The following is a 57,671-nucleotide window of genomic DNA, read 5'->3' as shown; positions in this document are numbered from 1 at the left end:
GACCGGGTGCTCCGTGCCGCACGGGCCCGGACCGGGCGGGTGCTGTGGGGTGTCGGGTGGCGCTTCGGCAGCCTGCGCCAGGAACTCGCGCTCTGGACCGGGCTCGGGGCCGGGGTGCTCGGGCTGGTGGTCGCCGCGACCGGATCGTCCGACGGCGCACCAGCGGGACTCGTCACCGCATCGGCGTGGCCGATCGCCCTCGTCACGGCGACGGCGTTCGTCGAGGCCGTGCGCGCTGGACGGTTCGCGCCGCAGCGGTACCTGCGGAGTCTCGGCATCCGCTACCGGCTGCTGGCGCTCGCCGGGCTGACCATCGGGCTCGTCGCGATCGGCGCCGTGGGGCTGCAACCGCCGGGTGCGCGCGGGACGTCGGACCGCGAGCCCGCTCCGGTCAGCACGTTCACGGTCCCAGGAGCGCCAGCGCCGGGCTCCCCGGTGTCGGGAGCACCCGTGCCGGTGCCGTCGTTCTCGGTACCGAGTTTCGACTTCCCCACCATCCCACCGCTGACCGGAGGCACCTGACCATGGACGTGACCCCCCGCCCGGACGTTCCTGGACGGCGTCCGCATCCAGCACGAGCGTGGCTGGTCATCGCTCCGTGACCGCCCCGAGCAGTACGCCATCGGCACGTGGCGCTGTTGGCTCGTCGCCTCCGGGCATGGTTCCGCGGGGCGCCCACTGCGCGTCGGGCTGTACCTCGGTGCGGAGGACTGGACCATGCCGTTCCCGAACGACCCCGACCACGCGCTGACCCCGGAGCAGGTCGCCGACGGCCTCGCTTCGACGCTCGACGATCGGGCGCGCCAACTGGATCCGGACTACCCGGCGTGGTTCGCGGCGCTGCTCGAGCGCTGCGGACCCGGGACGGTGCCCGTATTCCAGGGCGAGGGACTCCTTCGAGGCGCGGAACCGGCGTGCGTCGGACCCGATGGTGCGGTGGAAGCGCTCGAACTCGGTCCGGAACCACCGGAGCCGACGCGCGATCGAGGTCAGTTCGACCTCGGGCCGTAGCCCGGCGCCCGCGTCAGCGAACGCGCGACGGCGTCGACCCCCGCAGACACCGGCGTCATCCTCCGGCGTGGCCGGGCTGGGGGCTCTGCAACGCAGGTACGCGGTCGCGGTCGCGGTCGCGGTCGGTCAGCGTGCCCACTCCGGGACGAACCGCGCGCCGCGCCCCTGCGCGGCGAACTCCGCGCGCCAGGCATCGAGTCCCGGCACCGGATCTGCGTCGATCCGGGGAACGCGGGGATCGGCAGCACCGAAGTCGAGCCGGTCGTCGTACACGAACGAGTACGAGAACGATCCGGCCGAGGTCAGGTGGAGCTCGGCGCCGATCCAGGTTCCCTTCTCCGGTTCGGCCGCGGAACGCCGGAGCACGCGGAACTCGTCGACCATCGGGTCCGGCACCTGCACCGGGGTGGTCTGTCCTGCGGAGACGACTGCGCCGCGCGCTGTGTGTTCGCTCCCGCAGAACCCCACGAAGAAGTCCGCCGAGTCGAAGGTGCCACCCTGTGCCAGCCACCGGTACGCGTTGCCGGCGAGCGTCGACTGAGCCTGCTGCGTGGCGACGATCGACCCTGCCGGTGCGGACTGCTCGGACTGTTCCGTGGGGGTCTTCCCTGGTGCCAGCAGTTCGGCCGGGATCTGCGGGTGCACGTGCGCCACGAGGGCGGCCGGCAGGTGCAGTTCCCGCGGACCCGGGTTGACCAGGATGCCGCTGTCGGGGACGGCGATCCCGATGACCCGTGCGCCCGTCAGGACCACCACGTCGTTGGCGGTCGGCAGGTCGATCTGCAGGCTGTGCTGCTCCCCGGTGAACACGGCCAGGGCAGGGCCGTCGTCCCGGTGCGTCACGATCGGGAAGGCCGTCTCGCCGTCGATGTGCATCGGCACCAGGAGCGGACTCGGGACGAAGCTGTCCACGAACTCACCGAGTGCTGACGGGTCGACCAGGGCACGACCGAGTCGGGCGTCGAGGTCCGGGTTCTCCATGCCGGTCACTGGTCGAACCGCCGTGCGATCTGCCAGTCCACGATGTCGGTGATCGCGTCGGTCACGTCGTCCTCGGCGCGGTCCGGGCCGTTCGGGGTGTCCAGCTCGGCTGCGAGGGCGGCACACGAAGCGGTGTCGTGGACGAACCGTCGGAGCAGCGGCCCGGTGGCAGCGGCTGCGACCTGCTCGAGTGCGCGGTCGTCGACCTCGCTGTGGAGGAGCTCCGTCGCGGGCGTGTCCGCACGGAGCGCCCGCACGATCTCCTCTGACACGGCGTCGAACACCTCGGACCAGCGTGCCGACGACGCCAGCGATGCGCGCGCCGGCGGCCAGGTGGGCGCCGCAGCGATCGCCCGCTCGACGGCAGCGCCGTCCCCGGGCTGACGCTCGGTGACCTCGCCTGCCACGAGCGCCCGCAGCCACGCAGGGACGTGCTCAGGCGACCGCGGGTGCCGGGCGAGTTCTTCCCCCCACGCCTCATCGAGTGGCAGCGCCAGGTCGACGTCCGAAGGGTCGAGGTCCGGGATCAGCCGGTCGAACCAGACGCGGCCATCCCAGTTGTACGAGAACGAAGAACTGCCGGACGCCCGGTCGACATCGAGGGAGGCGGAGAACCAAGCTCCCCGTTCAGGATCAGCCATCACCTCGCGGAGTTGTTCCCAGAGGTCCTGGAACTGCCCTCGGACGCGCATGGATCCGAGAGAACCGTCTGCCCGGGTGAATCGACTGACCATCGTGCCCATCGAGCCCACCTCGGCCACGATGAACCGAGCCGTCACCCAGTCGTCGTGGGGGCCGAGCAGCCGACCTGCTTCCGCCACGATCCGCGCTTCGAGGGTTTGTTGTTCCGCTGTCACATCTCTCCAGAGTGCAGAGCCGCAACACGGCGGCTCATGGGGTCGGGGCGTTCGAGAACCGGGCCGATCGAATCGGGCCGTCACCGATCTGGTATTCCACATCGTACCTCGACGGCCGGAATCGGTCCGGGTACGTCAGGTTCACTTCGACACGGACCGATCTGCCGGAGTCGATCGCCGCCGCCCACTGGTTCTCGAGGGCCTTGTAGGCTCCGAGGTTGACCTTGCTCCACTGTGCCGTGAGGTTGATGCCCTCACCCGGGCCACCGAAGAGCGTCGCGAAGATGTGGCCGCCGTGGTCGACGCGCAAACGGTCCGCCCCTCCCGCTGCGGTCTGCTGCCCACCGTGCCGAGACCGGTTCTCGAGCTCCTTGACCACTTGGTCGAGGTGACCCTCGGCGTGCACGACCCGTGCGTGCTCGTCGGTCTCGTAGACCCACTTGCCGCCGTCGATCTCGTAGCGCGTGTTCGCCTCGATCGCCTTGTGGTAGAGGTCGGTGTTCCACGCCCCCTTGCTGCCGGAGTCGTACTGGCGCACCGTCCGCTCGACGCCGTCGTCCCCCAGGTGCGTCGTCGGCGGTGTGTCGTGCGGGGCAGGAGCGTCCCCGTGCTGGGCTGGCGGGGTGTCGTCGCCGTGCGCGGGGCTCGGGGTGTCGTCGTGCGCGCCGGCCGGGGTGTCCCCGTGCGGTGCAACGGGCGAGTCACCGTGTGCACCGGCCGGAGTCTCGCTGTGCGCGGCAGTCGGCGCCTCGTCGTGCGCGGCAGTCGGCGTCTCGCCACGTTCGACGGACGGGTGGCCGGCGTTCGGAGGGTCGACGTGCGGAGCCGGCGCCTCAGGACGCGCCGCGGGAGTCGACGGGGCATCGGCGTGCGACGCGGAGGCGGAGGGCGCATCCGCCCGCGGAGCCTCGGCGTGCGGAGCGGGGGCGGACGGCGCGTCCGCGTGCGGCGTCGAGACGTCGACCTTGCCCGCGTCGCCGACCAGGTCGACGCCTGTCGTGGGCAGGTCTCCCTCGCGCGTCACCTTCGCGACGTCACCCGCATCGACTCCGCGGACGCCGTCGACCAGGTCACCCACAGTGAGACCGTGGCCCACGTTCACGAACTCGTCGGCCCCGCGCGCTGCCCGGGCCGCGTCGTCCACGAACCCACCTGCACGAGCGACGTCACCCGCGGCGTCGGCGGCCGCAGCGGTCGCGTGCGCGCCGGCACTGGCCTCGCCGGCTCCCGGGATGAAGAGCGTGCCGATGTTGAACGCGCTCGCGCCCGCGGTGCCACCCGGGTCGTCGACCCACGACTGCGCGATGTTGTAGCCGTCCCACGAGGACGACTCCCACCACTGGTCGGGGAGCTTCAGCCCGACGAGTCCCCCGACGGTGTCCGCGAGGGCGGTGGTGTCGTCGTGCCCCCAGTCGGACAGGAACTGCTGGGTGTCCTTCGGCAGGAAGTCGCCGAGCGGGCTGTTGCCGAGTGTGTTGACGACGGTGCCGACCGGGGTCAGCGCCGAGGCGAGGTGCCCGAGCCCGAGCCAGGCGCCTCCGTACGTCTGGCCGGCGCGCCCGAAGGCGTCGTCGACCATGTCGGACCGTCCGGTGATGCCGCCGGCGATCGCCTCGGCGTACCAGGGGATGCCGGTGCCGTCCCAGCCGGTCAGGAGGGAGCTGAGACCCTTCGCCATGCCGCCGAGTCCGTCCACGACGACACCCTTCACCAGGTGTGCGGGGAACCCGGCGGCCTTCTCGCCGCAGGACTCCTTGCGGTCACCGGTCGACCCCCACGGGGTGTCGATGTCGCTCTCGCCCGCCCACGGCAGGGACGCCTCCGCCGCGGCCATGATCTGCGCGGGGGTGCCGGTGCTCGTGCCGGGGAGCGGTGCCAGGCAGGCGGCGGCCAGGATCGCGTTCGCGCAGGTCTGCTGCGCCGCGAGCCACTCCTCTGCCAGGTCGGCACCCCGGCGGATCAGCCGGTTGTTCTCGTCGACCATGTCCGGGTCCTGGTCCCACGACGTGATCTCGACCTTGGTGCCCGTGATCAGGCTGACACCCATCGTGCTGACCGCCTGGGACGCGATGACGTAGCCGTCGTCGGAGTCCTGCATCCGCGGCTGGAAGCTCTTCGCGCGGCGGACGAAGTCCTCGGCCTCGGTCTTCAGCGTGTCGAGTCCGGTCTTGATCGGCCCGACGGTCTCGGCGTAGGTCGACAGTGCGGACGCGACGGAACCGAGCCCGTCGCCGACACTCGTGGTCGCGGTGCCGACCGGCGTCATCACCGAGTACAGGTGCTCGGCACCGTCCGACTGGTACGACCCGGAGATCGCCTGCCAGGCCCGGACGGTGTCACCACCGCCGGTCGTGATGGTCGTGCCGAGGGTCGAGATCGTCGATGCGCCGGACGACACGGCAGCGGCGTCGATCTTGTCGCCGGGCAGCTTGCTCGGGTCGATGAGGCTCACTGCTGCACCCCCAGGATCGACAGGTCGCCGTTCGTGGCGGCGACGCCCGCGTTCGTCTCCATCGTGGCGGCGATCTCCTCGTCACCCGCGACGACCGCGTTCGTCGCGGCGACGGCACCGTCGATCGCCGCCGGCACGTGCCGCGTGATCGTGGTGACGTCGGCCGACATCGCGTCGAAGAACCGGGACAGCGCACCGTTGATCAACTCGGACTGCGCCCCCGTGGCGACGGTCTGGACCGCACCGTCGATCTTGCCGAGCGCGTCCATCACGGGCTGGCTCTTCGTCGCGACGTCCGTCAGGACGCTCTTCACCCCTGCGGGGTCCACCCTGTAGGTCATGGCTCACCTCGATCCACCCCGCCTGGACGGCGGGACGGCCCGGAATCAGGTCGTCAGCCGATGCTGTCGACGGCGCTCTTGGCCTTCTGGACAGTCTGCTGCGCGGTCTGGTCGGTCGACTGCAGCGAAGTGCGGAGGGTCGCGATGATGCTGCGGACCTCGGTCGCCGCGTTCTTCCAGCGCAGTTCCTTCGCCTGGTACTCGTCGGACACACCGTCGGCCTGGTAGTCGCTCATCGCAGCGCGGACGTCGCCGTCCCGCTGGTCGATGAGCGCCTCGAGCTGCGCGGCGAGCCGGTTGAAGTTGTCCTGCGCGCTCTGCGACGCGGCGACGTCGTAGTCGCGGCGGTCTGCCTGGTTGCCTGCCATGGTGGTCCCCCTCGTCTCAGTGACCGGCGCCGAAGCGCGCTGCGTCGAAGTTCACGGTGCCGGCAGCCTGTGTGGCGTCGTCCGCCATCTGCTGGTCGCCCTGGCCGAACGCGGTGTCCATCCCACCGATGCCGCTGAGGACCGCTGCGAGCGCGGCGTTCAGCTCGTTCGCGACCTGGTCGGACTGCGCCTTGAAGCGGTCGAACGCCGCTCGGCCGGCGCCGTTGAACTTGCCCTGGAGCGGTTCGGCCGCGGCGAGCAACGCCTTGACCTGGGCTCCGAGGTCCTGCGAGGCGCTCCCCGTCCTCTTGCCGAGCTGACCGAGCGTGTCGGCTCCCATCGCGAACTTCACGTCTTCTTCCCCTCGATCGGTCGTGCGTCCCTGCGTCAGCGAGCAATTGTCGTCGATCCGTACCCCCCGTGCAAGGGGCACGCCGGAAGCCTGGACGATGCCTCAGGAGCGCCCCGGCGTCCGACGTGGCTGCTAACCTCGGACGCCTGCGACCACGCGGATCCACGGGGAGGAACCGATGCCGAGCGCGCTCGTCGGCTCGTTGAGCTGTGCACGGTGTTCGCGCATCCTCGCGTCCGGTGAGCGGTTCTGCACGCGGTGCGGCGCACCGCAGGTCCGAGCAGCCACCGGTGCCGCGACGTCCACCGCCGCCGGCCTGCTCACGGGGGTCGTCCCCGCGAACGCGACCCGCCGCCGGACGGTGGTCGTCGTCGACCTGCTGGCCACGATCCTCCCGGCCGTCGCCGTCGCCGTCGCCACCGCGTCCACCGGCCCGACCACCTGGATCGTCGCGGCTGTCGGCGTGGCCGCCCTGGTGCTGGTGGTGCAGCTCGTCGCGACGGTCCGCTCGGGACGGACGGTCGGACTCGCGGTCTGTCGAGCGCGCCGCGTGGACGTCCTGACCGCGCTCCCCCCGTCGGTCCTGACCGCGGTCCGTGCCACCCTCGCACCTTGGTCGGGCCCCTCCACCATCACCGCCGACCTCCGGCGTGGCCGCGACCCGCTCACCCCGGCGCGTGCCCCGCTCGACCGCCAGGAGCTCGGACCCGCTGTGGTGCCGGCCGCGCCCGCGCCCACGGAGGGTCGGCGGGCCGCCCGGGCACGACCGCCCGCCGGGGGTCCCGAGATCTCGGCGCACGGCGCGACGACGACCCGACGAGGCGACCGGCGGGACGCCACCCGCCTGCTCGACGTGCGGCTCGTCCCCACCACCGGCGACACGATCGTCGTCCGCGGCACCCTCCTCGTCGGCCGGCGTCCCGAGTCCGACTCCCCCGACGTGACGGTGCTCGCGCTCCCGGACATCGCGCGCACGCTGTCCCGGAACCACGCGGTGCTCGAGTGGACGGACGAGCTCCTGTGGGTGACCGACCTGCACACCACGAACGGCACGACCATCACGTCACCCGAGGGGACGGTGCAGCCGCTCGTGCCCGGGCAGCGCACGGCGGCGGCACCGGGTTGGCGCGTCGAGCTCGGCGAGCGGAGCTACACCGTGACCGCGGGCACCCGTGCAGCGCCCCCAGCCCCACGACCGGACCACGAGGAGACGACAGCCCGTGCCTGACAACGACGACACGATCCTGCTCGAGTCCGTGCGGACCCACCGGGTCCGGCTCCGCGGTGCGTTCCTGATCGGTGGGCTGACCGAGCGACGCACCGTCAACGACAACGTCCGGCGACTGATCGGCAGCACGGTCCTGGCTGCCGTGGTGTGCGCCGGCTGCGTGGGGACGGCATTCGTCCTCGGTGCGATCCGTGACGGGCAGGTCGGGGGTTCGACCTCGACCGTGCCGTCGAGCCCCGCGACCCCCGCCGGAGGCGCCCGGTGACCGACTTCACGCGCCTCACCGTCGTGGGTGCCACGCGCCGCGCGACGCTCGTCATCCCGAGCGACGAGACCCTCGGATCACTCGTCCCCCGGCTGGTCGAGCTGCTCGACGAGCGCGTCGCCCCGGTGGCCCGGCCGCTGACGCTCCTGCGGTCGACCGGGGAACAGCTCGACCCGACCGCGACGGCAGCCGAACAAGGGGTCGCGGACGGCGAGGTGCTGCGGCTGCTCCGGCTCGACGAGGCGCCGCCGCCGCCCGAGGTGAGCGACGTAACGGACGCGGTGAGCGACGCACTCGGCTCACGCGCCGGTCTCTGGGACGCTCGCGCGCGGCTCGGCGTCGGCGCGGTCGGCGTCGGAGCGCTGACGCTCGCCGCCGGGACGACCGCGCTCGGGGCGCCCGGCCTCGCGGCGGTCCCGGCGGTGGCCTGGCTGGTCTGCGTGCTCGGCGGTCTCGGAATCGCGCTCGCCGGCGCCCGCGCGGTCGCGTGGACACTGCTCGGTGCGGCCGTCGGCCTCGCGGTGCCCACGGCTGCCGGCCTGGAGGCGCTGCTCACCTCGTCCGGTCCGTCCGGATCCGTGGACCCGGCCCTGGCGGCGCCGGTCGCGACGCTGGTCTGGCTCGCGCTGTTCCTGGTCGCCGGGCTCGGCCGCCGCTCCGCGCCGGCGTCGCTCGGCGCAGCAGTGGGGGTCGTCGGCGCCGGTGCAGCGACGCTCCTCGCCGCGACACCGATGACCGCCGCCGAGGGCGCAGGGGTCCTCGCCACGGCCGCGGTCGTCGTGGTCGGCCTCGTCCCCTGGTACGCCATGTCACTGTCCGGACTGACCGGCCTCGACGACCAGGTGATCGCGGGCAGGCTGGCGCAGCGCAGCACGGTTCTCACCACCGTCGACCGCGCCTACCGCACCCTCACGTGGTCGACCTTCGCGGTCGCGTCGACGCTCGGGATCGCACTCGTCGGCGTCGCGGCCGGCCCCGCCCCCTGGGCACCGTGGCTCGGCGTGGCCCTCGTCCTCGTCACGGCGCTGCGGACCAGGGCCTTCCCCCTCGCGACGCAGGTCGGAGCGCTCTGGGCCGCGGTCCTGCCCGGTGTCGTCGTGGGCGTCACCCGGCAGCTGCACGGATCGGACGGCGTGCTCGCCACGGCGGTGCTCGGCGGACTCGCCGTGGTCGTCGCCCTGCTCGTGCTCGTCGCACCCGCACGGCACCAGCGCGCCTCGCTCCGACGGCTCGGGAACGTGCTCGAGACACTCGCGGTCGTCTCGCTCGTCCCGCTCCTGCTCGGCGTGTTCGGGGTCTACGAGCAGCTCCTCGGGGCGTTCTGATGGGTGCGCTCGGCTCGCTCGTCCGCTCGGCGCCCGCCGCGCTGTTCGGGGCCACGGCGGCGCGGACCAGCGTGCTGCGGGATGCCGACCGCGCGGTCCGGGCACCCCTGGCGCTGAGTCGTCGGATCGGCTTCGTGCAGCTCGCCGGCGGCGTCGGTGCCTCCACGACCGCCGCCCTGGTCGCGAACCTGGTCGCGCACCGCCGCCAGGGCCCCGTGCTCGGGGTCGACGCGGCCGCCGGCGCACGGTCGATGCTGTGGCACGCCGGGCTGCCGGACGCGCCGCCAGCGGGCACGGCCGGACGTCGCCCGGACCCGGTCTCGGCCGCCGATGCGACCGCTGGCCTCGTCCGCACCGGGTCGGGGCTGTACACGCTCGACGTCCGTCCGGCGCCGGACGACGACGAGCAGGGTTCGCCACCGCGTCAGGCGACCGAGTCGACGTGGGCGGACGCCGTCGCCCCCGTGACCCGCTTCTTCGACGTCGTCTGCACCGACTGGGGTGTCCGGCTGCCGGGCGTCGACCTGACGGCGGTGGCGTACGCCAGTCACGCGGTGTGCCTGGTGGCCCGGAGCGACCGGGCGTCGCTCGAGCGTGCGGTCTCGGTCGTCGACGCCCTGCGGTCGCTCGAGCACGCCCCGGTCGTCGTGGTCGCGGCCGTCGACCTCGGTGCCGGCGGCGCGCGGGCCGTCGACGCCGTCCGGTGGCCACCCGGCACGGTGTCCACCGTCCCCACGGACCGTGCCCGCCGCAGCGACGTCCCGCGATCGAGTCGGGACCTGACCGTCGCCACACGCACCGCCCACGTCCGTCTCGCCGCCGCGCTGCTCACCCCGGGGAGGACCGCACGATGACCCGTCGACTCGTCCACCGCCCGACCCGGGTCAGCCGACCGCTCCGCGAGGAGCCGACGGAGCACCTCGCTCCCCCGCCGGCGCTCCCGGAGGGACCGGTCGGCGGCGTCCCGATCCAGACGCTGCTCCCCGTCGTCGGCTCGCTGTCCTCGATCGTGATGATCGTCGTGCTCCGGAACGCGAACCCGGTGTTCATGGTGATCGGTGCCGTCGTCCTCGTCGTCGCGCTCGTCGGCGGCATCGGCATGGCGCTGTCGCAACGCGGCAACCAGGCCAGGACGCGACGGTCCCAGCGCGAGCGCTACCTCGACTTCCTCGAACGGACCCGGACCGAGATGCGCGTGCGCGCCCGCGACGTCCGAGCGAAGGCGACCGTGCTCAACCCCGAACCCGACGCCCTGGTCGAGGTCGTCCGTGACCCGGCGCGGCTCTGGGAGCGGCGCCGCGGTCACGACGACTTCCTGCGGGTCCGTGCGGGCGTCGGCGACGTGCGGTGGTTCGACCTGGTGCTGCCCGACGACGACAACCCGGTGCAGCCGTTCGACCCGATCATGCTCGACGAGGCGAAGACCGTGGTCCGGCACTACGCGAGCGTCGCGGGCATGCCGGTCACCGTCGACCTCGACCGGGCCGGGCACGTCGCCGTCATCGGCGACCGCGAACGGGTCCTCGAGACCGCCCGCGGCATGATCGCGCAGCTCGCCGCCTTCCACTCGCCCGAGGACCTGCACCTCGCGCTCGTGCACGCCGCCGGTGCCGCCGACGACTGGCGGGGCTTCGACCTGCTGCCGCACGCGGTCGACGACGAACTGCTCGACGGGGACGTCCCCGCGCGCCGCATCGCCCCGGACGTGCCGGCCCTGCTCGGGGTGGTCGGCGGCGAGCTGGCCGACCGGGCACAGTTCGCCGCGACCGCGAAGCGCAGTGCCGGCACGAGCGACCAGGCCGAGAACTCCCGGCTCGTCGTCTTCGTCGACGACCACGGCCACGTCGCCTCCGACCTGCCGGTACCCGACGCCGACCTCGGTCTCGCGGACCTGCAGGTCACGACGGTGCACCTGCTCTCCGACCGGCTGCACGAGCCGTCGGACGTCACGGTGCGGGTGGTCGTCGAGGACGACACCGCGACGGTGACCGACGCACGACGCGAGGCCGACGGCGAGGTGGTCGAGACCCGCTTCCGGACCGACCGCGTGCCGGCGACGACGTTCGAGACGCTCGCACGCGAGCTGGCGCCGCTCCGGTTGAGCCTCACCGCGCAGGACGCCGCGGAGTCCACGGACGGCATCGGCATCGCCGAGCTGCTCGGGATCGGCGACGTCTCCGAGGTCTCCCCCGAGCAGGTCTGGCTGCCCCGGTCGCCGCGGGACTTCCTCCGCGTGCCGATCGGTCTGGACGACTTCGGCGCCCCGGTGCTGCTCGACTTGAAGGAGTCGGCGCAGCTCGGCATGGGTCCGCACGGCATCTGCATCGGCGCGACGGGCTCGGGCAAGTCCGAGATGCTCCGCACCCTCGTGCTGGGTCTGGCGATGTCGCACGCGCCGGAGGACCTCAGCATGGTGCTCGTCGACTACAAGGGTGGTGCCGCGTTCGCCCCCTTCGCCGGTCTGCCCCACGTCGCCGGCATCATCGACAACCTGGAGGACGACGCCGGCCTCATCGAACGCGCCCGGGCCTCGATCGCCGGGGAGGTCGTGCGACGACAACGCGTGCTCCGCGACGCCGACAACGCGCCGTCGATCACGCACTACCGGGAGCTCCGGACGCAGCGCCCGGACCTCCCGCCGCTCCCGCACCTGTTGCTGGTCATCGACGAGTTCGGCGAACTGCTCACGGCGGAACCCGACTTCATCGAGCTCCTCATGACCATCGGCCGGATCGGCCGATCGATCGGCGTGCACCTCCTGCTCTCGAGCCAGCGCATCGAGGCCGGTCGTCTGCGGGGGCTCGACACCTACCTGTCCTACCGGCTCGGTCTCCGCACGTTCTCGGAGGCCGAGAGCTCGACCATCCTCGACCGCCCGGACGCCTTCCACCTGCCCGCCGTGCCCGGCTACGGCTACCTGAAGGTCGACACGTCCGTCTACCGGCGGTTCCGCGCGGGTTACGTGTCCGGGCCGGTGGAGGCCACCACCGCACGCGCCGAGGCGTCGACCCGACCAGAACCCGTGCTCCTGCCTGTCTTCAACACGCTCGCGGCCGAGCAGGACCCGTCCCGGTCGACCGCCGAGCCGGAGCTGCGTCGCCCGGAGACGGGTCGAGCGCTCGTCGACGAAGCCGTGGAACGCCTGCTCGACGCCGACCGGACGACGCGACCCATCTGGTTGCCGCCGTTGCCCCCGCGGTTGGCGCTGTCGCGGGTCGTGACCGAACGGGTCGACGGCGCCCACGCGCTCCGTGTCCCGCTGGGCCTGCTCGACGACCCGTCCGAGCAGTCGCAGCGCCCCTGGCACCTCGACCTGACCCGCGCGGGAGGTCACGCGGCGGTCATCGGTGCCCCGCAGTCGGGCCGGTCGACGATGCTCCGCGCCGTCGCCGCGGCGACCGCACTGACCGCGACCCCGCAGCAGGTGAGCATCTACGGACTCGACTTGACCGGCAGCGGCCTGGCACGCATCGAGGGGTTCCCGCACGTCGGCGGAGTGGCGACCCGCGCCGACCCGGTCACCATGCAGCGGTTGCTCGAGGAGCTGCAGCTCATGCTCGCCGCTCGGGAGCGGGTGTTCCGCGTGCACGGTGTGGACTCGCTCGACGCGCTCCGCACCCGGCACGCGGCCGGTGAGCTGCCCGAGCTGCCGAGCGCGGAGGTCGTCCTGCTCGTCGACGGCTACGGCGCGGTCCGGGACGAGTACGAGCGGTTCGAGCCGATGCTCGCCGAGCTGCTGCAGCGCGGTTCGGGCCTCGGCGTCCACGTCGTGGTCACGCTGACGCGGTGGAACGAGCTCCGGATGGCCGTCCAGCCCCTCGTCGGCACCAGGGTGGAGCTCCGCCTGAACGACCCCGCCGACTCGGTCGTCGACCGGAAGCTCTCGCAGACGATCCGCGCCGACCAGCGCGGTCGTGCGATCACCGAGGAACGCCGGTTCGTGCAACTCGCCCTCCCGGTGATGGACGACGTGGACGACGACGACGTCGCCGACGCCCTCGAGGCGCTCGCCCGTCGCGCCGCCGCGAGCTGGACCGGGCCGGGCGCTGCGCCGATCCGGCTGCTCCCGTCGGACTACGAGCCGGCCGAGCTCCCCGACCCGTTCGCGGAGCCGGACCGCGTGCCGTTCGGCCTGCGCCAGGACACCATGCAACCGGCGTTCCTCGAGCTAGGGGACCGCGACCAGCACCTGCTCGTCTTCGGCGACTCGCGCTCCGGCAAGTCGACCCTGCTACGCGGCGTGGTCGAGGGCCTGGTGGACCGCCACGCCCCCGACGAGCTCGTGGTCGCGGTGATGGACAGTCGCGGCGGTCTCACCGACGTGTGCCCGGACGACTACCTCGGTGGTCAGGCGTCGAGCGCGCTCGAAGCCCGGTCCCTGGCCGCCGCCATCGCCGAGGAGCTCGCGAAACGTCAGGCGTCGAACGGCCGCGGCGCCGGTCCTCGGATCGTCGTCGTGGTCGACGACTTCGACATCCTCGCCAGCGGCGGCACGCAGCCGCTCGAACCGCTGCTGCCGTACCTCCCGTCCGCCCGGGACCTCCGGCTGCACGTGCTCCTGACCCGTCCGGTCGCCGGCCTGCAACGAGCACTGTTCGACCTCACGCTCCAGGCGCTCCGCGACACCGGCGGCAGCACGTTCCTCATGTCCGGTGAGCGGAGCGAGGGACAGATCGCTCCGCAGGTCTACGCCGAGCCGATGACCCCGGGGCGGGGACGCATGCTGCGGCGCGGCGAGCGGTCCTTCATCGCGCAGGTGGCACACTTCCGCCCCGACGGTGGGACGGGTGCGGACAGCCGAGCCGGCACCGACGGAGACGCACGATGACCACGACGCCGGTCCGGATCGTCGTCGCGGGCACCGCCGGGGGCGTCGGCACGACGACCGTCGCCGCGCTCCTGTTCGAGGCGCTCCGCCGGGCGTCGACCACGGGAGCGCCGGTCCTGTACGACCACTCCGGCGGCGACCTCGGTCTCCGACTCCCGAACGGTGACGACGTCTCCGCGCTCGACGACACCGTCGCGGTGCACGACGCCGGTGCCCATGCGTTGCGCGGCGGGATCGACGCCCTCGCCTCCCCCGTCGACGTCCTCGTCCTCGTCGTCCCGGCGACCCGCGGCGGGCTCGACGACGCCGACACGGTGCTCGCGACCGCCGAGCGTCGGTTCGGGACCACCGCCGTGACCCGCACGCTGGTCGTCGTGAACACCCCGTTCGACGCCGACGTCCCGCGGAGCGCGCTCGACGACCTCCGGGCACGGCACGGGCACAGCTCGGTGCTCCGTCTGCCCGGCGACGTCGCGCTCGCCGTCGGCGGCCGTGTCCCGACCGCCCGACTGTCGGCAGGGACCCGGCGGGCGCTCGCCGAGCTCGACCGACGCGTCGTCGGGGTGCTCGGGACGCAACGCCGCGGCTGAACGCCGGGTACCGTCGGAGGCCACCCGATCGATCAGGAGGTCCCGTGGATTCCCGTGCCGTCCGCACGTTCCGAGTGTTCGTCGTCGTGACGGCCGTGGTGGCCGTCGTCCTCGGGATCGTCGCGATCGTCTGGCCCCGCCCCTCGCTCGTGCTCGTCGCCCTCGTGTTCGGCGTGTACCTCGTGGTGGCCGGGGCGCTGCGGGTGTTCGCCGCCGTCCGGGGGCACGGCACCCCACCAGCGTGGCGCTGGACCTCGGGCATCGTCGGGGTCCTCGTCGGGCTCGCCGGCCTCCTGACGCTCGTCGACCCGGCGATCCCGCTGCTCGTCTACGCCGTGCTCGCCGGGATCGCGTTCCTGGTCGAGGGCATCGCTGCCCTCGTCGGCGCCGTGGTCGGGCACCCCGGTTCCTCACGGGTCCCGACGGTCGTGAGCGGCGTGCTGTCGATCCTCGGCGGCGTCGTGGTCCTCGTCGCCCCCGGACTCGCCCTCACCGTCTTCACGGTCTTCTCGGGGATCGCCCTCGTCGTGGTCGGCGCCGCCGCGCTCCTGCTCCTGCCGCCCCGCGCGGCGATGCGACGCTGACCGCGCTGCGCCGCTGACCGCCACGCACCGAACCCGACCGGACGCCTCCGCGCGTCCTACGCGCTCCCCGTCCCGAACAGCAGGCCGAGTCCGTACGTCACCGCGGCCGCACCGAACCCGATCGCGAGCTGCCGCAGGGCCCGACGCAGCGGCGACGCTCCGCTGAGCACCCCGACGACCGCGCCCGTCCCGAGCAGCGCGATCCCGACGAGCAGCGCCGCGAGCAGCACAGCCGCCCACCCCTCGAGCCCGAACAGGTACGGCAGCACCGGGATCACCGCACCCGACGCGAAGAACAGGAAGCTCGACACCGCCGCGCTCATGCCGTTGCCGACCGCCTCGTGTTCGTCCGGGCCGGTCGCCGACGGCACCGTCCGCCCGCCGAGGACCTCGTCCGCGTGCGCCTGCGCCTCGACCTCGGTCATCCCGCGTGCCCGGTAGACCAGCGCCAGCTCGTTCGCGTCGACGTCGAGGTCGGCGACGGCCTGCCCGGCCTCGGGGTGCGGCGCCGAGGCGTCGAGCAGCTCCCGCTGCGACCGCACGGAGACGTACTCCCCCGCGCCCATCGACAGCGCACCGGCGAGCAGACCCGCGACGCCGCTCAGCAGGACGAAGTGCCGGTCGGCGCCGGACGCACTGATGCCGATGATGAGCGCCAGGTTCGACACGAGACCGTCGTTCGCGCCGAACACCGCCGCCCGGAACGTCCCGGACAGGCGCATCCGCCCCCGGTTCGCCAGCCCGCGGACCACCTCGCCGTGGATCCGCTCGTCGGCGGCCATCCGCGCCGTGGCGTCGTCGTCGTCGGCGTACGGCGAGCGGTCCTCGGCACGCTGCATGAGCGCGAGCACGAACACCGAGCCGAACCGCTTCGCCAGCGCGGCGAGCACCCGGGTCCGCCAACTCCCCCGCAGCGGCCGCCCCGCCCGGTCGCCGAGCAGGTCGATCCAGTGCTGCTCGTGCCGGCCCTCCGCCTCGGCGAGGGCCGCGAGGATCTCGCGCTCCTCACCCGTCCGTCGCGCGGCGAGGTTCCGGTAGACGGCGGCCTCCGCCCGCTCGTCGGCCAGGTAGCGGCGCCAGCGACGCAGGTCCGTCGCGGTGGGTGCGAAACGGTTCTCGTCCTGGAGGCTCACCCCACCGATCCTGCCCGCTCACGCCCGCGCGTGGACGGGTGGGTGCGCAGAGCGGGCGCGGCCGCGTCGTCGGGTGCGGCTCCGTTCCGGACGAGGGCGGGCGTGGGACGCGACAGGGCGCGGACCGGAGGCGGTGTGCGGAACCCGCACCGTGCCTCCCGTCCGCGCCCTGTGGCGTGGTGACCGGGTGTCAGTCGCGCACGTAAGCCGGGGCGGCCTCGGCGTGCGCGTCGCCGACGCGGTGCACGCGGAGGTCGTTCGTCGAGCCCTCGATGCCGGGAGGCGAACCGGCCGTCACGATGACGCGGTCGCCGGGGGCGGCCAGGCCGTTCTCGAGGAGGACGTCGTCCACCTGCGAGAAGAGCTCGTCGGTGTGGGTCTTCCGGTCGACCAGGAACGAACGGACGCCCCACGTGAGGGCCATGCGGCGACGCGTGGCCTCGTTCGGGGTGAACGCGATGATCGGCAGACCGTGGCGCAGACGCGACATGCGGCGGGCCGAGTCGCCGGACTCGGTGAAGACGCAGAGGTACGACGCCTCGGTGAACTCGGCGATCTCGACCGCGGCGAGGGTGATCGCACCACCGAGCGTGCGCGGCTTGGTGCCGAGCGGGGCGATGCGCTCGAGGCCGTGGTCCTCGGTGGACTCGACGATGCGGGCCATCGTGCGGACGGTCTGCACCGGGTACTCGCCGACGCTGGTCTCGCCCGAGAGCATGACCGCGTCCGCACCGTCGAGGACGGCGTTCGCGACGTCGGAGGTCTCGGCACGGGTGGGGATCGGCGACGAGATCATCGACTCGAGCATCTGCGTCGCGACGATGACCGGCTTCGCCATGCGGCGGCTCAGCTCGACGGCGCGCTTCTGCACGATCGGGACGGCCTCGAGCGGGAGCTCGACGCCGAGGTCACCGCGGGCGACCATGATGCTGTCGAACGCGTCGATGATCTCCTCGAGGGCGTCGACGGCCTGCGGCTTCTCGATCTTCGCGATGACGGGGAGGCGCTTGCCCTCCTCGTCCATGATCTCGTGCGCGCGGTCGACGTCGGCGGCGTTGCGCACGAACGACAGCGCGATGAGGTCGGCACCCTGGCGGATCGCCCAGCGGAGGTCGGCCTCGTCCTTCTCGCTCAGCGCCGGCACGTTGACCGCGACGCCGGGCAGGTTGATGCCCTTGTTGTTCGAGACGGTGCCGGCGACGACGACCTCGGTGCGCACGCGCACGCCGTCGGTGTCGAGCACGCGGAGTCGCACCCGGCCGTCGTCGATGAGCAGCGGGTCGCCGGGCTTCACGTCCTGGGGCAGGCCCTTGAACGTCGTGCCGCAGATCTCCTTCGAGCCGGGCACGTCCTCGGTCGTGATGGTGAAGACGTCACCGACGGCGAGCTCGTGGGGGCCGTCCGCGAACCGGGCGAGGCGGATCTTCGGGCCCTGCAGGTCGACGAGGATCGCGACCGGCTTGCCGAGCTCCTCGGCGGCGCGACGGACGTTCTCGTAGTTGGCCTCGTGGACGCTGTAGTCACCGTGGCTGAGGTTGAGGCGGGCGACGTCGACGCCCGCTTCGATGATCTCCTTGACGGTCTCGTACTCCGACGTGGCGGGTCCGAGCGTCGAAACGATCTTTGCGCGTCTCAATGGATTCCTTCGTGTGGTGGATGGTGCTGGGGTTTCCGCGCTGTGGGGCCGCGCGGAACGACAGCAGGCCACCAGCACCCTATCGAGTGCCGGTGGCCTGCTGCTCACTGGCGGTCGTGCGTTCCCGTGTCGTTCACGTCGCCCGCCCGGTCAGACCGAGATGGCACGGTCGGTGGCCTTCACCGGTGCCGGCAGGATCGTCGAGCCCTCGAGGTACTCGTCGACCTTGGCGGCCGCGGCGCGGCCCTCGGCGATCGCCCAGACGATGAGCGACTGTCCGCGGCCGGCGTCCCCGGCGACGAACACGCCCGGCTCGTTGGTGGAGTAGTCGGCCTGGCGTGCCACCGCACCGGACGGCGTGGTCGGCAGACCGAGCTGCGGCTCGAGCGTCTCGGTCTCCGGGCCGGTGAAGCCCATCGCGATGAGGACGAGGTCGGCGGGGATCTCGCGCTCAGTGCCGCTCTTCGGGACGCGGCGGCCGTCGACGTACTCGGTCTCGGCGACCCGGAGCGCCCGGACCTCGCCCGCGGCGTTCCCGAGGAACTCGACGGTCGACGCCAGGTAGTGCCGCTCGCCGCCCTCCTCGTGGGCGCTGGAGACCTCGAACACGGTCGGGAACATCGGCCACGGCTGGTCGGACGGACGCTCGAGCGGCGGCTGCTTGCCGATGGCCAGGTTCGTCACGCTCAGCGCGCCCTGCCGGTGCGCCGTGCCGATGCAGTCCGCGCCGGTGTCGCCGCCGCCGATCACGACGACGTGCTTGCCCTCGGCGGTCACCTGGTTGTCGACCGTGGTGCCCGCGTTCGTCTTGTTCTGCTGGACGAGGTAGTCCATCGCGTACTGCACGCCGGCCAGGTCGCGGCCGGGGATCGGCAGGTCGCGCGGGACGGTCGCGCCGGTCGCGACGACCACCGCGTCGTACCGGGACTTCAGGTCGTCCCAGGTGATGTCGACGCCGATCTCGACGCCTGCGCGGAAGCGGGTGCCCTCGGCCTGCATCTGGGCGAGGCGCGCGTCGATCTGGCGCTTCTCCATCTTGAAGTCCGGGATGCCGTAGCGGAGCAGGCCGCCGATGCGGTCGTCGCGCTCGTACACGGCGACGGTGTGGCCGGCGCGCGTGAGCTGCTGCGCGGCGGCGAGGCCGGCGGGGCCGGACCCGACGACCGCCACGGTCTTGCCGGTCAGGCGCTCCGGCGGGTGCGGGGTGACCCAGCCCTTCTGGAACGCCTCGTCGATGATCGAGACCTCGACCTGCTTGATCGTGACCGGCGGCTGGTTGATGCCGAGCACGCACGACGCCTCGCACGGCGCCGGGCAGAGTCGACCCGTGAACTCCGGGAAGTTGTTGGTCGCGTGCAGGCGCTCGATCGCCTGGCGGCCCTCGCCGCGCCACGTCAGGTCGTTCCACTCGGGGATGAGGTTCCCGAGCGGGCAGCCCTGATGGCAGAACGGGACGCCGCAGTCCATGCAGCGGCCGGCCTGGCGCTTGAGCGCGCCGGACTCTTGCTGCTCGTAGACCTCTTTCCAGTCCATGAGGCGGACGGGGACGGGTCGTCGTGCGGGGAGCTCGCGCTCCTGGACCTTGAGGAAGCCCTTCGGGTCAGCCACCGGTCACCTCCGTGGTGTTGATGCACACTGCCGGTTCCGTGCCGAGGATCTCAGCCACCGGTCACCTCCGCGATGTCGATGTGAACTGCCGGTTCCGTGCCGAGGGTCTCAGCCACCGGTCACCTCCAAGATGCGGTTCCAAACGATGTCGCCGTCGGGGTCGAGCCCCTCGTCGACGGCCTGCTGGCGGGTCTCGAGCACGGCGGCGTAGTCCCGCGGCAGCACCTTCACGAAGGCGCTGAGGTCGCCGGACTCGAGCAGGTCGCCCGCCACGGTCGACCCGGTCTCGTCGTGGTGCTGCCGGAGCAGGTCCGTGACGATCTCGACGTCGGCGCTGTCGAGCTCCTCGAGCCGGAGCTCGCCGGTCGCCAGGGCGTCGGTGTTCACGTGCTCGCGACGGAGCCCGAGGACGTACGCCGTGCCACCGGACATGCCGGCGCCGAGGTTCCGGCCGGTCTCACCGAGGATGAGCGCCAGACCGCCGGTCATGTACTCGAGCGCGTGGTCGCCCACGCCCTCGACGACCGCGGTCGCCCCGGAGTTCCGGACCAGGAAGCGCTCGCCCACGACACCGTGGATGAACATGCTGCCCTGGGTCGCGCCGTACCCGATGACGTTGCCGGCGATGACGTTCTCGGACGCCTCGAACGCGGACTCCGAGTCCGGGCGCACGACGATCGAGCCGCCCGACAGCCCCTTGCCGACGTAGTCGTTGCTGTCGCCCACGAGCCGGAGCGTGATGCCGGCGGGCAGGAACGCACCGAGCGACTGCCCGGCGGACCCGCGGAGCGTGATGTCGATCGACCCGGCGGGCAGGCCGTGCTCGCCGTGGCGGAGCGTGACCTCGTGCCCGAGCATCGTGCCGACGGCGCGCTCCGTGTTGCGGATCGGCAGGTCCAGCGCGATCGACCCCCCGTGCTCGAGCACGTCGGCGGTCTCGTGGATCAGCCGGACGTCGAAGTGCTCGTCGAGCTCGTGGTCCTGGTCGCGCAGGTGGCGACGGGGCTCGTCGCGACCGAACTCCGGGCCGTGCAGCACCGGCGCGAGGTCGAGACCGGATGCCTTCCAGTGCTCGACGGCACGGTCGGTGTCGAGCGCGTCGACCTGGCCGATCGCCTCGTCCAGGCTGCGGAAGCCGAGCTCGGCGAGGAGCTCGCGGACTTCTTGAGCGATGAACTCGAAGAAGTTCACGACGAACTCGGGCTTGCCCGAGAAGCGCTTCCGGAGCTCCGGGTTCTGCGTCGCGACGCCCACCGGGCACGTGTCGAGGTGGCAGACCCGCATGAGGATGCAGCCCTCGACCACGAGCGGTGCGGTCGCGAAGCCGTACTCCTCTGCCCCGAGCAGCGCGGCCACGACCACGTCGCGCCCGGTCTTCATCTGCCCGTCGACCTGCACCACGACGCGGTCGCGCATGCCGTTGAGCATGAGCGTCTGCTGCGTCTCGGCCAGGCCGATCTCCCACGGGGTGCCGGCGTGCTTCAACGAGTTGAGCGGGGAGGCACCCGTGCCGCCGTCGTGCCCCGAGACGAGCACGACGTCGGCCAGCGCCTTCGTGACACCGGCGGCGACCGCGCCGATGCCGGACTGGCTCACGAGCTTGACGTGGACGCGCGCCGACGGGTTCGCCCGCTTCACGTCGAAGATCAGCTGCTTGAGGTCCTCGATCGAGTAGATGTCGTGGTGCGGCGGCGGCGAGATGAGCCCGACGCCCGCGGTGGCGTGCCGGGTCCGCGCGACCCAGGGGTAGACCTTGGTCGGCGGAAGCTGGCCGCCCTCACCCGGCTTCGCACCCTGCGCCATCTTCAGCTGGATGTCGGTGGCGTGCGTCAGGTACATGCTCGTGACGCCGAAGCGGCCGGAGGCGACCTGCTTGATCGCGCTGCGACGCTCCGGGTCGAGCAGGCGCTCGACGTCCTCGCCGCCCTCGCCCGTGTTCGAGCGGGCACCGAGGCGGTTCATCGCGATCGCGAGGGTCTCGTGCGCCTCTTGCGAGATCGAGCCGTAGGACATCGCACCGGTGTTGAACCGCTTGACGATCGACTCGATCGGCTCGACCTCGTCCAGCGGGATCGGCTGCCGGACGCCGTGACGGAACCGGAAGAGCCCGCGGAGCGTCATGAGGTCCTCGGACTGGTCGTCGACCGCCCGCGAGTACTCGCGGAAGATGTCGTACCGGCGGGCGCGCGTCGCGTGCTGCAGGCGGAACACCGTGTCCGGGTTGAACAGGTGCGGCGGTCCCTCGCGGCGCCACTGGTACTCGCCACCGGTCTGCAGGCGCTCGTGGGAGAGCACCGCGCCGTCCTGCGGGTACGCCTGGGCGTGGCGCTCGGCGTTCTCCTTCGCGATGACCTCGATCCCCACACCGCCGAGGATCGACGAGGTGCCGGTGAAGTACTTGTCGACGAACTCCTGGCTGAGCCCGACGGCCTCGAACGCCTGGGCGCCCGCGTAGCTGGACACCGTCGAGATGCCCATCTTCGACATGATCTTCAGAACGCCCTTGCCGAGCGCCTTGATGACGTTCTTCACGGCCTGCTCGGGGGTGAGCCCGGTGATCATCCCGGAGCGCACGAGGTTCTCGCACGTCTCCATCGCCAGGTACGGGTTGATCGCGGACGCGCCGTAGCCGATCAGGGTCGCCACGTGGTGGACCTCGCGCACGTCGCCGGCCTCGACGATCAGCCCGACCTTCATGCGCTGCTCGGTCCGGATCAGGTGGTGGTGCACGGCGGCGAGCAGCAGGAGGCTCGGCACGGGGGCCTGCTCCGCGTTGCCGTCGCGGTCCGACAGCACGATGAACTGCTTGCCGGACTCGATCGCCGCGTCGACCTCGTCGCACACCGCGGCGATGCGCTTCTGCATCGCCTTCTTGCCGGCGTCCACGCGGTACAGGCCCTTGATCGTCACGGTGAGGTGCCGACCGGACGCCGTCTCGAAGTGCTGGATCTTCGCGAGCTCGTCGTTGTCGATCACCGGGAAGTCGAGCGTGATCTGCTTCGCGTGCTCGGGGCCGGCGTCGAGCAGGTTGCGCTCCGGGCCGAGACCCATGCCCATCGAGGTGATGACCTGCTCGCGGATCGAGTCGAGCGGCGGGTTCGTCACCTGCGCGAACTGCTGCGTGAAGTAGTCGAACAGCAGCCGGGGGCGCTCGGACAGCACCGCGATCGGCGTGTCCGAGCCCATCGCACCGAGCGGCTCCGCGCCGGTCTGCGCCATCGGGCGCAGCAGGATGCGGACTTCTTCCTCGGTGTAGCCGAAGGCGCGCTGGCGGCGGGTGACCGACGCGGGCGTGTGCACGATGTGCTCGCGGTCGGGCAGGTCGGACAGGTTGATCCGGCCCTCGTCGAGCCACTGGGCCCAGGGTCCGGACGCCGCGAGGTCGCGCTTGACCTCGTCGTCCTCGATGATCCGGCCGGCCTCGGTGTCCACGACGAACATCCGACCGGGGCGCAGGCGGCCCTTGCGGACGACCTTGCCCGGCGGCACGTCGAGCACGCCGGTCTCCGACCCCATCACGATCAGGCCGTCGTCGGTGACGAGGAACCGGCCGGGGCGCAGGCCGTTGCGGTCGAGCGTGGCGCCGACGATCGCACCGTCGGTGAACGTGATCGCGGCGGGGCCGTCCCACGGCTCCATGAGCATCGAGTGGTACTCGTAGAACGCCCGCAGGTCGGGGTCCATGCCGACCTGGTTCTCCCAGGCCTCCGGCACCATCATCGAGACCGCGTGCGGCAGGCTCCGCCCGGTCAGGGTGAGCAGCTCGAGCGTCTCGTCGAAGGACGCCGAGTCGCTCGCGCCGGGGCTGACGATCGGCAGCAGCGGTGCGAGGTCGCCGAGCAGCTCGCTCTCGAGCTGGGACTGGCGGGCGCGCATCCAGTTGCGGTTCCCGCGGACGGTGTTGATCTCGCCGTTGTGGGCGAGCGTGCGGAAGGGCTGCGCGAGCGGCCACGACGGGAAGGTGTTCGTGGAGTAGCGCGAGTGCACGATCGCGAGCTTCGAGGCGAACCGCTCGTCGCTGAGGTCCGGGTAGAACGGCTCGAGCTGGAGCGTCGTGACCATGCCCTTGTAGACCATGGTCCGGCTCGACAGCGACATGAAGTAGACCTCGAGCCCGTGCTCCGCGCGCTTGCGGAGACGGAAGGCCTGACGGTCGAGGGCGATCCCGCTCCACGCGGCACCGTGCACGTCGTGCCGGGTGGACGCCACGAAGAGCTGCTCGAACGCCGGCATCGCCGCGCGGGCGAGCGTGCCGAGGACCTCGGGTCGGACCGGCACCGGACGCCAGCCGAGCACCCGGAGGCCCTCTTCGCGCGCGATCCGCTCGACGGCACCCTGCACCGCGTGCCGCTCGTCGTCGTCGGTCGGCAGGTAGGCCGTCCCGACCGCGTACTCCCCTGCTGCCGGCAGCTCGAAGTCGACCTCGTCACGCAGGAACGCGTCCGGCACCTGGCACAGGATGCCCGCGCCGTCGCCGGTGCCCGCGTCCGAACCCACGGCACCGCGGTGCTCGAGGTTGCGCAGTGCTCCGAGTGCGGCGTCGACGATGTCGTGGCCGGCCGTCCCGCGCAGGGTCGCCACCATCGCGAGACCGCAGGCGTCCTTCTCGTTCGCCGGGTCGTACGCGCCGGTCGCGTCCGGCACGGCGGAGAAACGCCGGTGCGCGGGCAGGAGTGCGCCGGGCGCACGCTGACCGGTTGCACGCTGACCGAGTGCACGCTGCGCGGCCTGGGCCTGGGTCGGGTGTGGCTGGAGCGCCATGGGGAACCGTCCTCACGAGGAAGTGGAACAGGGACGTCGGTGGCCCGGTGGTGCGTTCCGCCCGAGCGGGCGGGACTGGTGCCCGTGCACGTCGTCGAGGGTGTGCGCTCACGACGTGCGTGGTCGCGGCGTCGATGGTGACGACGCCGGCCGGTGCAGCGGGTCCGCGTGGTCGGCGGGTGTCGACCGTGCGGCGGGTTGGGTGGTGCTGTTGCTCGTGTCGGCTGGTGGGCGCCGCGTTACTTCGCGGACCCGCCAGCCGGCACCGGATCGGAGCCCGTGACGGCCGCCGGAGCGTCGTCGTCGTGTTCCGACCAGGTGTCGTCCGAGTCTACATCGGAGGTCCGACGCGGCTGGCGTCCCCGGGCGTACGGGCTCGGTTCCTTGCCGGTGTGTCGACGCGTCTGAACGATGAAGACGATGATGCCGATGAGGATCGCCGCGAAGGACGCCCACACGTTCGTGCGGATGCCGAAGAACGTCTCGCTCGTGTCGACGCGGATGGACTCGAGCACAGAGCGGCCGGTGCCGTACCAGATCAGGTAGAGCGCCATGACCTTGCCCCACTGCAGGCGGAAGCGCTTGTCGAGCAGCAGGATCACGACGACGCCACAGACGTTCCAGATGATCTCGTAGAGGAACGTCGGATGGAACAGCGTGCCCTCGGGCAGGCCCTTCGGGAACGCCGGGTTCGACGACTCGATCTGCAGGCCCCACGGCAGGTTCGTCGGCATGCCGAAGAGCTCGTGGTTGAAGTAGTTGCCGAGCCGCCCGAACGCCTGGGCGAGCAGCACCCCGGGCGCGATCGCGTCGATCAGGGTCGTGAAGCGCAGGCCGACCTGGCGGCAGCCGATCCACGCCCCGACCGAGCCGAGGATGATCGCGCCGAAGATCGCGAGGCCGCCCTCCCAGATGTAGAGGAAGGACAGCGGGTCGCGGCCCGGGCCGAAGTAGTCACTGACGTGGGTGAAGACGTGGAACAGGCGCCCGCCGATGATGCCGAACGGCACCGCCCAGATCGCGATGTCGATGATGATCCAGCGCTCGACGCCGCGGGCGTTGAGCCGGCGGTTCGCGAGCAACACGGCCGCGACGATCCCGAGCAGGATGCAGATCGCGTAGGCGTGGATGCGGAAGTCGAGGGGCAGCGAGAACCCGAACACGTCACGGAGCCAGGCCGTCAGGTCGAAGTACTGCCAGGCCGTGCTCGGGCTCGGGATGCTCAGGAGGGGCATGGAGGTGCTGTCGCCTTTCGGTGCTCTGCGTCCGCGGGACCGACACCGGGTCGGCCCCGATCACTGTAGCGCGGGAACCGCGCCGGTCAGGAACGCTGCGGCCCGTCCTGTGGGAACTGTGACGGACGGGAGGCAGGGTGCGGGTGACCGACGTCGGTCCCCCGCACCGTGCCTCCCGACCGGGGCGGCGGAGCAGCGGCGCTGCGCGCCTGCGCGCTCAGCGACGCACGGCACCCGACGTCAGGTCGGCCGCACGGTCCGCGACGCCCTGGACGCCGAGGTCCGCGAGCGCACGCACGAACGCCGAACCGACGATGGCGCCGTCGGCGTACTCGAGCACCTCGGTGACCTGGTCGGCCGTCGAGATCCCGAGCCCGACACAGGTCCGGGCGACGCCCGCGTCGCGGAGCCGCGACACGACCGTCCGCGCTGCGGTGTCCACGCCGACGCGCGCGCCGGTGACACCCATCGTGGAGACGGCGTACACGAAGCCGCGGCTCGCCTGCACGGCCTGCTGCACGCGGGTGTCGGTGGAGGACGGCGCGGCGAGGAACACACGGTCGAGCCCCGTGCGCTCCGAGGCGTCGATCCAGGCGCGTCCCTCGTCGGGGATGAGGTCGGGCGTGATGAGGCCGGACGCTCCGGAGGCCACGAGGTCGTCCGCGAACCGGTCGACGCCGTAGCGCAGCACCGGGTTCCAGTACGTCATGACGAGCACCGGCACGTCCGCGCGGCTCGTGATCTGCGCGACGGCGTCGAACACCTGCGCGACGCGGAAGCCGTTCGCCAGGCTCTCCTCAGCCGCGCGCTGGATGACGGGGCCGTCCATCACGGGGTCGGAGTACGGCAGGCCGAGCTCGATGACGTCGACGCCGTTCTCGGCGAGGGCGACCGCCGCGTCGACGCTCGTCTGCAGGTCCGGGAACCCGGCGGGCAGGTACCCGACGACGGCGCCGGCGCGCTCGGTGTTGGCGGCGTCGATCGTCGCGGCGACCGACCGGGTGGTCTCGGGGTTCGTCACAGCTGCACCGCGTTCTCGTCGAGGATCCCGAAGTAGCGGCTGGCGGACGCCACGTCCTTGTCGCCGCGTCCGGACAGGTTGATCAGGATGACGCCGTCCGGGCCGAGCTCCTTGCCGAGCTTGATCGCACCGGCCAGGGCGTGCGACGACTCGATCGCCGGCAGGATGCCCTCGGTGCGGCTGAGGAGCCGGAAGGCCTCCATCGCCTCGGTGTCGGTGATCGGCTCGTACGTGGCACGGCCGATCGACGCGAGGTAGGCGTGCTCGGGTCCGACGCTCGGGTAGTCCAGACCGGCCGAGATGCTGTGGCTCTCGATCGTCTGGCCGTCCTCGTCCTGCATCAGGTACGACATCGTGCCCTGCAGCACGCCGGTGCGGCCGAGCGAGATGCTCGCGGCGTGCCGCCCGGTCTCGATGCCCTCGCCGCCGGCCTCGTAACCGTGGAGCCTCACGGACGCGTCGTCGAGGAACGCCTCGAAGATGCCCATCGCGTTCGACCCGCCGCCCACGCACGCAGCGACGGCGTCCGGCAGGCGACCGACGCGGTCGAGGACCTGCTGACGGGCCTCCTCGCCGATCACCTTGTGGAACTCGCGGACCATCTCCGGGAACGGGTGCGGGCCCGCGACCGTGCCGAGCAGGTAGTGCGTCGACTCGACGTTGGCGACCCAGTCCCGCAGGGCGTCGTTGATCGCGTCCTTGAGCGTGCGCGAACCGGTCTCGACCGGGATCACCTCGGCGCCGAGCAGCCGCATCCGGGCGACGTTCAGCGCCTGGCGCTCGGTGTCCACGGCGCCCATGTAGACGACGCAGTCCATGCCGAAGAGCGCCGCCGCGGTGGCCGTCGCGACACCGTGCTGGCCGGCTCCGGTCTCGGCGATGAGGCGCGTCTTGCCGAGGCGCTTCGCGACGAGGGCCTGGCCGAGCACGTTGTTGATCTTGTGCGAGCCGGTGTGGTTGAGGTCCTCGCGCTTGAGCAGGATCCGGGCACCGCCGGCGTGCTTCGCGAACCGGGGTGCCTCGGTGATGATCGACGGACGCCCGGTGTACTCGCGCTGGAGCGTGTCGAGCTCTTCGCGGAACGCCGGGTCCGCCCAGGCCTCGCGGAAGGCCGTCTCGAGCTCGTCGAGGGCGAGGACCAGCGACTCGGGGACGAAGCGTCCGCCGAAGTCGCCGAAGTACGGTCCGTGCAGGTCACGCAGTGAGGTCACGATGGGTCTCCCGGATGGGGTCGGCGTGCGCCGTCGGGTGGACGGCCGCCGGTGGGGACGGTGTCGGTCAGACCCGCGGGCGGCCGAGGCCGTCCGCGGCGTCGATGAACGACGCGAGGGTGGCGGCGGGGTCCGCGCCCGTGACGAGCGCCTCCCCCACCAGGACGACGTCGGCACCCGCGGCGCGGTAGTGCGCGACGTCGGCAGGGCCGGCGACGGCGGACTCGGCGACGCGGACGACCCCGGCGGGGATCCGGTCGGCGAGCGACCCGAACAGGTCGCGGTCCAGCGAGAAGTCGGTCAGGTCGCGGGCGTTCACGCCGAGGATGCGCGCACCGGCGTCGAGGCCTCGGGAGACCTCGTCTGCAGAGTGCGCCTCGACCAGGACGCGCATGCCGAGCTGCTCGGCCAGGTCGTGCAGCTCGACGAGCCGGGCCTGGTCGAGGGCGGCCACGATGAGCAGCACGAGGTCGGCGCCGGCGGCACGGGCCTCGACCACCTGGTACGGGTCCGCGATGAAGTCCTTGCGGAGCACCGGGACGCCGACGCGCGCCTTGACGGCCTCGAGGTCGGCGAGGCTGCCGAGGAACTTCCGTCCCTCGGTCAGGACGCTGATCGTCGAGGCGCCGCCGCGTTCGTAGTCGGCAGCCAGGGCCGCGGGGTCCTCGATGGTGGCCATCGAACCGCGGGACGGGCTCGCGCGCTTGACCTCGGCGAGGATCTTGACGCGGTCACCGGGGGCGAGGAAGTCGAGTGCGTCGAGGGGCGATGCCACCCGGTCGAGGTCGCGTTCGACGTCCGCGTACGGGCGGTTGAGGCGACGGGCAGCGGCGTCCTCGAGGGCACCCGCGACGAGGGTCTCGAGCACGTTCGGCACGACTACTCCGCGTGGTGCTTGGGGACGAACTTCGGGCCGTCGACGCCGTAGCCGGCGCGCTTCATGACGGCACCGACGATGAGCCCGACGACCACGACCGCCGCGGAGGCCCAGACACCCCACGCCAGGTCGAACCAGAAGAACAGCGTCCCGGCCGCGAACCCGATCAGCATGATCACGACGGCGGTCCAGGCGGCGGGCGAGTGGCCTTCGCCGAGTTCTGCGGGCTCAGTGTTGCTCACGGTGCTCCTCGTTCTGCTCCGGCGCCGTCGTCCGATCGGCGCCGCTCCGATCCTACCGTGTCGGTCGTGGACGCCTCGTCCAGGACGGTCGGGTCGTCGCCGGCACTGAGGTCGTCCCAGTCGGTGACGGCGTCGCGCACGGTCGGGGCCGCCGCACGGGCGTCGGCCGCCGCACCCGCGGTCGCCGCGCCGTACTTCCGGCTCGGCCCGGGCCACGACCGCTGCAGGACCAGGACGGCAACGCCGAGGAGCACGGCGAGGACGCCCCCGGCGATCCCGACGAGCGGCCACGGCGTCACGTCGACGCTCGACACCGCCCGGCGGACCGCGTCGATGTCGCTCACGCCGGCGACCTCGCCCACGGCGCCCTTCGCCGCGGCGACCGGGTCGGCCAGCGCGCTCACACCGACCGCGACGACACCCGCGCCGAGCAGGACCTCGACCACGCCGAGCACGACGCGGAGCACCCGCCCCGCGATCGTCAGCGCGAGGAAGAGCGCCAGGCTCGCGATGGCGAGCGCGGTGTACTGCGGGACCGCGGCGGCCCCGTCGGCGACGACCCGGGACACGACGGCCGTCCCGGCGTGCAGGTGCACCGTGAACCAGGTCTGCGTCCACGAGAGCATCACGATGCCCGCGACGGCGAGCCCGGCGACGACGGTGATCGGTCGGGAGCGCTTCACGACCGGACCTCGCGCATGCGGTTGGCGGTCGCGACGGCGCGCAGCGGGGCCGCGGCCTTGTTGACGGCCTCGACGTGCTCGGTGTGCGGGTCGGAGTCCGCCACGAGCCCGGCGCCGGCCTGCACCCGGGCGACCCCGTCCTTGATGAGCGCCGTGCGGATCGCGATGGCCAGGTCGGCGTCACCGGCGAAGTCGAAGTACCCGACGACGCCCGCGTAGGCGCCGCGCTTCGCCGGTTCGAGCTCGTCGATGATCTCGAGGGCGCGCGGCTTCGGTGCCCCGGAGAGCGTGCCGGCCGGGAACGTCGCACGGAAGACGTCGATCGCGGAAGCACCGGGACGCACGGCCCCCTCGACGCTCGACACCAGGTGCATGATGTGGCTGAAGCGCTCGACGGTCATGAACTCCGTGACCGCGACGGACCCCGGCTCGCACACCTTCTGCAGGTCGTTGCGGGCGAGGTCGACGAGCATCAGGTGCTCGGCGCGCTCCTTCGGGTCGGCGAGCAGCTCGTCGCCGAGCCGCACGTCCTCGACCGGGGTCGCTCCGCGGGGCCGCGACCCGGCGATCGGGTGCGTGATCGCCCGACCGTCCTGGACCTTCACGAGCGCCTCGGGCGAGGCGCCCACGATCCAGAACCGCTCGTCCGCCGTGTCCGCGAGGGACAGGAAGTACATGTACGGGCTCGGGTTGAGCGTCCGGAGCACCCGGTAGACGTCGAGCGGGTCGGCCGTCACGTCGTGGTCGAAGCGCTGCGAGATGACGACCTGGAAGACGTCGCCGTCGCGGATGAAGTCCTTCGACCGAACGACCGAGGCCATGTACTCGTCCGGCGTCGAGCGGTGCCGCGGCGTCGGCTCGGCGATCTCGAACGCCTCGGCCACGGTGGCGACGCTCGGCGCGACCAGGTCGGCCTGCATCCGGTCGAGCCGGGACTGGGCGTCCTGCCACATCGTGTCGGCGTCGTCGGTGCCGTCGTTCAGGGCACTGGCGACGAGCAGCACGAGGCCGGTGCGGTGGTCGAGCGCGGCCAGCTCCGACACGAAGGCGAGCGCCTGACCGGGCACGTCGAAGTCGGCGTCCGGCACGTTCGGCAGGTGCTCGAGCTGCCGGACGGCCTCCCACCCGATGAACCCGACGGTTCCGCCGACGAGCGGCGGCGTCCCGGGGACGCGCGGGGTCGCCCAGCGCTCGTGCAGCCGCGCGAGCACCTCGAGCGGGGCGCCGTCGAGCGACCCGACGGCGCGCGACGCCGGGATGCCGGTGTCGATCCACGCGGCCCGGTCACCCTCCTGCGTGAGCACGCCGAAGCTGCGCACGCCGACGAAGGACCAGCGCGACCAGAGGCCGCCCTGTCCCGCCGACTCGAGCAGGAAGGAGCCGGGGCGGCCGTCCGCGAGCTTGCGGTAGACGCCGACCGGGGTCTCGCTGTCGGCGTACAGCGCACGGACGACGGGCACGACCCGGTGGCCGTCGAGCAGGGCGTCGAAGTCCGAGCGCGTGGTGCTGGTCGAGGTGCTCATCGCGTGGCCTCCGGTGCGGTCGCGGTCACGGGGTCGAGGGGGTCCACGTCGAAGCACCGGTGCGCGCCGGTGTGGCACGCGGCGCCGACCTGGTGCACGGTCACGAGCAGCGTGTCGTCGTCGCAGTCCAGGGCAGCGGCGCGCACGTACTGGGCGTGCCCGGAGGTGTCGCCCTTCCGCCAGTACTCGCGGCGGGAGCGGGACCAGAAGGTCACCCGCCCCTCGGTCAGGGTGCGGCGCAGGGCTTCCCGGTCCATCCAGCCGAGCATGAGGACGTCCTTCGTGGACTCCTCCTGCACGACGGCGGGGAGCAACCCGTCCGCACCGAACCGCGCGCGGTCGAGGACCGCTTCCGTGCTGGTGTCGGTGCTGTCGGTCATGAGGCTCCTAGCCTACGGCGTGGGACCGCGCGGGTCGGTGGTGGGACTGCGCCGGTCGGTGATGGGGACGGACGGACGGGAGGATCGTGGCGGCCCCGCCACGATCCTCCCGTCCGGTACCGGTGCGGCAGACCGCGGGACCGGGGCGTCAGCGGACGAGGTGACCCGCGGCGCGCAGCGCCGACTTGACGTCGCCGATCGTCATCTCGCCGCGGTGGAAGACGCTGGCCGCGAGGACCGCGTCGGCGCCGGCGTCGATCGCCGGCGCGAAGTGGTCGAGGTGCCCGGCGCCGCCGGAGGCGATGACGGGGACCGCGGAGACCGCACGGACGGCGGCGACGAGTTCGAGGTCGAAACCGTTCTTCGTGCCGTCGACGTCGATCGAGTTGACGAGGAGCTCGCCGGCACCGCGCTCGACGCCTTCGCGCGCCCAGGCGATCGCGTCGAGGTCGGACTCGGTCCGCCCGCCGTGCGTCGTGACGACGAACCCGGACGGCATCCGGTCGCTCCGCTTCACGTCGAGCGACAGCACGACCGCCTGTGCGCCGAAGCGGTCCGCGATCTCGCCGACCAGGGCCGGGCGGGCGATCGCGGCGCTGTTCACGCCGATCTTGTCCGCGCCGCACTGCTGCAGGCGGGAGACGTCGTCGACGCTCCGGACCCCGCCGCCGACGGTGAGCGGGATGAAGACCTGCTCGGCGGTGCGGGTGACCGTCTCGTACATCGTCGCGCGGTTCTCGACCGTGGCGCCGACGTCCAGGAAGGTCAGCTCGTCCGCGCCCTGCTCGTAGTAGCGGGCGGCGAGCTCGACGGGGTCGCCGGCGTCCTGCAGGTCGAGGAAGTTGACGCCCTTGACGACTCGGCCGCCGGAGACGTCGAGGCACGGGATGACCCGGACCGCGACCCCGCCGGTCGCGGCCGTCGGCCCCGGGCTGCCGGACGCGGCCGTCGGCTCCGGGCTGCCGGTCGGCTCCGTGCCTTCGGTCGCGGCGTTCACAGGCGTGCGGCGTGGATCGGGCTGACCAGGATCGCCCGGGCGCCGAGGTCGTAGAGCGCGTCCATGATGAGGTTCGCGTCCTCGCGCGGGATCATCACGCGGACGGCGGACCAGTCACGGTCGTGCAGCGGCGACACCGTGGGCGACTCGATGCCGGACGCCACCGCGGTCGCCTGCTCGAGCAGGCCCGTCGGGATGTCGTAGTCGAGCATCACGTAGCCGCGGGCGACGAGCACGCCCTGCAGCCGGCGGCGGAGGACGTCGATGCCCGGGATGGTCTCGTCGGTCGAGATGAGCAGCGCGGTCGACTCGAGGATGACCGGGCCGAAGATCTCGAGGCCGGCCGCGCGGAGCGTGCTGCCAGTCGAGACGACGTCGGCGACCGCGTCGGCCACGCCGAGACGCACCGCGCTCTCCACCGCGCCGTCGAGCTTCACCAGGGTCGCCGTGACGCCGTGCTGGGCGAGGAACTCGCCGACCAGGCCCGGGTAGCTCGTCGCCACCCGGACGCCCTCGAGGTCCTGCAGCTCGGTGAACCGGCCGGGCGTGCCCGCGAAGCGGAAGGTCGAGTCGGCGAACCCGAGCGCGTCGACCTCGTGCGCCGCCGACCCGGAGTCGAGGAGCAGGTCGCGGCCGGTGATGCCGACGTCGAGTGCGCCGGAACCGACGTACGTGGCGATGTCCCGGGGACGGAGGAAGAAGAACTCGACGCCGTTGCGCTCGTCGAGCAGGTGCAGCGCCTTCGGGTCGCGGCGACCGGCGTACCCGGCCTCCTTGAGCATCTCGGACGCGGTCTCGGACAGGGAGCCCTTGTTGGGCACGGCGATGCGGAGCATCAGGTGGTCTGCTTTCTGCTGGAGGTCGGGACGGCTGCGGGGGCGGTGGCGCTCGGTGCGCGACGCGCCTGCCTACAGATGTCGCCAGACGTCCGCCGGGGTGAGCCCCTTCGCGACCATGAGGACCTGCAGGTGGTAGACCAGCTGCGAGATCTCCTCCGAGGTGCGCTCGTCACCCTCGTACTCGGCCGCCATCCAGACCTCGGCGGCCTCTTCCACGATCTTCTTGCCGATCTGGTGCACGCCGGCGTCCAGTTCGGCGACGGTGCCGGAGCCCTCGGGGCGCGTGCGCGCCTTCTCGGTCAGCTCCGCGAACAGGTCGTCGAACGTCTTCACGGGGACCAGGCTACCGTCCTGCGCGGGTCCGGCCGACGCACCGTCCGGACGGGAGGCACGGATCGCCGCTGGCTCGCCGCTCACGTCGTCGACGTGGTCGGTCCGCGTCACGCGCGTGCCGCCGCTGCTGCCTCGCGCAGGTCCGCGATGCGCTGCGCCGGCTCGCCGCCGTAGACCGCCGAGCCGGCGACGAGCGTGTCCGCGCCGCTCCGGACCGCCTCGGGGACGGTGTCGACGGCGATGCCACCGTCCACCTCGAGCCAGACGTCGAGCCCGGACGCGTCGACGGCGGCGCGGGCGTCCGCGAGCTTCGGCATCACGGACGGCATGAACGACTGGCCGCCGAAGCCCGGCTCGACGGTCATGAGCAGCACCATGTCGTAGGCGTCGAGGTGGCGCAGGACCTGCGTGACGGGCGTCCCGGGCTTGATCGCCACCGCGGCACGGGCACCGTTCGAGCGGATCGCGGCCGCGGTGGCGACCGGGTCAGCGGCGGCCTCGAAGTGGAACGTGACGCTCGAGGCGCCCGTCTCGGCGTACTTCGGCGCCTGCGTGTCGGCGTCGGTGATCATCAGGTGGACGTCCAGCGGGACCGGCGAGACCTCCTGCAGGCGCTGCACGATCGGCAGGCCGAGCGTCAGGTTCGGCACGAAGTGGTTGTCCATCACGTCGACGTGCACGAGGTCGGCGCTCTCGATGCGGTGCAGCTCCCGCTCGAGGTTCGCGAAGTCGGCGGACAGGATGCTCGGCGCGATGCGGATGGTCACCGCACAACCCTACCGACGCCCGCCGGGCCGCCGCCCCGGGCGCTGGCCGTCCGAGTCTCGGGCCCGGCGACGAGTCTCGAGCGCTCAGGACCGAGACTCGTCGCTCACCGCGAGACTCGGCCGACGTCGGCCGACCGAGCCGGGCCGCCGTCAGGCGGTGCGGCGGAACAGCGCGACGAACATGGCGTCGGTGCCGATCCGGTGCGGCCAGAGCTGCACGGTGCGGCCGTCCGCGACCTGCGGGTCCCTGGCGGCGACGGCGCGCACGACCCCGGCGGTGTCGAGCTGTTCGAGCACGCCGCCGTGCCTTGCCATGAGCGCGTCGACCTGCCCGCGCGTCTCGGCGAGGTGCGGCGAGCACGTGACGTACGCGAGCGTTCCGCCGGGGGCCAGGGCCCGCACGGCCGCGTCGAGCAGCTCGGCCTGGAGCGCCGCGAGCTCGGGGACGTCCTCCGGCTGCTTCCGCCACCGGGCCTCGGGCCGACGACGGAGGGCGCCGAGGCCGGTGCACGGCGCGTCGAGCAGGATGCGGTCGAACCGCTCGTCGCCCGGCTTCCCGAAGCGACGCCCGTCACCCTCGACCACGGTCACGACGTCACCGCCGGCGACCGTCGCGAGGGCCTTCCGCACCAGTCCGGCACGCGCCGGCACGAGTTCGTTCGCGACCAGGGTCGCACCGCCCTGCGCTGCCTCGGCGGCGAGGAGCGCGGCCTTGCCGCCCGGCCCGGCGCACATGTCGAGCCACCGCTCCCCCGCCCGGACGGCGGAGGACCGGCTGAGCGCGAGTGCGGCGAGCTGCGAGCCCTCGTCCTGCACACGGAGCCGACCGGCCGCGACGCCCGGCACGCGCGCGGGGTCGCCGGTCGTCCCGCGGATGCCCACCGGGGACACCGGTCGCGCGTCCGTCTCGTCCCGCTGCGGACTGACGGGAGGCGCGTCCTGCGTCGCCTGGTCGTCCTCGGTCGCCGACGTGGCCGGGTCCGGCACGGCCTCGGCCGCCTGCACGTCCTCGGCCGTCGCGAGGCCCGGCAGCGCCACGAGCTGCACGCGCGGTGCGACGTTGTCGGCGGCCAGGAGCGCGGCGAGCTCGTCGCGGGAGCGTTCGGCGGCGAGGGCGTCCCGGAGCGCTGCGACCACCCAGGCCGGGTGCGACCAGCGCGTCGCGAGCAGGGCGTCGCCACCCCGGCCCTCGGTGATGAGCGCGTCCCACTCGTCGTCGGTGCGGGCCGCGACCTTGCGGAGCACGGCGTTGACGAAGCCAGTGGCACGGCGGGCACCGATCTCGCGGGTGAGCTCCACCGTCGCGGAGACGGCGGCGTGCGTCGGTGTGCGCATCCCGAGCAGCTGGTGCACCCCGAGCCGCAGCACGTCGAGCACGTCGGACTCGACGTTGTCGACGCGACGGCCGGAGGCGATGCCGATGATCGCGTCGTACCGGCCGAGCATCCGGATCGACCCGTACGTCAGCTCGGTGGCGAAGGCGGCGTCGCGGGCGGACAGGCCGGCACGGCGGATCCGGGTCGGCAGGAGCAGGTTCGCGTAGGCGTCGTCGACCTGCACAGCGCGGAGCACGTCGAACGCCACCCGACGGGCGCTGACCGCGCGCGGGCCGCGGCGCTGCTGCGCGGGGCTCACGACAGGACCTTCCCGTCCAGCGCGCCGAGGCCGCGTGCCCAGGAGGCGCCGTCCATCGCCTGCTTGCCGGCCGGCTGCACCTGGAGCAGTGCGAGGGGCTCGTCCGCGGTGCCGACGAGCAGGCGCCCGTCGACCAGCCCGAGCGCGCCGGGCGCGAGCCGCGGGACGGCGGAGGTCGCCCCCACTGCCCGGGTGCTGCGCAGCAGCTTCACGCGGGTCTCGCCGAGGTGGGCGAACGCGCCGGGCTCGGGCGTCACGCCGCGGAGGTGGGCGTGCACGACCGCAGCGGGTGCGGTGAAGTCGATCCGCCCGTCCGCGATCGTCGTCTTCGGGGCGAGGGTCGGCTCGCCGACCTGCTCGCGGGCGACGGCGGTGCCCGCTGCGAGGGCGTCGACGACGCGCAGGACGGTCTCGGCACCGCGGTCGGCCATCGCGGCGAGGACCTCGCCCGCGGTCGCCTCGGGGTCGATGTCGAACGGGTCGCTCGCGTACACGGGCCCGGCGTCGAGCGCCTCGACGAGCTGGAACACCGTCGCGGCGGTGCGGGTGTCGCCGGCCATCACCGCGCGCTGGACCGGGGCGGCACCGCGGTACGCCGGCAGGTCGGAGAAGTGCAGGTTCACCCAGCCGAGCCGGGGCGCGTCGAGGGCCGGGCGGCGGAGCAGTGCACCGTAGGCGACGATGACCCCGAGGTCGGCCCGCAGGTCGACCAGGCGCGCAGTGACGTCGTCGTCCACCCGCGTCGCCTCGATCACCGGCAGGCCGAGTTCCGCCGCGACCTGCGCGACCGGGGTCGGCGTGAGGACGCGCTTCCGGCCCTGCGGTGTCGGCGGCCGAGTGAGCACGGCGGCGATCTCGTGGTCGGACGCCGCGAGGCGACGGAGGGTGGGGACGGCCGCAGCGGGGCTGCCGGCGACGACGAGGCGCATGGGTTCCATCGTCCCACGGGCCGAGGTGTCCGACGCGCGCGGGCATCGCGGATCCCCGAACACGCTGCGAGCCCGCTGAGTACCGTCCGGGTCATGAGTGACGTGACCACCTCCACCAACCGCTACGCCGGCTCGTCGATCCAGAAGGTCGCGATGGTCGTCGGCATCGTCTTCCTGCTCGTCGGGATCGCCGGGTTCGTGCCCGGGCTGACCTCCGGCGACCTCGGCGGTGCCGGACACGGCTCGATGGCGATGCTGCTCGGGATCTTCCAGGTCTCGGTGCTGCACAACATCGTGCACCTGCTGTTCGGCGTCGTCGGCCTGCTCGCGGCGAACCGGGCGACCGGCTCCCGCATGTACCTCGTGATCGGCGGGGTCGTCTACTTCGTGCTCTGGGTGTACGGGCTGTTCACCGCCGGCACGATGTCCGGCGCGAACTTCGTGCCGCTCAACTGGGCCGACAACTGGTTGCACCTCGTGCTCGCGATCGGCATGGTCGCCCTCGGCGTCGTGTTCCCGCGCGGTCGCCGGACGCCCGTCGGCGCCTGACCCCCGGGGCCTGCCCCCCCCCCCCCCGGGCCTGACCCCGGGGGCCGGCCCGCGAAACGCAACGTCGGCGGTTCCTCGCAGCGGTACTCCGCTGCGAGGAACCGCCGACGTTGCGTGTTGCGAGGGGATCGTCAGGCGGGGACGGCTGCGCGTGCGGCCACGAAGGCCTCGACGCAACGGTCGACCTGCTCGGGGGTGTGCGCGGCGGAGAGCTGCACCCGGATGCGTGCCCGCCCCTCCGGGACCACCGGGTAGCTGAACGCCGTGACGTAGACCCCGCGGGCCTGCATCTCGTCGGCGATCCGGGCCGTGCGCGCCGCGTCGTGGAACATCACCGGGACGATCGGGTGCTCCCCGGGCAGCAGCTCGAACCCGGCGTCGGTCATCGACGACCGGAAGCGCGCGGCGTTCGCGGCCAGCCGGGCGCGGGCGTCGTCCGATCGCTCGATCAGGTCGAGCGCCGCCACCGTGCCCGCGGCGATCACCGGGGCGAGCGAGTTCGAGAACAGGTACGGCCGGGAACGCTGGCGCAGCAGGTCGACGATCTCCCGGCGGCCGGAGACGTACCCGCCCGAGGCCCCGCCGAGTGCCTTGCCGAACGTCCCGGTCAGGACGTCCACCCGGTCCGCGACCCCGCACAGCTCGGGCGTGCCCCGTCCGTGCACGCCGACGAACCCGACGGCGTGCGAGTCGTCCACGACCACGAGGGCGTCGTACCGCTCCGCGAGATCGCAGATCTCGGCCAGCGGCGCGATCGACCCGTCCATCGAGAACACGCCGTCCGTGACCACGAGGCGGAACCGGGCGTCCGCGGCGGCGGCGAGCTGCGCCTCCAGGTCGGCGGTGTCCCGGTTCCGGTACCGGAACCGGCGCGCCTTGCTGAGCCGGATGCCGTCGATGACCGACGCGTGGTTCAGCTCGTCGGAGATCACGGCGTCCTCCGGACCGAGCAGGACCTCGAACAGCCCGCCGTTCGCGTCGAAGCACGACGAGTACAGGATCGTCGCCTCGGTGCCGAGGAAGCCGGAGACCCGTTCCTCGAGTTCGAGGTGCAGATCCTGCGTGCCGCAGATGAACCGCACACTGGCCATCCCGTAGCCCCAGCGGTCGAGGGCGTCCTTCGCGGCGTCCACGAGCTCCGGGGCGTCCGCGAGCCCGAGGTAGTTGTTCGCGCAGAAGTTCAGCAGCTCCGTTCCGCCGGCCTCGATCGCCGCGCGCTGGGGGCCGGCGATGCCGCGCTCCCGCTTCGTCAGCCCCGCCGCCTCGATGCCCGCGAGCTCTGCCTGCAGGTGGTCCTTGATCGCGCCGTACATCACGCCTCCGTCCAGTCGATGACGACCTTGCCGCCGTCCGCGCTCGCCGCCGCGGCGAACGCCTGCTGCCAGTCCCGTGCCGGGAAGCGCCCGGACACGAGCGAGCCGATCCGACCGCGGAGCGCCGCGCTCGTCTGCAGCATGCTGCTCATGGTCTGCCACGTCTCGAACATCTCGCGGCCGTAGATCCCCTTCACGGTGAGCATGTGCGTGACGACCTTCCCCCAGTCGACCGCGATCGGCCCGGACGGGAGTCCGAGCATCGCGATCCGGCCGCCGTGGTTCATCGTCTCGACCATCGCCGGCAGGGCCGTGGGCGCGCCGGACATCTCGAAGCCGACGTCGAAGCCCTCGCGCATGCCGAGCCGTTGCTGGGCGTCGCGGAGGGCCCCGACCGCGTCCTGCGACCCGGCGGTCGCCGCCCCACGTCCGGCGCCGGCGTCCGACACGTCGACGGCGAGGTCCGCGCCCATCGTCCTGGCGAGGGCGAGCCGGTTCGCACTGACGTCGGTGCCGACGACGAACCGGGCGCCGGCGTGCCGTGCGACGGCGATCGCCATGAGCCCGATCGGACCGCAGCCGGTGACGAGCACGTCCTCGCCGACGAGGGGGAACGCGAGCGCCGTGTGCACCGCGTTGCCGAGCGGGTCGAAGAGCGCGGCGATCTCGGGGTCGACGTCGGTGTGGTGCACCCAGACGTTCGCGGCGGGAAGCGTCAGGTACTCCGCGAAGGCGCCGTCCCGCTGCACGCCGACGCCCTTCGTGCGGATGCACATCTGGCGGCGGCCGGCCCGGCAGTTCCGGCAGGTGCCGCACACGATGTGGCCCTCACCGGAGACCCGGTCCCCCACGGCGACGTCGCGGACGGCGGACCCGACCTCGACCACCTCGCCGGAGAACTCGTGCCCGGGGACGAGCGGTGCGGAGACGGCCGACGCGGCCCAGTCGTCCCACCGCTCGATGTGCAGGTCGGTCCCGCAGATCCCGGTGCGGAGCACCCGGACGAGCACCTCGTCCGAGGCGGGGACCGGCACCGGTCGTTCGGTCATGATCAGTCCCGGACCGGCGTCCGGCTTCCAGAGCGCGCGCATCGGCGTCACCTCGTCACCTCGTTGTGCGTGTGGTGTGTTCGGCGGTGGCTCGTGACCACCGTCCCTCAGCCTGGCACAGGTGGCCGCGACGCGCGGGGCGGTCAGACCTCGGCGAAGGGCTCGGCGTCGTCGAGCCGGACGCGGAGCGTGGGTGCCGCACGACGGCGGTTGCCGCCGGGGAGCACCCGCCGGGTGGACGAGCGCCGGATGACCTCGGCCTTGAGCGTCGCCGCGACCTCGGCACCGTGCGCGTACGGGAACCGCACGATCGCCCGGACCGTGCCCGGGACCGGATCGTCCTCGACCGGCACCGGACCGAGCACGTCGCCGACCAGGGTGTCCCCGAGGGCCTCGACCGCGGCCGTCACGGCGTCGTCCGTGCCGGTCAGGGTCGCGACCCGCACCGCCGGTGGGAAGTGCAGCGCGCGACGGTCGACGAGCTCGTCGTGAGCGGGGCCGTCGAGCCGCCAGGTGGCCATCGCGGTCGCGAGCCGGCCGCCGATGCCGACCAGGTACACCTCGGACCCGGGGGCGCCCTTCGCCGCGGCGCCCGTCCAGAACCGCAGCACGTCCTCCTGCACGCGGAGGCCCTCGCGGGCGAGCATGCGCTCCGCGTCGAGGAGGAGCACGCAGGCGTACCCGCCCGGCACGTTGGGCTCGGCGCCGCGCGTGGCGACGACGACCGAGGGGCGGGCGGGGACCTCGTCGAGCGGTCGGGAACCGTCGGCGACGACGATGCGGGTGCCCGGGAACGCCCGGCCGAGCTCGTCGGCGGTGCGCTGAGCGCCCTGCCCGACGGGCTTCACGGTGCCGTTGCCGCACGTCGGGCACCGGAAGCCCACGGCGAGGGCGCCGCAGAACCGACACTGCGGGGCCGCGCCGCGGTGGGGTTGGCCGAGCGGTCCCCCGCACACCCGGCAGTGCGCCCGTTCCCCGCACTCGGCGCAGACCAGGCCGGTGCCGAACCCGGGACTCGCGACCTGCACGAGCACCGGCCCGTGCTGACTCGCCTCGCGCGCCGCACGCCAGGCCGTGCTCGGGATGCGTGCCTGGGCCGCGAACCCCTCGGCACCGCCCTGCTGCACCGTCGGGATGACCTTCGGGGTTGGCTGCCGGTACGGAGCGACCTCGTTGAGCCAGTGCAGTTCGACGAGCCGTTGCACGTCGGTGCTCCGCGCGTGCGAGACGAACAGCAGCCCGGCGCCGGACTGGGCCGCCCGGACGAGCGCGACGTCACGGGTGTGCACGTACGGTGCCCGGGGCTCGACGAACGAGGCGTCCCCGTCGTCCCACACGACGATCAGACCGAGGTCGGTCGCCGGCGCGTACATCGCGGTGCGGTTGCCGATCGCCACGACGGCGTGCGACCGGGCCTGCAGCAGTGCCTTCGCCCGCGCGCCGTTCGTCTGCTTGGCGTCGAAGCGCACGACGCGCTCGGCCGGCAGCACGGCGAGGAGGGCCCGCTCGAGGTCGGTCACGTCACGGAAGTCGGGGACCGCGACGACCGCGGACTGCTCGGCGGCGACGGCGTGCGCCGCCGCCTGGGCGATCGTCGCGGCCCAGCCGGGGACCCAGACCGGATCCGGACCCGACTCCGGAGCGGCGAGAGCCGGGTCCGGGTGCAGCGCGACGGGGTGCGGCAGGGCGGCCACCGCAGCGCGTCCGTGGTCGGTGACCAGCGCCTCCAGGACGCCCTCGGCGTACCCGGCGACGGGGCCGGCCGTGACCGACGGCGGCGACCACTCGGGATCCCGCGCGAGCCAGGCCTTCTCGGCGCGCACCTGCCGGGGCGGGACGGCGAGCCGGAGCACGTCGGAGGCGACCCCCGCGGCCCGGTCGGCGACGGCCCGGGCGAGCGACCAGATCTCCGGTGCCAGGACGGGCACCGGCGAGACGACCTGCTCGACCGGGCTCAGCTCACCCGCGAAGGTCGTGTCGGCGTCGGCGGCGTCCGCCGCGACGACCTCGACCACCCAGGCGTCGGACATCCGCGCCCCGGTGCGCAGCGGCACCTTGACACGGACGCCCGGCACACAGTCGTCCTCGAGCTCGGCCGGCACCCGGTAGTCGAACAGACGGTCCAACTGCGGGAGCGGCGAGTCGAGGACGACACGCGCGACGACGGGCACGCGGTGCCCTAGACGGTGGCGGCGACGAGTCCTGCGGCGGCGCGGAGTTCCTCGACGCGGTCGAGCTGCTCCCAGGTGAAGCCGGGCAGCTCGCGGCCGAAGTGGCCGTACGCCGCGGTCTGCGCGTACCGGGGCTTGAGCAGGTCGAGGTCGCGGATGATCGCGGCCGGACGCAGGTCGAACACCTGCGTGATCGCGGCCTCGATCGTGGCGTCGTCGACATGGCCGGTGCCGAACGACTCGACGTACAGCCCGACGGGCTTCGCGCGGCCGATGGCGTACGCCACCTGCACCTCGAGCCGGTCCGCGAGCCCCGCCGCGACGGCGTTCTTCGCGACCCAGCGCAGCGCGTACGCGGCCGAGCGGTCGACCTTCGACGGGTCCTTGCCGCTGAACGCGCCACCACCGTGCCGGGACGCTCCACCGTACGTGTCGACGATCACCTTGCGACCGGTCAGCCCGGCGTCGCCCTGGGGACCACCGATCTCGAACCGGCCGGTCGGGTTCACGATCACGTCGACGTGCGACGAGTCGAGGTCCACCAGGTCGAGCACCGGACGGATCACGTGCTCGGTGATCTGCGCCGTGAGCTCGGCGAGCGTCACCGCCGGCGAGTGCTGCGTCGAGAGCACGACGGTCTCGACGGTCTTCGGGACGACGCCGTCGTACCCGACCGTGACCTGCGTCTTCCCGTCGGGGCGGAGGAAGTCGAGCACACCGGTCTTGCGCACCTCGGCCAGACGCTCCGCCAGGCGGTGCGCGAGCCAGATCGCGACGGGCATGTACTCCGGCGTCTCGTTCGTCGCGAAACCGAACATGATGCCCTGGTCACCGGCACCCTGCCGGTCGAGCGGGTCGACGCCCGCGCCGGAGCGGCTGTCGAGCGACTCGTCGACGCCCTGCGCGATGTCCGGCGACTGCGCACCGATCGAGACCTCGACGCCGCAGGTGCGACCGTCGAACGAGACCTCGGACGAGTTGTACCCGATGCCCGTGATGACGTCGCGGACGAGCTTCGGGATCTCGACGTAGCCCGAGGTCGTGACCTCGCCGGCGACGTGCACCAGCCCAGTCGTCACCATCGTCTCGACGGCGACGCGCGCGTGCGGGTCGACCGTGAGCAGCGCGTCGAGGATCGTGTCCGAGATCTGGTCGCAGATCTTGTCGGGGTGCCCCTCCGTCACCGACTCGGACGTGAAGAGGCGCAGGTTGGTGCTCGTCACCGCGGTCAGTCGGTGGGCTGCTGCTTGGTGACGGTCAGCTTGTCCTCGTTGATCTCGTGGAGAGCGACGGACAGCGGCTTGTCGTCGATGGTCGAGTCGACGAGCGGCCCGACGTTGTCGAAGAGCGATCCCTCGTGCAGGTCCGCGTAGTAGTCGTTGATCTGACGAGCGCGCTTCGACGCGAAGATGACGAGCGCGTACTTCGACTCCACCTTGGACAGCAGGTCGTCGATGGGCGGGTCGATGATGCCCTGGGGGTTGGCCATGGTGTCTCCAGTCGGCAGAAGATGGTGTGTGCCCCGGAGGGCACGGGCGCTCCCGGCTAGGGCGCAGTGAACAAGTCTACGACTTCTCGTGCCGCGGTGCCGACATCGGAGTTCACGATCCGCACGTCGAACTCGTCCTGGGCGGCGAGCTCGACCTTGGCGGTCTCGAGCCGGCGGGCCTGTTCCTCGGCGGACTCGGTGCCGCGGCCGATCAAGCGGCGGACGAGTTCCTCCCACGTCGGCGGGAGCAGGAACACCAGGACCGCCTCGGGCATGGCGTCGCGCACCTGCCGCGCGCCCTGCAGGTCGATCTCGAGCATCACCTTGTCGCCGGCGTCGAGCGCGCGGTCGATCGGCGGCCGCGGGGTGCCGTAGCGGTAGGAGTTGTGCACGACCGCCCACTCCAGGAGCTCGCGGTCGCGGATCATCCGGTCGAACTCGGCGTCGTCGACGAAGTAGTAGTGCACGCCGTCGACCTCGCCCGGTCGGGGCTTCCGGGTCGTCGCGGAGACGCTGAGGTTCACGTCCGGGTACTGCTCGCGGATGTACGCGCTCACCGTGCCCTTGCCCACGGCGGTGGGTCCGGCGAGCACGACGAGCTTCGACGTGCCACGTTTCCGGCCGCGCGCGGCGAGCCAGTCGGCCAGGGCCGAACGCTGCCGCGAGCCGAGTCCGCCGAGGCGCTTCGACGGCGCGATCCGCAGCTCGCTCATCACGGCCTCGGCACGGGCGGGACCGATGCCCGAGATGCTCGTCAGGAGGTCGCGGACGCGCAGCGACTTCTCGGCGGGCAGGTCGGCGTCGGACCAGGCGGCGCGGGCGACCTCGAGGGGGCTGCGCTCCCCCGACGCGACCTGCGCCTTGACCGCTGCCCGGGCGCGTCGCGCGGCCACGGCGGCGCGGGCGGCGGCGACCCGGTCGACCTCCGGCGGGTTCCGGTGCGCGGGGAGGCCGCTGCGGTCCACGGGTGCGCCGTCCGTGCCGTCCGTCACGCGGCCACCTCCAGCGCCACACGGATGCGGTCCGCCCGCTCCTGCACGAGCCCGGCGACCCCGTCGGGGCCGGCGGACAGCAGCCCGCGGGACTCGCTCACGAGCACCTGCTCGGCACGAGAGCCGTACAACGACCGGAGGTCCTCGATCCGGGCGCCCTGCGCGCCGAAGCCCGGGGCGAGCACCGGCGCGGAGCCGATGGCCGCCGCGTCGATGCCGAAGTCGTCGAGGTCGAGGGTGGCGCCGAGCACGAGCCCGACGTCCCCGAGCGGCTGGTCGCCGCCGGTCCGGTTGTCGTCTGCCACATCGAGCACGATACCGGCCGCGACCGTCCGGCCGGCACGCGGGCCCTCGGCGACGACCGCGGTCTGCAGCAGCCGTGCCTCGGGGTTGCTCGTCGCGGCGAGCACGAAGACCCCCGCACCGTTCCGGCGCGCCACGTCGACGGTGCCGACGAGCGACCCGTAGCCGAGGTACGGCGAGACCGTCATCGCGTCGGCCCGGAACGGCCCGTCGCGGTCCAGCCACGCCAGCGCGTAGTCGTCACCGGTCGAGCCGATGTCGCCCCGCTTGACGTCGGCGACGACCAGGAGGCCCGCATCACGTGCCCGACGGACGGTCGCGTCGAGCGCGCGGTAGCCGGCGACCCCCGCCGCCTCGAAGAAGGCGACCTGCGGCTTGACGATCGCCGCGCGGCCGGCGGCCGCGTCGACCAGGGCGGCGCCGAACGCCGTCAGCCCCTGCTCGTCGCGGCCGAGCCCCCACGCCGCCAGGGTGGCGGCGTGGGGGTCGATGCCGACGCACAGTGCGGAACGCGACCCGATGGCGGCGGCGAGCCGCACGCCGAAGGGGGCCGTGCCTCCCGGCCGGGTGTCAGCTGCCACGGGACCGGCCGTCACCAGGTCGCGCGCTCGAGCGCGTAGTCCTGCAGGCTTCGGACGCTGTGCGGCGTGCCGATCGTCTCGATCGCCGCGACCGCTGCACCCAGCTGCGCGATGGTCGTGAAGAGCGGCTTGTCCGCCGCGACCGTCGCCGCACGGATCTCGTACCCGTCCGCGCGACCGGCGGCACCGGACGGCGTGTTGATGACGATGTCGACCTCGTCGCGGGCGAGCAGGTCGACGACGCTCTCGCCGCCCTCGCTGTACTTGCCGACCAGCGTGACCTCGATGCCGTTGCGGCGGAGCACCTCGGCGGTGCCCTCGGTCGCGGTGATCGTAAAGCCGAGCTGCTGCAGGCGGTGCACCGGCAGGACCACCTGGCGCTTGTCGGTGTCCGCGACGCTCACGAACACCGTGCCGCTCGTCGGCAGGCCGCCGTACGCGGCGTCCTGCGACTTGAGGAAGGCGCGGGGGAAGTCGCGGTCGATGCCCATGACCTCGCCCGTGGAGCGCATCTCCGGGCTGAGCACCGAGTCGACGACCTGGCCGTCGTGGGTGCGGAAGCGGCGGAAGGGCAGCACGGCCTCCTTGACGGCGACCGGTGCCTGCGCGGGCACGGACGAGCCGTCACGCTCGGGCAGCAGGCCCTCGGCGACGAGCGCGTCGATCGAGGTGCCGGTCATGATGCGGCTCGCGGCCTTCGCGAGCGGGATGCCGAGCGCCTTCGAGACGAACGGGACCGTGCGGCTCGCGCGCGGGTTCGCCTCGAGCACGTAGAGCACGCCGGCGCCGATGGCGAACTGGACGTTGAGCAGGCCCTGCACGCCGATGCCGCGTGCGATCCGCTCGGTGGCCTCGACCACGCCGCGGATCTCCGCCTTGCCGAGTCCGACCGGGGGCAGGGTGCACGCCGAGTCGCCGGAGTGGATGCCGGCCTCCTCGATGTGCTCCATGATGCCGCCGATGTACAGGCGCTCCCCGTCGAACAGCGCGTCGACGTCGATCTCCACCGCGTCGTCCAGGAACCGGTCGACGAGCAGCGGGAGCTCCGGGCCGATGATCGCCTGGTCGGCCATCCGGTCGAAGTAGTCCGCCAGGGCGGCCGGGTCGTAGACGATCTCCATGCCGCGGCCGCCGAGCACGAAGGACGGGCGGACGAGGACCGGGTAGCCGATCTCCTCGGCGACCGCGGTCGCGCTCGCCAGGTCGTGCGCGGTGCCGTTGCGCGGTGCGAGCAGGCCGGCCTGCTCGAGGATCGCGGAGAACTGCCCGCGCTCCTCGGCGGAGTCGATCGCCGCGGGGCTCGTGCCGAGGATCGGGATCCCGGCCGCCTCGAGCGGCTTCGCCAGGCCCAGGGCGGTCTGGCCGCCGAGCTGCACGACGACGCCGACGAGCTCGCCGGAAGCGGCCTCGGCCTCGATGACCTCGAGGACGTCCTCTGTGGTGAGCGGCTCGAAGTAGAGCCGGTCCGAGGTGTCGTAGTCGGTCGACACCGTCTCCGGGTTGCAGTTGATCATGATCGTCTCGAACCCGGCCTCGCTGAGCGCGAAGGAGGCGTGGACGCACGAGTAGTCGAACTCGACGCCCTGGCCGATGCGGTTCGGGCCGGAGCCGAGGATGACGACCTTCTTGCGGTCGCTCGGGGCGACCTCGGTCTCGGTGTCGTACGACGAGTAGTGGTACGGCGTGAGGGCCGGGAACTCGCCGGCGCAGGTGTCGACCGTCTTGAAGACGGGGCGGATGCCCAGGGCGTGCCGCGCGTCGCGGGCCTCCTGCTCGGAGATCCCCCGCAGGCCCGCGATCTGAGCGTCGCTGAAGCCGTGCTCCTTGGCCCACCGGAGGGTGCCCGCGTCGAGCGTCTCGGCTGCTGCGACCTCGGCCGCGACCTCGTTGATGAGGACGATCTGGTCGATGAACCACGGGTCGATCTTCGTGGCCTCGAAGACCTCGTCCGCCGTGGCGCCGGCGACGAGCGCCTGCTGCACCGTGACGATGCGGCCGTCGGTCGGCACCTGGGCCTTCTCGAGCAGCGCGTCCTTGTCGAGCTCGGCCGCCCGGGTGTCCCAATGGAAGCTCGAGCCGCGCTTCTCGAGGCTCCGCAGGGACTTCTGCAGCGCGGTGGCGTAGTTCCGGCCGATGGCCATCGCCTCGCCGACGCTCTTCATCGTGGTTGTGAGCGTGGCGTCGGCCGCCGGGAACTTCTCGAACGCGAACCGCGGGGTCTTCACGACGACGTAGTCGAGCGTCGGCTCGAAGCTCGCCGGGGTGACGCGGGTGATGTCGTTCTCGATCTCGTCCAGGCGGTACCCGATGGCGAGCTTCGCGGCGATCTTCGCGATCGGGAAGCCCGTGGCCTTCGACGCGAGCGCCGACGAGCGGGAGACGCGCGGGTTCATCTCGATGACGATCAGGCGGCCGTTGGACGGGTCGACGGCGAACTGGATGTTGCAGCCACCGGTGTCGACACCGACGCGACGGATGATGTCGATGCCGATGTTCCGCATGTTCTGGTACTCGCGGTCGGTCAGCGTCAGCGCGGGGGCGACCGTGATCGAGTCGCCCGTGTGGACGCCCACCGGGTCCACGTTCTCGATCGAGCAGATCACGACGGTGTTGTCGAAGTTGTCCCGCATGAGCTCGAGCTCGTACTCCTTCCAGCCGAGGATCGACTCCTCGAGGAGCACCTCGGTGGTCGGGCTGGACTGCAGGCCGTCGCCGACGAAGCGGACGAGCTCCTCCTCGTTGTAGGCGAAGCCCGAACCGAGGCCGCCCATCGTGAAGGACGGCCGGACGACGAGCGGGTACCCGAGGTCGGCCGCGAACGCCTTGGCTTCCTCGAGGGTGTGCGCGATGTGGCTGCGGGCCACGTCGGCGCCGGACTCGAGGACGAGCTCCTTGAAGAGCTGGCGGTCCTCGCCGCGCTGGATCGCGTCGACCTTGGCGCCGATGAGCTCGACGCCGTACTTCTCGAGGATGCCCTCGGCTTCGAGCTTGATCGCCGCGTTGAGCGCCGTCTGACCGCCGAGGGTCGGCAGGACCGCGTCGGGCTGCTCGATCTTGATGATCTCCTCGAGCGAAGCGCTCGTGATCGGCTCGATGTAGGTCGCGTCGGCGAAGTCCGGGTCGGTCATGATCGTCGCCGGGTTCGGGTTGACGAGGATGACGCGGACGCCCTCGGCGCGGAGGACGCGGCACGCCTGGGTGCCGGAGTAGTCGAACTCGGCGGCCTGCCCGATGACGATCGGGCCGGAGCCGATGACGAGGACGGAGTTGATGTCTGCGCGCTTCGGCATCAGTTGGCTTCCTTCGTGACGTCGGCTGCGGGGGTCGTGGCGGTGGCGGTGGCCGCGTCGAGCGGCTCCCCCGCACGGCGCGCGCGGACCAGGTCGGCGAACCGGTCGAACAGGTACATGGAGTCGTGCGGGCCGGCGGCCGCCTCCGGGTGGTACTGCACGCTGAAGGCGGGCACGTCGAGGGCGCGGAGCCCCTCGACCACCTGGTCGTTCAGGGAGTAGTGCGAGACCTCGACCCGACCGAACCCGGCGGGCGACTCGACGACCTGGTCCAGGGGCGCGTCGACCGCGAAGCCGTGGTTCTGGCTCGTGATCTCGACCTTGCCCGTGGCGGTGTCGAGCACCGGCTGGTTGATCCCGCGGTGGCCGAACGGCAGCTTGTAGGTGCCGAAGCCCAGCGCGCGGCCGAGGAGCTGGTTGCCGAAGCAGATGCCGAAGAACGGGCGGCCGGTCCGCAGCGACTGCTGCAGGAGGTCGACCTGCGCGTCGCTCGCGGCGGGGTCGCCGGGGCCGTTCGAGTAGAACAGGGCGTCCGGCGCGAGGTCCTCGAGCGCCGCGGCGGTGATGTCCTGCGGCACGACGTGCACCTCGAACCCGCGCTCGGCGAGGTAGCGGGTGGTCGACGCCTTCACGCCCAGGTCGAGCACGGCGAGCCGGCCGATCTGCTCCCCGACGGCCGGGACCACGTAGGTCTCCGGCGTGGAGACGACCGACGAGAAGCTCGCACCCTGCATCGCGGCCTGGTCGCGGACGGCGGCCAGCTGCTCGTCGGCGGACAGGTCCGCGTCCGCACCGCTGAAGACGCCGCCCTTCATGGCGCCTGCGTCGCGGATCCGGCGGGTGAGCGCGCGGGTGTCGATCCCGGAGATGCCGACGATGCCGTCGCGCTCCAGGTGGTCGTCGAGCGTGCCGTTCGCGCGGTGGTTCGACACGACGCGGCTGGGGTCGCGGACGACGTAGCCCGCCACCCAGATGCGACGGGACTCGGGGTCCTCGTCGTTGACGCCCGTGTTGCCGATGTGCGGTGCCGTCTGCACCACGATCTGTCCGGCGTAGGACGGGTCGGTCAGCGTCTCCTGGTAGCCGGTCATGCCCGTGGCGAAGACCACCTCGCCGAGGGATCGGCCTCGGGCGCCGTACGCCCATCCGTCGTACCGGGTGCCGTCCTCGAGGACCAGCACGGCCCGTTCGCGTGTCATCAGTTCGTCCCTTCGCCCGCGGGGTGCGGGTGTTCGCGCGTCGTCGTCAGTCCCTGCAGGGCGGCGAGTGCTGCTGCGCCGCCTTCCGGGAACCGGAAGTAGGTGTCGAGGTCCGTCGCACCTGCGGCGCCGGTCGCCGTCCATCGCAGACGGACCAGTCCCCCGGGCTCGACCACACGGTCGATGGCCCACGTGGCGCGGTCGGCGCCGCGCACGGCGTCCACCGCGATCCAGCGGTCCACGGCGCCGGCGTGGTGCAGGACCACCCCGGTGTCGTGGACGGTCACCCCGCCGCGGCCCCGGAACCCGAGACCGCCGGCGGTGATGCGTTCGAGTGGCTCGTCGGCGCGGGTCGTCGCGACGGTGAACCCGTCCCAGGACCCGGCTGCCGGTCCGACGTCGGTCGGGACCGGGACGGGAGGCACGGCTGCCGTCTGACGCCTGGCCCGCGTCCGCCAGGTGCGCGCCATGGCGACGAACAGCAGGGCGACGAGGGCCAGGACGATCCCGCCGACGAGCCAGCGCAGCGCGTCACCGCTCATGCCGTCGCCTCCGCCCGCACGCTGCGCGCGTGCGCCGCGACGGTCTCGGCGTCGACGAGCTGGCCGTCGAGCACCGTCGGGGCGCCGTGGTGGAACGTCGCGACCACACGGCCGGGCAGCCGCATGCCGAGGTACGGCGAGTTCTGCGATTGGCCGGCGAGGTCGGCGATGGAGAACTCCCGCACCGCGGCGGGGTCGTAGAGCGTGAGCTCGGCGGGGGCGCCCTCGGCGATGCGCTGGCCGTGCCCCTCGACCTGGCCGATGCGGGCCGGCGCCTCGGACAGGACGCGCGCGACGTCGGCCCAGTCGAGCTGCCCGCTCTCGACCACGGCGGCGTGCACGACGCTCAGCGCCGACTCGAGCCCGACCATGCCGTTGGCGGCAGCCGGCCACTCGCAGCACTTCGCCTCGGCGGTGTGCGGTGCGTGGTCCGTCGCGACGATGTCGATCGTGCCGTCCGCCAGGGCACCGCGGAGCGCGTCGACGTCCTCACGGGAGCGCAGCGGCGGGTTCACCTTGTAGCGCGCGTCGTACCCGGGCGCCCCGTCGACCCCGGCGATGAGGTCCTCGGTGAGCACGAGGTGGTGCGGCGTGACCTCGGCGGTGACGTCGATGCCGCGGGACTTCGCCCAGCGGATGACCTCGACGCTGCCGGCGGTGGACACGTGGCAGACGTGCAGCCGGGCACCGACGTGGTCGGCGAGCAGCACGTCGCGGGCGATGATCGCCTCCTCCGCCACCGCGGGCCAGCCGGCGAGCCCGAGCTCCGACGACAGCCGGCCCTCGTTCATCTGCGCGCCGATGGTGAGCCGCGGTTCCTGCGCGTGCTGCGCGAGGACCCCGCCGAAGCCCTTGATGTACTCGAGCGCCCGGCGCATGAGCAGCGGGTCGGCGACGCAGGACCCGTCGTCCGAGAACACCCGGACCTTCGCCCTGCTCGTCGCCATGGCCCCGATCTCGGACAGGTGGGTTCCCTGCAGCCCCTGCGACACCGCACCGATCGGGCGGACCGTGACGTACCCGGCGTCGTCGCCGAGCGCCTGCACCTGCTCGACGACCCCCGCCGTGTCGGCGACCGGCGACGAGTTCGCCATCGCGTTCACCGCGGTGAAGCCGCCGGCGGCCGCCGCTCGCGACCCGGTGAGCACCGTCTCGGACTCCTCGAAACCGGGCTCGCGGAGGTGCGTGTGGAGGTCCACGAGGCCGGGCAGCGCGATCAGCCCGTCAGCGTCGACGACCGTGGCCCCGGCCGCGTCGAGACCGGACCCGACCGCGGTGATGCGCCGCGCCTCCAGGCGGATGTCGGCACGCGTGCCGTCGACCAGCTGCGCGCCACGGATGAGGTGAGCGGTCATGCGACGGACTCCTTCGGTTCGTGCTCGCCCGTCAGGGCGAGGTAGAGGACGGCCATCCGGACCGACACGCCGTTCGCGACCTGCTCGACGACGGTCGAGCGGGGGTCGTCGGCGGCGACCCCGGCGATCTCGAGTCCGCGGTTCATCGGCCCCGGGTGCATGATCAGCGTGCGCTCGGACAGGGCCGCCGCGCGGGCCGCCGTCAGGCCGAAGTGCCGCGTGTACTCGCGGGGGTTCGGGAAGAACGCGTCGTTCATGCGCTCCTGTTGGATGCGGAGGAGCATCACGACGTCCGGGTCCTCGGCGAGGGCCGCGTCGAGGTCGTGGTGCACTGCTCCGCCGAACGGGCGGTCGACCGCCGGCAGGAGCGTCGGCGGAGCCGCGAACGTGACCTGGGCGCCGAGCGTGCGGAGGAGCCAGGCGTTCGACCGGGCGACGCGGCTGTGCAGGACGTCGCCGACGATCGTCACGCGGACACCGTCCAGGGCCGCGCCCCGGCTGGCGTCACCGTGCAGCCGACGGCGCATCGTGAAGGCGTCGAGGAGCGCCTGGGTCGGGTGCTCGTGCGTCCCGTCGCCGGCGTTCACCACCGGGACGTCGATCCAGTCGGCCTCGGCGAGGACCCGCGGAGCGCCGGACGCGGGGTGCCGCATCACGATGCCGTCGATGCCCATCGCGCCGAGGGTCTGCACGGTGTCCTTGAGCGACTCGCCCTTCGAGACGCTCGAGCCCTTCGCAGCGAAGTTGATGACGTCGGCGGAGAGCCGCTTCGCCGCCGCCTCGAAGGAGATGCGGGTGCGGGTGGAGTCCTCGAAGAACAGGTTGACGACGGTCTTGCCGCGGAGGGCCGGGAGCTTCCGGACCTCGCGCGTGTTGACCTCGGCCATCTCCTCGGCGACGTCGAGGATCCGGACGGCCTCGTCGCGCGACAGGTCGGCGGTGGAGAGCAGGTGGCGCATCAGGCGTCGTCCCCCGGCTGCTCGATCACGACTTCGTCGGTGCCGTCGGTCTCGGTGAGGCGTAGCGTGACCCGTTCGTCGGACGCCGTCGGCAGGTTCTTGCCGACGTGGTCCGCCCGGATGGGGAGCTGCCGGTGCCCGCGGTCGACGAGCACGGCGAGCCGCACCGCACGGGGCCGCCCGATGCCCTGCAGGGCGTCGAGGGCGGCCCGCACGGTGCGGCCGGAGTACAGCACGTCGTCGACGAGCACGACGACCTTGCCGTCGATGCCGCTCGTCGGGATCGTGGTGCGGTGCGGTGCACGACCGATGCCGTGCCCCAGGTCGTCCCGGTGCATCGTCACGTCGAGCGTGCCGAGGCGCTGGTCGCGCTCGGCGGCCCACTCGGGCTCGATGTCCGCGAGCAGCGACGCGAGCCGCTCGGCCAGGACGGCACCCCGCGTCGGGATACCCAGGAGCACGAGGTCCGAGGCACCGTGGTTGGCCTCGAGGATCTCGTGCGCGATGCGTGTCAGGGCACGCGTGATGTCGGGCTGTTGCAGGACCGTTCTGGTGCCCACGCCGACCTCCTTCCCCGCCTCACCGGACGGACTTAAAGGACGCTGACGTGGTCAACCCTACCGGGACTCCTGGTCCCCTGCGACCGTCCGGCCGGACGGTGCGGCGTCGTCGTCGGCAGCGCCGGCGGAGGGAGCGGTGGCCGCCTTCGCCGACGGTGCACGGCCGCCCGCCACGGCGCCGAGCACGCCGTTCACGAAGCTCGCCGAGTCGTCGGTCGACAGCGACTGCGCGAGCTCGACCGCCTCGGCGATCGCCACCGCGTCCGGGACCTCCGGGTTGTACCGGAGCTCCCAGACACCCATCCGCAGGATGCAGCGGTCGAGCACGGGCATGCGGGCGATGGACCATCCCTGCGCGTGCTCCACGATCACCTTGTCGATGGCCGACCGGTCGTCGTCGACGCCCGTGACGATCTGCCGGGCGTAGTCCCAGCTCGAGGCACGCTCGGGCTGGTCGAGGTGCCGGACGGTCTCGGTCGCCAGGACGTCGGCGATCGGGAGCTCACGCACCTCGGCCACGTACAGCATGTCGAGGGCGCGCTTGCGGGCCTTCGAACGAGCACTCATCGGGCGGACGCCTAGGAGTTGACGCGGCCGAGGAAGCTGCCGTCGCGCGTGTCGATCTTCACGGTGGTGCCGTTCTCCAGGTACAGCGGCACCTGGATGCGGTGGCCGGTCGCGATGATCGTCGCGTCCTTCGTGCCGCCGGAGGAACGGTCGCCCTGCAGGCCCGGCTCGGTCTCGACCTCGGTGACGATCGACGTCGGGAGCTCGATGTAGAGCGGGTTGCCCTCGTTCATCGCGATGGTGACCATCGCGGACTCGAGCAGGAAGTTCTTCGCGTCGCCGACCACGGCCTCGGAGACCGGGATCTGGTCGTAGGTGTCGGTGTCCATGAACACGTAGGACTCGCCGTCCTGGTACAGGTACTGGTAGTCACGGCGGTCGACGGTCGCGGTGTCGATCTTCGCGCCGGCGTTGAACGTGCGGTCGACGACCTTGCCCGAGACGACGTTCTTCAGCTTGGTGCGGACGAACGCGCCGCCCTTGCCCGGCTTGACGTGCTGGAACTCGACGACCGACCAGAGCTGCCCGTCGATGATGAGAACGGCGCCGTTCTTGATGTCAGTGGTACTCGCCATGGGTCTTCCGTTCGATGGTGTTGTGAAGGTCTCCCGGACGTGCGTCCGGTCCCGACGGCGGCCGGGAGGCCCGTGCCGACGCCCCGACGAGTGTAGCGGACGGGCGCGGGACGGCCAGGCGCGACGGCGGGCGCGGGTCAGCGTCGTCGGCGCGCCCGCCACGCGTCGACCGCGGCCCACAGGAGCAGCACGACGGCCGCACCGCCCATCAACCCGCCGGCGGCGCCGGTGGACAGGACCGCCGTCGGCCGGGCCGGCATCGCCAGGTACACGATCGACAGCACCCCCGCACCGGCGCCGAGCAACACCAGGAGCACCCGGCGGATCAGTCCCGACACGACCTCGCGGTCCCGCCGGTCCGAGAACAACCGGATGTTGACGGCGAGCTTGCCGTTCTCGAGTGCCTCGCCGATGCGGTCCACGCGTCGCGGCAACCGACGGACCGTGGACACGACGCCGAAGAGCTCGCGGATCGCCAGGTCCCGCACCGCACGGGGGCGCAGCTGGTCCCGGATCTGCCCCCTGGCCAGGTCCCGCGACTCCTCGAGCAGGTCGAACGACGGCGCGAGCGTCCGAAGCGTGCCCTCGAAGATCGCCAGCGCACGTGCTGCCGCGACGAAGTCCGGCGGCGGCTTGAGCCGGTACCGACCGAACACGGCGACGGCGTCGTCCACCGTCTCGACGCCGATCCGCGCACCGGGCCCGAGCTCGTCCGCGACGAACGCCGCGATGTCCCGGCGGAAGTCGGCCTCGTCCTCGTCGTTCCGGACCGGCGCCATCCGCAGCACACCGTCGGCGATCCGGGCGGTGTCGTCCTGGATGTACCCGGCGAGCAGGTCCTGCACGGTCTCGCGGAGTCCGGGGTCGAGCCGCCCGACCGACCCGAAGTCGATGAGCGCCGGGCGGCCGTCCGGCAGCAGCACGACGTTCCCCGGGTGCAGGTCGGCGTGGTAGATCCCGTCGAACACGACCTGCCGCAGGAACGCGTCGAGGACGGCGCGCATCGGCTCGTCGAGGTCCCGCGTCGACCGGGCGGCACGTAGCGCGCTGAGGGTCTCGCCCTCGAGGAACTCCATGACCATCACACGTCGGCTCGACAGGTCCCGGTAGGGCTCCGGGAACGCCACCGCGTCGGGCCGGGCGCTCCGTGCCTGCGCGGCGCGGAGTGCTGCGAGGTTCCGCATCTCCGACGAGAAGTCCACCTGCCGGACCAGGTCGTCGGCGTACTGCTGCGCGACGTCGGCGACCCCGACCTGCCGCGCCTCGCTGCTCGTCCGGGCCAGGAACCGCACCACGCGGAGCGCGATGTCGACGTCGCGACGCACCGCCGCGTCGATGCCGGGGCGCTGGACCTTCACCGCCACGACCGTGCCGTCCTGCAGCGTCGCACGGTGCACCTGCGCGATCGAGGCGGCGGCGACCGGCTCCGGGTCGAAGCTCGCGAACACCTGGTCGACCGGGGCACCGAGCTCCTCCTCGAGCAGGGCGGCGACCGCGCCGGCGTCCGCCGGGGTCACGCTCCGCTGCAGGTGCGCGAGCCCCTCGGTCCACTCCTCCGGCAGCAGGTCGTCCCGCGTCGAGAGCAACTGGCCCATCTTCACGAAGCCGCCGCCGGCCTCCTCGAGGGCCCGCCGCAGGTGTTCCGCCTGGTCACGACGCAGGTCGGCGGTCTCGGGGGCGTGCGAGAAGTCGAGCCGGCGGAAGGGCAGTAGACGGTGACGACGGGCGATCGCGAGCAGCTCGGCGAAGCGGCGGCCACGGGACCGCAGGCTGCCGGCGTCGACGTCCTGCTGACCGAGGTCGCTCAGACGGGGCGGGGTGGGCACCGGACCAGTCTGCTCCCCCGCCCTGCGCACCTGCCGCGCTCCTCCACAGCCTGGAGGCACGGCGCGCCCTCCACAGGTCGGCTCGCCTCCGACGTCGGCGTGCGCCCGGCGCGCGACGTTGGGTGGCATGGAGACCGCACTCGTCGCGGCGAGCATCGCCGCCCTGGCGTCCACTGTCGGCGCCGTCGTCAGCTGGTTCGGCGCGTTCCAGGCGCGACGGACCGTGATCCGCCACCACGCCTGGGAACGCTTCACCTGGGCGCTCCGTCAGCAGCCGCACGACCGTGCGTACGACATCTCGATCGCTGTGCTCCGGAACCTCGCGACCGTATCGTGGTGGCCGAAACCGGATCGCCGACTGGCGTACCGCGCGCTCCGTCGTCGGGAACGGGCCGCAGCCGACGCCGAACGACCGCAAGGACCGACCGCTGGACAGGAGGCCGACTCATGAGGATCTTCCGACCACTGCCGGACGCACTCGATCCAGACCGTGACGACGACGAGTACTGGGCGTGGGAGAACGGGGCCACGCTCGACGAGTTCCGCGAGTGGGAACGCACCGGTGTGCTGACCGTCTCGATGCGCGTGCGGTGGTGGTGGCGTCGGACACGACCCACGCTGCGGTGATCCCGCGCGGAGCTAGATGTACTAGGCCGTTAGGTTGGTGACACTCGGGCTGCAGGTGTGAGTCCGTGGCTTGAGTGGGTCCGGCCAGTGTTGTAGTGCTCGATCCAGGGCGCAAGCGCGTCAGTTCGGGCCTGGTTGCTGGTGAAAGGCTGCCGGTACGCCCACTCGGTCGCGAGGGTCCGGTTGAACCGCTCGACCTTGCCGTTCTGCCACGGGCAGTGGGGTTTGATGAACTTCTGCCGCGCGCCCAGCGCCGCGACGGCGTCCTTGAACGCGGCCGAGTGCCGGTAGGCGAACGCGTTGTCCGAGATCACGCGCTCGATCGTTGCGATGCCGTGCTCAGCGAAGTAGGCCGCCGCGCGTGTCAGGAACGCTGCTGCGGTCGCGCCTTTCTCATCTGGGTGGATCTCCGCGTAGGCGAGTCGAGTGTGATCATCGACGGCCGCGTGGACGTAGTCGAACCCGATGCCGCGCCCCCGGAACTCCTCGCGGCGGCCGTGGACCCGCCAGCCTCCGCCGTCCGGGATCCGGCCGAGCTTCTTCACGTCCACGTGGACCATGTCGCCGGGATGCTCGTGCTCGTACCGGTTCTGTGTTGCCTTCGTCGCGCGGATCAGCGTCCCGGTGACCGGGTCCAGCCAGGCCAGCGGCGGCACACGGTGGCGGGTAAGGATGCGGGAGATCGTCCGCGCGGGAACACCGGTCGCAGCGGCGAGCCTGGCGGGGCCGAAC

52 protein-coding genes and 1 pseudogene (1 of these 53 running past the window's edge) are annotated in these 57,671 nt (G+C 72.6%); 12 read left to right on the top strand and 41 right to left on the bottom strand.

Annotation, left to right across the window (positions count from 1 at the left end; genetic code table 11):
* A protein-coding gene (locus HUN58_RS00265; RefSeq protein WP_180225347.1) for a tetratricopeptide repeat protein crosses the window boundary here: on the top strand, positions 1-522 show its 3' end. The gene continues 1,041 nt to the left of window position 1, outside the view; the window shows 522 of its 1,563 coding nt (coding positions 1,042-1,563); its start codon lies beyond the left edge, outside the window; the stop codon is at positions 520-522.
* A gap of 195 nt (positions 523-717) precedes the next feature.
* Positions 718-1,011, top strand: a complete 294-nt coding sequence (locus HUN58_RS00260; RefSeq protein ID WP_180225348.1) for a hypothetical protein — start codon at positions 718-720, stop codon at positions 1,009-1,011.
* A gap of 126 nt (positions 1,012-1,137) precedes the next feature.
* Here HUN58_RS00260 and HUN58_RS00255 read toward each other — a convergent pair whose 3' ends face one another.
* From HUN58_RS00255 to HUN58_RS00230, 6 genes are all read right to left on the bottom strand, one after another.
* The gene (locus HUN58_RS00255; protein WP_147281420.1) at positions 1,138-1,992 is read right to left on the bottom strand and encodes an SseB family protein; all 855 of its coding nucleotides are present in this window, start codon (positions 1,990-1,992) and stop codon (positions 1,138-1,140) included.
* 5 nt (positions 1,993-1,997) lie between these two features.
* Positions 1,998-2,813, bottom strand: coding sequence for a hypothetical protein (locus tag HUN58_RS00250; RefSeq protein WP_114849952.1), 816 nt, complete (start codon positions 2,811-2,813; stop codon positions 1,998-2,000).
* A gap of 70 nt (positions 2,814-2,883) precedes the next feature.
* Complete coding sequence (locus tag HUN58_RS00245) at positions 2,884-5,301, bottom strand: DNA/RNA non-specific endonuclease (RefSeq protein WP_180225349.1); 2,418 nt, start codon at positions 5,299-5,301, stop codon at positions 2,884-2,886.
* On the bottom strand, positions 5,298-5,642 hold the full coding sequence (locus HUN58_RS00240; protein ID WP_144801075.1) for a DUF6507 family protein: 345 nt from the start codon (positions 5,640-5,642) through the stop codon (positions 5,298-5,300). Before HUN58_RS00240 ends, HUN58_RS00245 begins: the two co-directional genes overlap by 4 nt.
* Positions 5,643-5,695: 53 nt before the next feature.
* Positions 5,696-6,010 (bottom strand): pore-forming ESAT-6 family protein, encoded by a 315-nt coding sequence (locus HUN58_RS00235; RefSeq protein ID WP_058742545.1) that lies wholly within the window; start codon positions 6,008-6,010, stop codon positions 5,696-5,698.
* A gap of 16 nt (positions 6,011-6,026) precedes the next feature.
* Positions 6,027-6,362 (bottom strand): hypothetical protein, encoded by a 336-nt coding sequence (locus tag HUN58_RS00230; RefSeq protein WP_058742546.1) that lies wholly within the window; start codon positions 6,360-6,362, stop codon positions 6,027-6,029.
* Positions 6,363-6,540: 178 nt separating this feature from the next.
* Between HUN58_RS00230 and HUN58_RS00225 the strand changes: the two genes are divergently transcribed.
* From HUN58_RS00225 to HUN58_RS00195, 7 genes are read left to right on the top strand one after another with little or no spacing between them, the layout of a single operon-like run.
* Positions 6,541-7,590, top strand: coding sequence for an FHA domain-containing protein (locus HUN58_RS00225; protein ID WP_180225350.1), 1,050 nt, complete (start codon positions 6,541-6,543; stop codon positions 7,588-7,590).
* On the top strand, positions 7,583-7,855 hold the full coding sequence (locus HUN58_RS00220) for a hypothetical protein (RefSeq protein WP_058742548.1): 273 nt from the start codon (positions 7,583-7,585) through the stop codon (positions 7,853-7,855). The genes HUN58_RS00225 and HUN58_RS00220 overlap by 8 nt, the downstream gene beginning before the upstream one ends.
* Complete coding sequence (locus tag HUN58_RS00215; protein WP_180225351.1) at positions 7,852-9,180, top strand: EsaB/YukD family protein; 1,329 nt, start codon at positions 7,852-7,854, stop codon at positions 9,178-9,180. The genes HUN58_RS00220 and HUN58_RS00215 overlap by 4 nt, the downstream gene beginning before the upstream one ends.
* Complete coding sequence (locus HUN58_RS00210) at positions 9,180-10,034, top strand: hypothetical protein (protein WP_058742550.1); 855 nt, start codon at positions 9,180-9,182, stop codon at positions 10,032-10,034. The genes HUN58_RS00215 and HUN58_RS00210 overlap by 1 nt, the downstream gene beginning before the upstream one ends.
* Positions 10,031-14,008 (top strand): type VII secretion protein EccCa, encoded by a 3,978-nt coding sequence (gene eccCa, locus HUN58_RS00205; RefSeq protein WP_180225352.1) that lies wholly within the window; start codon positions 10,031-10,033, stop codon positions 14,006-14,008. Before HUN58_RS00210 ends, eccCa begins: the two co-directional genes overlap by 4 nt.
* Positions 14,005-14,598: a hypothetical protein gene (locus HUN58_RS00200; RefSeq protein ID WP_058742551.1), complete on the top strand. Its 594-nt coding sequence runs from the start codon at positions 14,005-14,007 to the stop codon at positions 14,596-14,598. Before eccCa ends, HUN58_RS00200 begins: the two co-directional genes overlap by 4 nt.
* Before the next feature lie 44 nt (positions 14,599-14,642).
* Positions 14,643-15,182, top strand: coding sequence for an HdeD family acid-resistance protein (locus tag HUN58_RS00195; RefSeq protein ID WP_167510088.1), 540 nt, complete (start codon positions 14,643-14,645; stop codon positions 15,180-15,182).
* Positions 15,183-15,238: 56 nt separating this feature from the next.
* Here the strand turns inward: HUN58_RS00195 and HUN58_RS00190 are convergent, their stop codons facing one another.
* From HUN58_RS00190 to HUN58_RS00105, 18 genes are all read right to left on the bottom strand, one after another.
* A complete protein-coding gene (locus HUN58_RS00190) occupies positions 15,239-16,315 on the bottom strand; it encodes a VIT1/CCC1 transporter family protein (RefSeq protein WP_180225353.1) in 1,077 nt (358 codons plus the stop codon).
* 190 nt (positions 16,316-16,505) lie between these two features.
* Positions 16,506-17,951 (bottom strand): pyruvate kinase, encoded by a 1,446-nt coding sequence (pyk, locus tag HUN58_RS00185; RefSeq protein ID WP_058742554.1) that lies wholly within the window; start codon positions 17,949-17,951, stop codon positions 16,506-16,508.
* A 150-nt stretch (positions 17,952-18,101) separates the two neighbouring features.
* Positions 18,102-19,559, bottom strand: coding sequence for a glutamate synthase subunit beta (locus HUN58_RS00180; RefSeq protein ID WP_114849958.1), 1,458 nt, complete (start codon positions 19,557-19,559; stop codon positions 18,102-18,104).
* Between the two features lie 108 nt (positions 19,560-19,667).
* Complete coding sequence (gltB, locus tag HUN58_RS00175) at positions 19,668-24,320, bottom strand: glutamate synthase large subunit (RefSeq protein ID WP_257222126.1); 4,653 nt, start codon at positions 24,318-24,320, stop codon at positions 19,668-19,670.
* Positions 24,321-24,559: 239 nt separating this feature from the next.
* Complete coding sequence (lgt, locus tag HUN58_RS00170; RefSeq protein ID WP_208745298.1) at positions 24,560-25,555, bottom strand: prolipoprotein diacylglyceryl transferase; 996 nt, start codon at positions 25,553-25,555, stop codon at positions 24,560-24,562.
* Positions 25,556-25,772: 217 nt separating this feature from the next.
* Complete coding sequence (gene trpA / locus HUN58_RS00165; protein WP_254631712.1) at positions 25,773-26,537, bottom strand: tryptophan synthase subunit alpha; 765 nt, start codon at positions 26,535-26,537, stop codon at positions 25,773-25,775.
* A 35-nt stretch (positions 26,538-26,572) separates the two neighbouring features.
* On the bottom strand, positions 26,573-27,787 hold the full coding sequence (gene trpB, locus HUN58_RS00160; protein ID WP_180225356.1) for a tryptophan synthase subunit beta: 1,215 nt from the start codon (positions 27,785-27,787) through the stop codon (positions 26,573-26,575).
* 67 nt (positions 27,788-27,854) lie between these two features.
* A complete protein-coding gene (gene trpC / locus HUN58_RS00155; protein ID WP_180226015.1) occupies positions 27,855-28,655 on the bottom strand; it encodes an indole-3-glycerol phosphate synthase TrpC in 801 nt (266 codons plus the stop codon).
* Positions 28,656-28,666: 11 nt separating this feature from the next.
* Complete coding sequence (locus tag HUN58_RS00150; protein WP_058741461.1) at positions 28,667-28,906, bottom strand: DUF6704 family protein; 240 nt, start codon at positions 28,904-28,906, stop codon at positions 28,667-28,669.
* A complete protein-coding gene (locus HUN58_RS00145) occupies positions 28,903-29,589 on the bottom strand; it encodes a Trp biosynthesis-associated membrane protein (protein ID WP_114849963.1) in 687 nt (228 codons plus the stop codon). Before HUN58_RS00145 ends, HUN58_RS00150 begins: the two co-directional genes overlap by 4 nt.
* The gene (locus HUN58_RS00140) at positions 29,586-31,112 is read right to left on the bottom strand and encodes an anthranilate synthase component I (protein WP_180225357.1); all 1,527 of its coding nucleotides are present in this window, start codon (positions 31,110-31,112) and stop codon (positions 29,586-29,588) included. The genes HUN58_RS00145 and HUN58_RS00140 overlap by 4 nt, the downstream gene beginning before the upstream one ends.
* A complete protein-coding gene (gene hisI, locus HUN58_RS00135) occupies positions 31,109-31,492 on the bottom strand; it encodes a phosphoribosyl-AMP cyclohydrolase (RefSeq protein WP_058741458.1) in 384 nt (127 codons plus the stop codon). The genes HUN58_RS00140 and hisI overlap by 4 nt, the downstream gene beginning before the upstream one ends.
* A gap of 148 nt (positions 31,493-31,640) precedes the next feature.
* Positions 31,641-32,489 (bottom strand): imidazole glycerol phosphate synthase subunit HisF, encoded by an 849-nt coding sequence (gene hisF / locus HUN58_RS00130; RefSeq protein ID WP_257222127.1) that lies wholly within the window; start codon positions 32,487-32,489, stop codon positions 31,641-31,643.
* Positions 32,486-33,325, bottom strand: coding sequence for an ATP phosphoribosyltransferase (gene hisG, locus HUN58_RS00125; RefSeq protein WP_058742140.1), 840 nt, complete (start codon positions 33,323-33,325; stop codon positions 32,486-32,488). Before hisG ends, hisF begins: the two co-directional genes overlap by 4 nt.
* A gap of 72 nt (positions 33,326-33,397) precedes the next feature.
* Entirely contained in the window at positions 33,398-33,661 is a 264-nt protein-coding gene (locus tag HUN58_RS00120) for a phosphoribosyl-ATP diphosphatase (protein WP_058742152.1), read from the bottom strand.
* Positions 33,662-33,768: 107 nt separating this feature from the next.
* Positions 33,769-34,428, bottom strand: coding sequence for a ribulose-phosphate 3-epimerase (gene rpe, locus HUN58_RS00115; protein ID WP_058742139.1), 660 nt, complete (start codon positions 34,426-34,428; stop codon positions 33,769-33,771).
* 150 nt (positions 34,429-34,578) lie between these two features.
* On the bottom strand, positions 34,579-36,063 hold the full coding sequence (locus tag HUN58_RS00110; RefSeq protein WP_254631581.1) for an RsmB/NOP family class I SAM-dependent RNA methyltransferase: 1,485 nt from the start codon (positions 36,061-36,063) through the stop codon (positions 34,579-34,581).
* Positions 36,060-36,992: a methionyl-tRNA formyltransferase gene (locus tag HUN58_RS00105; RefSeq protein ID WP_180225358.1), complete on the bottom strand. Its 933-nt coding sequence runs from the start codon at positions 36,990-36,992 to the stop codon at positions 36,060-36,062. The genes HUN58_RS00110 and HUN58_RS00105 overlap by 4 nt, the downstream gene beginning before the upstream one ends.
* A 93-nt stretch (positions 36,993-37,085) precedes the next feature.
* Here HUN58_RS00105 and HUN58_RS00100 point away from each other — a divergent pair, with 93 nt between their 5' ends.
* The gene (locus HUN58_RS00100) at positions 37,086-37,541 is read left to right on the top strand and encodes a DUF4383 domain-containing protein (protein ID WP_181819222.1); all 456 of its coding nucleotides are present in this window, start codon (positions 37,086-37,088) and stop codon (positions 37,539-37,541) included.
* A gap of 131 nt (positions 37,542-37,672) precedes the next feature.
* Here HUN58_RS00100 and HUN58_RS00095 read toward each other — a convergent pair whose 3' ends face one another.
* The 16 genes from HUN58_RS00095 to HUN58_RS00020 all read right to left on the bottom strand — a co-directional run bounded on the left by HUN58_RS00095 (position 37,673) and on the right by HUN58_RS00020 (position 56,312).
* Positions 37,673-38,854: a glycine C-acetyltransferase gene (locus tag HUN58_RS00095; RefSeq protein ID WP_180225359.1), complete on the bottom strand. Its 1,182-nt coding sequence runs from the start codon at positions 38,852-38,854 to the stop codon at positions 37,673-37,675.
* Positions 38,854-39,945: an L-threonine 3-dehydrogenase gene (gene tdh / locus HUN58_RS00090; protein ID WP_180225360.1), complete on the bottom strand. Its 1,092-nt coding sequence runs from the start codon at positions 39,943-39,945 to the stop codon at positions 38,854-38,856. The genes HUN58_RS00095 and tdh overlap by 1 nt, the downstream gene beginning before the upstream one ends.
* A 101-nt stretch (positions 39,946-40,046) precedes the next feature.
* Positions 40,047-42,074: a primosomal protein N' gene (locus tag HUN58_RS00085; RefSeq protein ID WP_180225361.1), complete on the bottom strand. Its 2,028-nt coding sequence runs from the start codon at positions 42,072-42,074 to the stop codon at positions 40,047-40,049.
* An 8-nt stretch (positions 42,075-42,082) separates the two neighbouring features.
* Positions 42,083-43,297, bottom strand: coding sequence for a methionine adenosyltransferase (metK, locus tag HUN58_RS00080; protein WP_058742135.1), 1,215 nt, complete (start codon positions 43,295-43,297; stop codon positions 42,083-42,085).
* A 5-nt stretch (positions 43,298-43,302) separates the two neighbouring features.
* Complete coding sequence (gene rpoZ, locus HUN58_RS00075; protein ID WP_058742134.1) at positions 43,303-43,563, bottom strand: DNA-directed RNA polymerase subunit omega; 261 nt, start codon at positions 43,561-43,563, stop codon at positions 43,303-43,305.
* 56 nt (positions 43,564-43,619) lie between these two features.
* Complete coding sequence (gmk, locus tag HUN58_RS00070; protein ID WP_058742133.1) at positions 43,620-44,555, bottom strand: guanylate kinase; 936 nt, start codon at positions 44,553-44,555, stop codon at positions 43,620-43,622.
* A complete protein-coding gene (gene pyrF / locus HUN58_RS00065; protein WP_229666822.1) occupies positions 44,552-45,439 on the bottom strand; it encodes an orotidine-5'-phosphate decarboxylase in 888 nt (295 codons plus the stop codon). The genes gmk and pyrF overlap by 4 nt, the downstream gene beginning before the upstream one ends.
* 11 nt (positions 45,440-45,450) lie before the next feature.
* Positions 45,451-48,729 (bottom strand): carbamoyl-phosphate synthase large subunit, encoded by a 3,279-nt coding sequence (gene carB, locus HUN58_RS00060; protein ID WP_180225362.1) that lies wholly within the window; start codon positions 48,727-48,729, stop codon positions 45,451-45,453.
* Positions 48,729-49,928 carry a glutamine-hydrolyzing carbamoyl-phosphate synthase small subunit gene (gene carA / locus HUN58_RS00055; RefSeq protein ID WP_180225363.1) on the bottom strand — a complete coding sequence of 400 codons (1,200 nt, stop codon included), beginning with the start codon at positions 49,926-49,928 and terminating at the stop codon, positions 48,729-48,731. The genes carB and carA overlap by 1 nt, the downstream gene beginning before the upstream one ends.
* Positions 49,928-50,470, bottom strand: a complete 543-nt coding sequence (locus HUN58_RS00050) for a hypothetical protein (RefSeq protein ID WP_114849975.1) — start codon at positions 50,468-50,470, stop codon at positions 49,928-49,930. The genes carA and HUN58_RS00050 overlap by 1 nt, the downstream gene beginning before the upstream one ends.
* Positions 50,467-51,825, bottom strand: a complete 1,359-nt coding sequence (locus HUN58_RS00045) for a dihydroorotase (RefSeq protein ID WP_114849976.1) — start codon at positions 51,823-51,825, stop codon at positions 50,467-50,469. The genes HUN58_RS00050 and HUN58_RS00045 overlap by 4 nt, the downstream gene beginning before the upstream one ends.
* Entirely contained in the window at positions 51,822-52,784 is a 963-nt protein-coding gene (locus HUN58_RS00040; RefSeq protein ID WP_058742128.1) for an aspartate carbamoyltransferase catalytic subunit, read from the bottom strand. The genes HUN58_RS00045 and HUN58_RS00040 overlap by 4 nt, the downstream gene beginning before the upstream one ends.
* Positions 52,784-53,344 carry a bifunctional pyr operon transcriptional regulator/uracil phosphoribosyltransferase PyrR gene (pyrR, locus tag HUN58_RS00035; protein ID WP_058742127.1) on the bottom strand — a complete coding sequence of 187 codons (561 nt, stop codon included), beginning with the start codon at positions 53,342-53,344 and terminating at the stop codon, positions 52,784-52,786. The genes HUN58_RS00040 and pyrR overlap by 1 nt, the downstream gene beginning before the upstream one ends.
* 57 nt (positions 53,345-53,401) lie before the next feature.
* Complete coding sequence (gene nusB, locus HUN58_RS00030) at positions 53,402-53,911, bottom strand: transcription antitermination factor NusB (RefSeq protein ID WP_083519979.1); 510 nt, start codon at positions 53,909-53,911, stop codon at positions 53,402-53,404.
* 11 nt (positions 53,912-53,922) lie between these two features.
* Positions 53,923-54,486 carry an elongation factor P gene (efp, locus tag HUN58_RS00025; RefSeq protein ID WP_058742126.1) on the bottom strand — a complete coding sequence of 188 codons (564 nt, stop codon included), beginning with the start codon at positions 54,484-54,486 and terminating at the stop codon, positions 53,923-53,925.
* A 137-nt stretch (positions 54,487-54,623) separates the two neighbouring features.
* Positions 54,624-56,312 (bottom strand): AarF/ABC1/UbiB kinase family protein, encoded by a 1,689-nt coding sequence (locus tag HUN58_RS00020; protein ID WP_180225364.1) that lies wholly within the window; start codon positions 56,310-56,312, stop codon positions 54,624-54,626.
* 127 nt (positions 56,313-56,439) lie between these two features.
* On the opposite strand from HUN58_RS00020, the gene HUN58_RS00015 reads away from it, so the two are divergent.
* Together HUN58_RS00015 and HUN58_RS00010 are read left to right on the top strand one after the other, a co-directional pair.
* A complete protein-coding gene (locus HUN58_RS00015; protein ID WP_180225365.1) occupies positions 56,440-56,763 on the top strand; it encodes a hypothetical protein in 324 nt (107 codons plus the stop codon).
* Positions 56,760-56,939 (top strand): hypothetical protein, encoded by a 180-nt coding sequence (locus tag HUN58_RS00010; RefSeq protein WP_058742123.1) that lies wholly within the window; start codon positions 56,760-56,762, stop codon positions 56,937-56,939. The genes HUN58_RS00015 and HUN58_RS00010 overlap by 4 nt, the downstream gene beginning before the upstream one ends.
* Positions 56,940-56,968: 29 nt before the next feature.
* Here HUN58_RS00010 and HUN58_RS00005 read toward each other — a convergent pair.
* A pseudogene (locus HUN58_RS00005) lies at positions 56,969-57,667 on the bottom strand (IS481 family transposase); the annotation flags it as partial.
* Positions 57,668-57,671: the final 4 nt, after the last annotated feature.

Source organism: Curtobacterium sp. Csp1 (genome assembly GCF_013347185.1).
This window is presented reverse-complemented; position numbering and strand designations above follow the sequence as displayed.

Coding starts and splice junctions, on each gene's coding strand:
- HUN58_RS00235 (WP_058742545.1), bottom strand. CDS start 6,010: ATGGCAGGCAACCAGGCAGACCGCCGCGACTACGACGTCGCCGCGTCG.
- HUN58_RS00210 (WP_058742550.1), top strand. CDS start 9,180: ATGGGTGCGCTCGGCTCGCTCGTCCGCTCGGCGCCCGCCGCGCTGTTC.
- HUN58_RS00105 (WP_180225358.1), bottom strand. CDS start 36,992: ATGCGCCTCGTCGTCGCCGGCAGCCCCGCTGCGGCCGTCCCCACCCTC.
- tdh (WP_180225360.1), bottom strand. CDS start 39,945: ATGCGCGCGCTCTGGAAGCCGGACGCCGGTCCGGGACTGATCATGACC.
- HUN58_RS00255 (WP_147281420.1), bottom strand. CDS start 1,992: ATGGAGAACCCGGACCTCGACGCCCGACTCGGTCGTGCCCTGGTCGAC.
- rpoZ (WP_058742134.1), bottom strand. CDS start 43,563: ATGGCCAACCCCCAGGGCATCATCGACCCGCCCATCGACGACCTGCTG.
- HUN58_RS00040 (WP_058742128.1), bottom strand. CDS start 52,784: ATGCGCCACCTGCTCTCCACCGCCGACCTGTCGCGCGACGAGGCCGTC.
- HUN58_RS00045 (WP_114849976.1), bottom strand. CDS start 51,825: ATGACCGCTCACCTCATCCGTGGCGCGCAGCTGGTCGACGGCACGCGT.
- gltB (WP_257222126.1), bottom strand. CDS start 24,320: ATGGCGCTCCAGCCACACCCGACCCAGGCCCAGGCCGCGCAGCGTGCA.
- eccCa (WP_180225352.1), top strand. CDS start 10,031: ATGACCCGTCGACTCGTCCACCGCCCGACCCGGGTCAGCCGACCGCTC.
- efp (WP_058742126.1), bottom strand. CDS start 54,486: ATGGCGAGTACCACTGACATCAAGAACGGCGCCGTTCTCATCATCGAC.
- HUN58_RS00010 (WP_058742123.1), top strand. CDS start 56,760: ATGAGGATCTTCCGACCACTGCCGGACGCACTCGATCCAGACCGTGAC.
- nusB (WP_083519979.1), bottom strand. CDS start 53,911: ATGAGTGCTCGTTCGAAGGCCCGCAAGCGCGCCCTCGACATGCTGTAC.
- carA (WP_180225363.1), bottom strand. CDS start 49,928: ATGACACGCGAACGGGCCGTGCTGGTCCTCGAGGACGGCACCCGGTAC.
- carB (WP_180225362.1), bottom strand. CDS start 48,729: ATGCCGAAGCGCGCAGACATCAACTCCGTCCTCGTCATCGGCTCCGGC.
- lgt (WP_208745298.1), bottom strand. CDS start 25,555: ATGCCCCTCCTGAGCATCCCGAGCCCGAGCACGGCCTGGCAGTACTTC.
- HUN58_RS00050 (WP_114849975.1), bottom strand. CDS start 50,470: ATGAGCGGTGACGCGCTGCGCTGGCTCGTCGGCGGGATCGTCCTGGCC.
- HUN58_RS00240 (WP_144801075.1), bottom strand. CDS start 5,642: ATGACCTACAGGGTGGACCCCGCAGGGGTGAAGAGCGTCCTGACGGAC.
- HUN58_RS00260 (WP_180225348.1), top strand. CDS start 718: ATGCCGTTCCCGAACGACCCCGACCACGCGCTGACCCCGGAGCAGGTC.
- hisG (WP_058742140.1), bottom strand. CDS start 33,325: ATGCTCCGCATCGCCGTGCCCAACAAGGGCTCCCTGTCCGAGACCGCG.
- HUN58_RS00100 (WP_181819222.1), top strand. CDS start 37,086: ATGAGTGACGTGACCACCTCCACCAACCGCTACGCCGGCTCGTCGATC.
- HUN58_RS00015 (WP_180225365.1), top strand. CDS start 56,440: ATGGAGACCGCACTCGTCGCGGCGAGCATCGCCGCCCTGGCGTCCACT.
- HUN58_RS00140 (WP_180225357.1), bottom strand. CDS start 31,112: ATGAGCACCTCGACCAGCACCACGCGCTCGGACTTCGACGCCCTGCTC.
- hisI (WP_058741458.1), bottom strand. CDS start 31,492: ATGACCGACAGCACCGACACCAGCACGGAAGCGGTCCTCGACCGCGCG.
- HUN58_RS00095 (WP_180225359.1), bottom strand. CDS start 38,854: ATGTACGGCGCGATCAAGGACCACCTGCAGGCAGAGCTCGCGGGCATC.
- HUN58_RS00225 (WP_180225350.1), top strand. CDS start 6,541: ATGCCGAGCGCGCTCGTCGGCTCGTTGAGCTGTGCACGGTGTTCGCGC.
- HUN58_RS00200 (WP_058742551.1), top strand. CDS start 14,005: ATGACCACGACGCCGGTCCGGATCGTCGTCGCGGGCACCGCCGGGGGC.